The sequence below is a fragment of the Shewanella gelidimarina genome (assembly GCF_023283945.1).
Classification (GTDB): Bacteria; Pseudomonadota; Gammaproteobacteria; order Enterobacterales; family Shewanellaceae; genus Shewanella; species Shewanella gelidimarina.
The window spans coordinates 1-57,671 of record NZ_JAKIKW010000002.1 but is presented as its reverse complement, the minus strand read 5'-3'; the positions used below and the strand labels follow the sequence as shown (position 1 = coordinate 57,671).

Genomic DNA, 57,671 nt, shown 5'->3' with positions numbered 1-57,671 from the left:
CAATATTAATGGTGCCAGTCCAATATCACTCGCACCAAAAGGAAAATTTCATGACTCACCCTATCATTACCGATTTAGACAAGCGTTACACAGCTAAGAAATACGATGCATCAAAGCGTATTCCGCAAACAGATCTTGATGTTATTTATGAAGCAATGCGCCTATCGGCATCTTCAATTAACTCTCAACCTTGGAAATTCATCGTCATCGAGAGTGATGAAGCAAAGCAGCGCATGCATGACACCTTTGCCAATAAATTCCAGTTTAACCAACCACACATAAAATCAGCGTCGCATATCATCTTGTTTGCACACAATCCAAGCTACACTCGTGAGGATTACGCTAAAGTGGTTGATAAGGGGATCGAAGATGGTCGCACCAAACCTGAAGATAGAGAACAAGCGTTTGGCGGCTTTGCCTTTGTATCACTCAACACTGACGAAAAAGGTAACAATGAAGCTTGGACTAAGTCGCAAACATACTTAGCCGTAGGTAACACGATGCATGTTCTCGCCCGCCTTGGTATCGATTCAACCCCGATGGAAGGTGTTGATAGTGAGCTTATCGGTGAAATGTTTAAAGATGAACTGGGCGGTTATGTCTGTGAAGTGGCGTTAGCCATCGGTTACCACCACCCAGATGAAGATTATAATGCTAACTTGCCAAAATCACGATTGGCTTCAAAAGACGTGATGACGATTATCTAATTATCTTCAGACTGAGCCAATAATCATGCCGCTGCTTATCATCAACAGCGGTATTTTTTTACCTGAATAAAATCCCCCCGCCCCCTCACAAAACAATCGACCTCTCAATGTTAAACATTCAAACTGCTAGCGATATCACCTGTCTTTACATTTCTTTAATTGAACTCGTTAGTGATATTGATTACTATTCTCAACTTTAAGGTTTACTTGTTTTTTCGGTATAAAATCAGATTAAAATCAAACCGTTCTTACAATTAAAAGTAAGCTATTTACCATAGGTGTCTTGCGCGTATTTTTTGCTAAGACCGATTTGAGAGTACAATAATGAAAGTCGTTTCAACGTTAAAATGGTTCCATAATTGGGTTGGTTTTTTCATTAGTATTACCATGCTAACGGTACTAACTACCGGTGTTTATCTTGGCAGTATGGATATGCTTAAACGCCTTGATGATAAAGACCAACAGTATGCTGCCATGTCTATTGAGCAAAAAGCACAGATCACAGCCACTTTATTTGAACGTTACCCAGAAATAAGCACTGTTCGCTTCCCAACAGAACATACGCCGTTTATTCAAGCCGCAGCGAGAGGGATGAGCATTGCTCTTGATGCAGAGCTAAATGAGTTGTCAGTTCGCAAGTTTTCCGAAGTCCCCATGTACAGTACATTTTTTTGGCTACATAGAAATTTCCTACTCGGTGACTTTGGAAAATACCTTAATGCCTGGGCATCACTCGTTGGTGCCATCATTACACTCGTGGGGATCTACCTCTGGTGGCGAGTGCGTAAAGGTTTCCGTTTAACGCAAAGTATCCCCAAAAACACACGCTCAAGCAGCTTACTCAAGAGCCATATTCAACTCGGTTTATTCATCTCTATTCCACTGTTCATCTTGTGCCTTAGTGGTTTCTTAATCACTTATAAGAGCTTATGGACTGGTACACTTAAATCATCAACTGAACAGAGCTTGCCGCAGAGTCAAGTAAGAGATTGGCAAAGCCAGTTGCAAACGGCACAAAACCTTTGGCCTGAGTCACAACTAGTCGCCATCAGTAAAGCACGCACTAAAAAGCCAATAGCAGGGGAGCCACCAGCAGAGCTTAGCTATAGCTATCGATTTGATAGCCATAGTGATGTGTGGTTACGAGAAGCGGATCGCATGACGATGAACTTTGACAAAGGTACCCTTAAAGACGCGCTAAAATTTAGTGACAGACCACTTTCAGGCAAAGTGGCCAGTTTTGTGAGACCGCTACACGATGCTCTGAACATGCCCTTGAGCTATGTCATCTTCATCACATCAATCTCGGTCATTGGCAGCATGATGCTACTGTTTAGTGTATTGACATTTTATCGCCGCATATTTAAAAATAAACGTAAGTAGTCACTAACAATAATGCAGGGCAGTTCACTGCTCTGCATTATTGAGGTGTTTTGAATACGGCAGTCGTTGAATTGCTCGCTCAAGTGGCAGACCCAATAGATATCGTTACTATCACCAGCTTATTGCCAGTTTCAGACGGGATCATGACCAAAGAGCCAATCGAAAACATGCTAATCAATAGCATGACAGAGATGACCTCACCCGATCTACGCCCTTAGCTTCTCGCGCCGTAAAAACAAAAAAGCCCAAACCGTTAGGGCTTGGGCTAAATACATATAAGGCACGCGAAATAAAGTGCTAGTAGTTCATAGACAACACTAGATTAGTGCTTCCCTTTTACGCCATTGCGCACCATATCTTTGCCCGTTGCAAAAATATCATCGGTTATCCAGCGCGCATGCAATAACTTGTGCTTATTATCGAAGACCGCAACAAAATGGCGACCGTCTGCATTATTGGTAGCCATACCAACGCCCTCGATACCCGCAAGACCTAAACCACCATTTTCCACTGACAGCAAAAATTGCTCTAGTTCAGCTAAGCTATCGATAACACTTTGTTCATCATTCATCTTTATACTCTCTTCATTTTTGCGCAGGCAACCGATCTCAATAGCCACGCTTATAGTGCGATATTGTGGCTATTTTAGCGCTACTGACAAAGGATTTAAACTGAGTTGCATAACAATAGCGGCTGAGTTTTAAATAAAGCTACCAAGCTACTTGATTTAATTCCGATTTAGAGCTTTAGTTTCATCATAAAATGAGTGTTTTACCTATTATTTTTAGCTCGTTTTTTTGTTTACTTGGGCATATCTCAAACTAAAGGGTTACTTTATGAAACTTCAATCTCTATCTTTGCTTGTCATGCTAACGTTCTCGTCAACCCCCGCCCTAGCCGTGAATTGCCAGGCAAGTGATGGTGTCTTAACCTCATGGGCACAAAGCGAGCGCCGAACAGCAATTGAAGCTTTCGTAACAGAGGTCACTAATCCTAAAAGCCCGCAGTATGTGGCCCCAGAAGACCGAATTGCTGTATTTGATAACGACGGCACCTTATGGTCTGAAAAACCCATGTACTACCAGCTGGTATTTACGATTGAACAGATTAAAGGGCTGGCAAAAAACCACCCGGAATGGAAAAACAAAACGCCCTTTAAATGGGTACTCGAAGACGATTTAGAGTCACTCATGAAAGCCGATCACCATGCGTTACTTGAATTGCTGCAAGCGACTCATACAGGGGTAACAATTGAGGCGTTTCAACAGATAGTGCACACATGGGTGACCAAGAGCAAAGATCAGCGCTTTAATCGACATTACATTGATTTAACCTACCAGCCAATGAAAGAGATGCTGCTTTACCTAAAAGACAACGGCTTTAGCAACTACATCGTTTCCGGCGGTGGTACTGATTTTATGCGTGCATGGACAGAGCAAGCTTACGGCATACCAACAGAGAATGTCATTGGTAGCAGCTTTGGCTATGATGTCGTGAAAATCGACGGCAATACCCTGCTCGTTAAAAATGGCACGCTAGTGTCTAACAATGATAAGGAGGTAAAGGTCGAGAACATTCAACGAGTGATCGGTAAAAAACCCATACTGGCCGTAGGTAACTCCGATGGTGATCATGCCATGTTGCAATGGAGTACGAGCCAAAATAGTCCCAGCATGGCGATGATAGTGCATCATACTGATAGCGAACGTGAATGGCAGTATGACCGTGACTCATCGGTTGGCCGATTAGACAAAGCGCTCGATGAAGCCAAGCAAAAAGGCAACTGGCACCTAATTGATATGAAAAATGACTGGTGTACGGTTTACGGAGCGGAAAAATAATAGATACCGTCGCGAATTCCTGCCACTTAGCCTGCGGTATTACGACAAAGTAGGCTAACTTAAACAATCACCACGATATAAGCGAAGGTCTGATGACAGAGGCCTTCTTTGTTAACGGTTAAATGACAACACCCTTATTGTGTCCTTCCCTAACGACAACCGCACTAAAAATAAGCAAACGATTAAGCTTAACTTAATAATGAGAGCTAACACTCTATTTCAAGTAAATACAATATGTTAATTTCAATTCATCATGTTAAGACTCAATTAATACAGTACGTACTTCATTGTCTGAAATCCTCGTTATCGCTCATCACGTTACCTTGAGCTTACTTACTGCAGGATTCAAGCAATAAACGCACTTTATGACCAGTCAATAACGGCCATTCCCGCTAACTTGCCAAGGCAAGCCCAGCACTCGCGAAGCGTATAGCAAGGATTTACAAAGTGAATGACTCTCCCATTCCCAACACCACACATACTTTATCGCCACTTTCTAACGCCATTGTCGATAAGGCAATAGATAATGTCACACGTAAGCTTGTCGGTGGTGCCAGAAACAAAAACAACTCCCTACCCAATAGTCATAAGGCAACGATTAGCACCTCGATTTCCGACACATTAAACGCCACCTCTAGCGACTCTGTGATGGCTGTTGCAAATCGTGGTGTGGCGTGGAAAGAGATGATCGCTAAGAGCTTATCGCACGGCATATCATCACTATCAGATATGCAGTTCGATGGTCAGTTCACCGTTAAAAATGGTATTGCGGAAGGTTTACATCAAGTGCCGGCGACTCCCGGAGTTTATGTTGTTTATGACAAAAACAACTCTGCTGTTTATGTCGGCGATAGCAATAATATTCGTCGCCGCTGGCACGCTGGCCACCTCAATGAAAACAAACAAAAACTCGACAGTGGCGAGCAATACAAATTGAGTGACCAGCTAACAGAGGGCTGCACGGTAAAATTTATCAGCTGCGAATCAAAAGAAACGGCAGCCGCCATTGAAGCTCACCTAATTAAAGAGGCAGCTCCAGAGGTCAATGCACGCGAGGAGTTACTGCAGGAGCAAGGCACACGCTCAAACATTGAAGCCAAGAAGATGAAAGATGCCTCTGGCAGTACTGCGAGTTTAGCCGCTGGTGCAGCAAAGGAAGCCGCCAGTAACGTCGGCTGGTCAGTACTTGAAAGCTTGATCACAGCCTGCCTTAAAGCCCTCAAAGATGAGTTAGTTGATATCGTCGGTGGTGGCGAGGACAAACTGAAAATACGCATCAAACGCCTATTCAGTAAAATTTGGCATGTCATTGAGAATATAGTTAAACATCCAGGGACCTTACTCAAAGGCATTTTTGAATTCATCGTCAATGCTTTTGCCAGTGCAATACGCAAGGTGTACCAACTGGCACGTAACATTTTTGACCTTGGTTACGCCGCATGGCAGCTCTATAAAGGTGCGAAAACCCTCTCCAAAGCGGAGCTGATTCAAAAAATTTCAGAAACCATTATAACCAGTGGCTGTCTTGTTATTTGGGATGCATTAGATCCGATAATTGAAGCTAATCTTATCGCGCTATTTCCGGCAATCACCCCATTCGCCCCCTATTTGGCAGCCACTATTGCAGCGATTGGTTTTGGTATTTCAAGCCACTATCTTTCAGGGGTCGTGCCCTTGATTGTCGAAAAGATTATCGACTTCAAGTTTACCGCCCAACTATCTTACCAACAACAAGTCAGTGCCTGTGAGCAACTGGTCAGTAACGCTGAAAAAAGTATGGTTTTAGTCAATGGATTAGAAGAGTACCTACAGTCATCCAAAGAGCTGATTGTTGATTTAAAAGCGCAGACAGCAACACTCAAGCAGCATCAAGCCATCAGCGCTTTTAGCATTGAAGATAGACTAAACAGTATTACCTTAGGAACAAAATAGTGACGTTAGTAACCACCGAGCAAACATTAATCGAACGGAAAGAGTACCAAGTCTTCTATCAAGACTTTGAAGGTAATCTCGGCAAATTAACCTCAGCCTTAAAAACCACCAAAGATGTGCAAAAGCTGGCAACTCAAATAAGTGAAAAAGGTTTTTGGGGGACTGCGCTAGGGAGTATTTCAGGCCGCAATGATAAAGATCTCGCCGCGATGATCGAAAATCTTGGCGCCAGTTTAGAGGTCACTCAAAGCATTTTAACGATCGTCCTTAAAGTGCAAAACATAAAAAATGGCTTTTTAAAGGAGTTTCATCAAGCACTGGTTGAGAAAATGACTCGACTGAAAGAAGATGATCTTACATTAGACTCCAACCAAAAAGACGCGGCGATCGCAATCGTCACTAAAATCGAGCAGCAGGTTAGCTATCAACTGGCGCAATCGGAACAGATAGAAAATCATGAACGGAAATTAACCCAGCTTGATGATTTTGTCGAGGTCAAAGAGATCCTTGATAGCGAGCAAAGCGCAAAGATTGCCCACCTTGATAAAACCTCACAAAAAATCATTCAAGGCGCGGATAACCGTCAACAATTGATTGTTGAATTACAGCAAAAAAGTGTCGCTAAACAGCAAAAAGATATGTCACAAGACAAAGTGATACTCCACTTAACGGCGCAAGTTCAATCACTCCAGTTAGACAAAGAACACATGATAAAAACGCTTCAATCTCAAGCTGAAGCCATTGAACACCTTAAGCAGAGCAGCAGTGAAATGGCCTTGTCACTTCAATCAAACAAAGAGCAAATGACACAAACGCTTCAGTCCCAAACTCAGGCAATGGCACAGCTAAAGTTAATCACCACTGAAATGAGTCAAGGTATACAGAATGCCGATGCTAAAGTAACTCAGTTAACCGATGCCCTAACTGAGACCCAAAACACATTGTGCTCCACAGAGAAACATCGGAACTTGTTACAAACCAAAATGCTTCAAAATGCGTTGCCATTACTCGCGCTCATCGCCAGTGGCGCTGCCATTTATTTGAGTTTGGCTTAACACCGCCAAACAAGTGGTAGGCTAACACTGAGCCTACCACCAGGGGCTGCTGATCTTTCGAGCTTAGTTTTTGTTCGACTCTTTCCCGTAAAGAAGAATGATTTGAGTACAAGGCTTGAGCGATGATTTAGCAGTCTCAGTGAAAGCGCGTAACGCACTCTAGTCATAAAAGACTAAAAGCATTGAAACGAACCCTAAGGGCCGCGCTTCTTGGCTATTTTTACGCTGTTGTAGGCTATTTGTGGATAATGACTAAACGACATAGCCTCCGCCTTGTCAAAATAGCCAATAAACGGCGGCAAAAACAACCGTGAAAGATCAACAGCCCCTAGCAAGATGCTTAAAAAATGCTTATGTTTAATCCCCCTCCGACCGACATTTAAGTTAGACGATGTAATACTTTCTCATTACCAACAGTTCTACCCACAAAGGTTTTAATCTAGATAATCAGCCCCATATCGATAAGTAATAGTGACTAAACCAACAGGAAACTTTATGAGCAACCAATATACACCGGCAAACGTTTGGACAATGGATAGCGAAAATGGTGGCCAATGGGCAAGCATCAACAGACCGGATTCGGGTAGCAGACATCAGCACGTTCTTGCTGTCGGTAAGCAGCCACTGCAACTGCACTCGCTGGCAACGCCTAATGGCCAAAAGGTCACTATTATGCTGGAAGAGTTATTAGCAAAAGGGGTTATCGAAGCGGAGTACGATGCTTATCTGATTAATATTGGTGAAGGCGAGCAATTCTCTTCCGGCTTTGTCGATATTAACCCAAACTCCAAAATCCCCGCCTTAGTTGATCATTCTGGTGAGAACCCCATCAGAATATTCGAGTCAGCCAGTATTTTACTGTACCTTGCAGAGAAGTTTGGCCATTTCTTACCGAGTAACATTGCCGCGCGCACAGAGACCATGAACTGGCTATTTTGGTTGCAAGGTTCAGCGCCTTATCTTGGGGGTGGTTTTGGACACTTTTATGCTTATGCACCCGAGAAATTCGAATACCCAATCAACCGGTTCACTATGGAAACCAAACGCCAACTGGATGTACTCGACAAACAACTGGCAAACAATGAATACATCGCGGGTGATGAATATAGTATTGCTGACATGGCGATATGGCCTTGGTACGGCAGCCTAGTACTCGGTAATATTTATGATGCAGCAGAATTCCTTGATGTCTCAAGCTACACTCACGTTCAGCGTTGGGCCAAAAAGGTTAGCCAGCGCAGTGCCGTTAAGCGTGGCCAAATAGTTAACCGTACTTGGGGTGAAGAGTGGGAGCAACTCGCCGAGCGCCATAGCGCAGCAGACATCGATAACGTGCTAAAAAAACAGCCTTAACGTTATACTTAAAAGTAAGCGAGCAAGTCATTCAATACGGCAGTGGTTATATTTAACCGCTGCCGCATTGCTCCTCAATAAGAAGCAGATCCTTTCACTACAAGCATGCAGATCTACGCTGTATTCCTTTTCAACACACTTCGCGTTTGCATAAGCGTGTAAGCGCCGCTGGCAACAATCAGTAAACTGCCCAATAGAGTCAGCAGATCGGGCGACTCCCCAAATACAAAAATGCCTAATGCTAAAGCAAACAGTAAACGGGTGTAACGAAAAGGAGCAATAACAGACACATCCCCCGCACGCATCGCTATGGTCAATGCATTGTATGCCATCACCCCAAACACTATCGCCCCTAAAATCTGTATCGTTGCCGTGCCATTGATTTGTAGCGGTTCATGTTGATATATCAGCATGACTAACCCTGTCGGGATCAACACGAAAAAGCCATACACTCCAAGCTGCAAGTTGGATAAAACTGGCGGCGCTGCACGAGTTGCCAAATCTCGACCCGCAAAGCCTAAAGTGGACACTACCGCAAATAAAGACGCCGCCTCAAATCCTGCAAGGCCTGGACGAATAATCATTAACACCCCAATAAATCCGACCAGCACAGCAAGCCAACGCTTAACTCCCACTTGCTCGCCAAATAGCAGCGCAGCGCCAATCATTGCAATCAGGGGAGTCGCTTGCAAGATCGCCGATGCACTCGATAGAGGCGTTAATGTAATCGCTAAGGCAAAACAAAATCGCCCGACAATCTCACAAACAGCCCGCATTAATACTGCTTTAGATAATATAGCAGGATGAATAACGCGCTGCCCTTGCCGGTACGTCAACAATATAAAAATCAGCATGCCACCAAGGCCAAATAACGACAAAATAAGCCCAAGAGATGTGGTCTCTGCGGCCGCTTTAATTAGCATGTCCTCTATGGAAAACGCTGCCATTGCTGCAACCATAAACAGGCTGCCTTTAGTATTATTCAAACAAACTCCAACTATATTTATTCATCAATAATTTCAAGAGAATGAGTTAACCTTCCCTCTGGAAATTTAAAATAGTAGCGTAAAAGAGAAATAAAGCATGGTTACCGAATGTTCTAAAAAAGAGGTTATCGATAATGTCTGCTCGCGACGAATGTCAGATATTCCAAGCTCTTCATATAAGGGCTAATAGCAGCGACCATAATACTCTAAGAAACGTACTTCATAGACCACATCGAGCCATCTTAATTTGCTATCAAACCCAACAAATTCAACAGCCTATATCGACCCTGCATTTTCAATAGAACATCTAAATTAGAATGAACACAACGTCAATCTAATGCGAGAAACTCTAGATATTATTTTGTTAGCTTTAACTTCAAAATGGCTTGAGAAAACTCGAGTCATTTAGCGCTCTTATCGTTTTGATATCAAGTGGTTTTTGTAAAAAAGTAATCTCAGGGAACAGAGCTGACTTTGGTATTTCATCTTTACAATTGGCAGATAGAATAAAATACTTTGGCTGATGAAAACCTAACTCTCTTAATGACGATATCAGTGTTAAACCATCAGTTTCGTCAAGCATGTAATCCATTAATACAATAAGAGAGGGGGCTTCACTAGCTGCCAGAGCTTCACCATAAATGTTATTTAACGCACTAATTGATTCTCGTCGATCTTTAGCTGTTGTGACTATGTATCCATCACTTTCGAGCATTGACTTACAGACCTCTAAATTAAAAAGATTGTCATCTACGAGTAATATCTGTTTTCTGTTAGTTACATTGGATTGATGAATCTTGGCATTTAAGGCCAGCTGATCAGTCTCCTTTGCCGCTGTAATACTCACACTTGAATTGTACTGTTTGACCATTGGGTCGACTACAAATTCTTGGTCATGTGACGTATTAGTTAGCCGAAAAGGAAATTGGAAGATCACTAAAGTCCCTTGATTTTTACGACTGCGGATTCTGATACTACCTCCCACACTCTCAATCACTTTTTTACAGGTATACAAGCCAATTCCAATGCCCGATTTAAGCGCCAAGGATGATTTCAAATCGGTGGTAAAAGGTTTTGTTATTGCTTCCATTGATGCTTTTGACATTCCTTTGCCAAAATCCTTAACCGCTACTCTAACAAAGCCATCTAAAGGCTTTTTCCCCATTTCTGACGTATCCACTAGATGGTGTGGCAATGGACGAACTTTGACATTAAAGATCACAAGGTCTCCACTGCTGTACTTAAAGGCGTTATTAATAAAATTGGTGGTTAACTGGAAAAACTTCGTGTCATCTAGTTGGATAAATTCAGGAATATCCCCAGAGAATTCCATTTCTAAGTGTTTTTTATGTGTATGACTAAACGCCCGATAATAATCGTCAATTTTGTGCAGGAATTGAGGAAAGTTAATCTCTTCATAATGCAGCTTTAAAGTTCCTGAGCTAGCCTTGCTGTAGGTTAGTGTGTTTTGTGCAACGCTATTAAGTAAGTTAGCTGACCAGATGATTTTATCGAGTGTGTCTTTACCACTTACTGAACAACAAGCCTGTGCCTTTAACATATTGGCATAACCTAAAACAGCGTTAATCGGTGTTCTAATCTCATGATTGAGTGTAGACAATAATGCCAATTTTGAGTTTGACTCAATACGCTGCTTTTCTTTATCGCTACGATTTTGAATCATCAAAGAAACGAGCAGTGAGAACGTCAATCCGAACAACGTAAATACGACTAAAAGTTGTGCTATTTCAAGCATCTCTTTCTTTGTGGGCATGTAATCAACAGACAAACGATAGCTGGTATTATATTCTGGTACATCAACAAATTGCTCTGAATGAAACCCAAGTAACGAGGCTAAAAACCTGCCTTCATGGCGCTGACATTCGAGATTACTAAGTGTCCTATCGCCTAACGTAAACCTCTCACAAACATCACTATTTTCTTCTATTTTTCGCTGTAGTCTTTTATGAGAGACCGCATAAACAAGATAGGGCTGCTTAGGCTCATCAATACTGATAACTATGGTGGCAAAATCTTCAACCTCATAAGTTATTTTGCCATTAAGTTCCGTATGAGCACGCTCGGAATTTATAACATCATAAAATTCCGGGTCGGAGATATATTTCGGCTTTAAATCTGGACCCAACGTAAATGCAATTGCCGATTTTATTTTCAGTAAGTCTTTAGCAAAGAGCGTAAACTCGGCATTAGTGACCTCATCAGAAGCATTAAAAAAAGAGCGAAGTGCATCCATCATAATTCGGTGCTGGATTAACATGTCTCTAGATGAATCGTACAGTTTATCAGCCCGACTTTGGTATTGCTTCGCCATTTCCTCTTGGCCATGATTCCAAAGCGCAACATCAATCAGCATTGTACCTAACACCCCAACGACAAAGGCTACGCGGGCAAGACCACTAAATTTCACTTTCAATATCCTTAAGTAAACCTTGAAGACAAGTGATATTGCCGAGCAGTTCAATTTTGTTGGTTTCATCGCTGTATAGCGCTTCATTGTGAATTTTCAAATACCGACATATCCCTTTGTACTTATGAAGTTGTGCCGAAATATTAACGGTATTAGTGCTAGATAATAAACTCGCCTCAAAAGCCAGGTTATCCAATTCTAATGCTAATACTCCATAGAGGTGACTTCGACTATCATCATTAAAATGAGCAAAGAAAGTACGGAGTTTAGTTTTAATCCCTTGGCTAGCAGCTGACATATTGGCACTCGTGTTGTAGGTTGTATTCATTAATCCAAGCCATTAAATAGCGCCCTTCGATGGGTGGGCTGATGAAATAACCTTGTGCAATATGGCATCCGAGCATCTGTAGTCGCTTTAGTACCGATAACGTTTCTACGCCTTCAGCAACGACTTTGACATTAAGTTTACGGGCTAAAGCAATCGTTGACTCAACAATGGCTTGGTGCTGTAAATTGACATCAAGATCTGACACAAAGTCTTTATCAATTTTGATTTCATCAAATGGAATACTGTCTAACCGGTCAAAAGTGGAATAGCTTTTACCGAAGTCATCTAGCGATATCGGAATGTCATTAATAATCAACTTAGCGATAGCCTGTAAGGAGCGATCTTGATTGATCGTTTGCTGAGACTCCGTCAGTTCGAGCATTAGTTTAATATCAGAATTAGTTAAATGTTTATCAATTACATAATTGATAAAGTCATCAGATAACAGATCATTAGCGCTAATATTAATGGATAAGCTATAGCTCTTAAGTTTCTCAAATAGATGCCATTGCGATAACGCCTGATTGAGCACTAACTTGGTAAATTGACAATTCAAGCCAGCCTTTTCAATCAAAGGGATAAACTTATCAGGGTAGATAAACCCATCACCTTGAATGCAAAGCCGAGACAAAACCTCAAAACCGACTAGTTCGCCTGTCTTTATATTTATCTTTGGTTGATAGCACAGAAACAAATTCTCTTCGTTTAGTAATGAAGTGATGTTCGCCTCATTACAAATAGGCGTGATCTCTTCGGATATATCAGGTTCTTGTGGAAAGGCTTTTTTTGCTGCTATTGAAGCGTAAATATCACTAATATCCAGTGGTTTTTGAAATACCCCGACTAAATTTAAACTAAAGCTGTTAGTAATATTACCAATGAGTTCAAGTGTTCGTTTATCAGAAGAACTGACTATTGCTATTGGGATCTCACGGCTACGGGTTGTCGCCATGTGGTTGATAATGGCAAGACCATCACCATTTTCCATTTTCAGGTCTGCTATCACCAATTCGATAGTTGGCAGATCACTTAAGCTATTATGTTCAAGCATCTCGATTGCCTTATTACCACAATCGGCTTCATGGAAATCAAAACTCACTTCAGGCGCTATTTGGATAAACTCGCTTTTTATTGTTTCTCTTACAAATGCCTGATCATCAACAATAAGTATCTTCATGAGCGACCTCCTTGTTCATCATTGCCAAGAAAGGTGACTAATCGCTTCGGCGATATCACCGCTAACTTAAGTAAAAATCGATTCGCCATCAATTCAGAGCGACTTAATAGAAAGGAGTGAATAGCAATCATTCTGTCGTTAAATTCCATATTTCTTACCTTAAACGGCTCTAACTTGGCCGTGTTTAGTTTTTTGATGAACCCTTCATCACAGATGCTAAAGCAGAGGTAGCGTAGATATTTTTGCTGAGAAAATTGATTGATATAAGTCGACATGATGCTGTTTTCAACTTGTTTAGTTGCACCAGCGGAGGACAAAACTAACATTGCGTCACGATCTTTGTGTTCGCAATTAGCCACTATTTCACTCAGATCACTATTGATATTGACTAGTTCAAGAAAATTTTGAGCCGATGTTTCAAGGTACAAACCATGGCCAACAATTTGACCGTTAAATGCGATTGCTATGGATATTTTTACATTTTTCAACCAAAAAAAATCTTCAAGAGGATGCTTTAATTTAAGACTTGGATTACCTTCATAACGTAGGATCATCTTTAGCACTAAGTAAAAACTATCATCTTCAATATCAATATTTTTAATCTGATACTCATCATTTGCGTAATAGGGGTGGCTTGATTTAATCTCCGGCGCATTAGGAATAGCCACTAAATTGCTACACTCTTTTAAGAACTGTTTATCCCGGCTATAAATACTAGTGAGTTCATTATCGTACAGTTCAACTATTTCGGCTTGTTTAGCTAAAGATGGAATATTGACACCACGCTCCCAGCGACTAACAGTAATAGTATCTAAGTTATAAAAAAGACTACTGTGTTGCCTAAGGTGTAAACATAGCTGCTCTTGTGACAGGTCGTTATTTTGACGAAGATGTTTCAAAAACGTCGAAAACACATGGTTCTGCTTGTCTTTTGAATAAGAGTAATTGGTAGAGGTCATCACGCGTTCCATTAGTTTTGCTTAATTGTTTTAATAGTCCCACATATAGTTCTCTGTCTACGCCATCGATACGTTCGGGGTATAACTGTGTATACATAATCCACATACGATGGTTGCTCTCATTAAAATAAAGTCCTGTTACTTGCTCGTTCTTCATACTCTCACCAGTAAGTCATTCGGTAGAATTAACTGATTACTGAGTGTAAAACATTATTAAATATGACAACATTGGCAAGTTATGTACAAAGTTCCACCTAACATGCCTAGCTAATATATGCTTTTACATAAATTACTATAAAATCATTGATAACAGATAGATAAAGCTAAACCTATAAGCTGAGACAGATTAATATGAGGCGTAAGGTTACTTATTCGGTCCGATACACCTGCATTGGATCAGGTCATTGAGCCCAACTATCTTCTCCAACAACACATCATACCGTTTCACTTAGGATTTGCAGCGATTAGTCGTTCTATCATTAACCTTGCCGTTTTAGAATGGATTTCGATATGGTCGTCATTTGACGATAAATATAATAATCACCTAAAGTAAGCGATTAACAACCGAGTGCTATCAATAACTAATTCTTCTTTTAAGAACACCCTATTTTGTAATTTAAAACATCACTAACCAAACAATCTACAGACTAATGAATCACATCAAAAATAAATAATTATCTGTCACTTTATGAGACGTAAATTAAAAAGTTGTAAATTGTAATCCATAAAAAATACAAATTAGTACTTGTGGATCAAATCAAGTAAATTGGAGTTAACTTGAAGGCCACAAAGAAATTCAATATGGAATACATTCAGGCTTTGTTCATATCTTTTAGACGTTTAGTAGGTTATTACATGCTTTAAAAGCGCTGTATAGGAACATGCCCATTATTACTCTCACAGCATAATCCTTTAGTAAAAACATATTACAACTACTGTTCCAGAGGATCCCCATTACATTTTTATACTATATGGCTTGGTTTGTATTAAGTGCATCGCAGAGTTTCTGCCACTATGACATATAAGCAGACAATTTCATTATTATCACAGAGGATAAAATTTAGGGTCACTAAACCGTCACTACAGCTCAGCAACCAGAATGCATCAACAAGCATTTCTATCCTGTTAACGTCTACTTACCCAATGACAGTGGTTAATAGTAAGTTTCGTAAATGGGCAAAGAACATAACTAACAACGTTCTACATTTGCTAATACCTTTCTATATCGTGAATGTAGTTTGCTTATAAGACACCAAAAGGCCTTAGCTGGACTAGAAAACAACCGTCTTAACAAGTCCACTGACTCTATATAAGCCTTATCTATGCTCGCTACGGACCAGGTTTGTAAAATGCTAGGTTTACACTATATTTATTCTGAAACAGCGATTTTCTTTTAACAAATTAATCAACATTAGCGTTGTCTCCCCTCACCTATTTGACTTTATTTGCAACAGGACCTTATGAAGAAGCTTTTACTAGCTTGCCTTTTCCCAGCTTATCTCTTTGCTCAATCAACTGAACTTAGTTCAATTGAAAGCCTACCCGTTGCTAATGACTTGCCATATTTTTCAGAAAAAGAGCAAGCCGTCCAACGTACTAATGATTATAAAAAAGCTATCGATGACATTGATGAAAAGTTAGATAACTGTACAACTCAGTGTGAGCAGTTAGAGCATAAAAAAGATCAATACAAAAAAGCATTAAAAGACCATTCAACCAAAAATGGATTACCTTTGTTTTCTATTTTAGGTGGACCTGGCTATATGCCTGAAACAGGGCTAATGCTCGCGGCTGGTGCTTTATATTCTTTTTCAACCAATAGAGCGGAAGAAGCGTTACAACGCTCGAGTGTCACTTTAGTCGCGATAGCCAATGAACTCGATGATGGCGTAGGGCTAGGCTTACGTTCCAAACAAAATCTATTTTTTGATGATAATGCCATTCGCTATATAGGTAAACTCACAATGGGTAAGCAAAATGAGTATTACTGGGGCATTGGTTATGACGCTGGAGAAGCACAGGAATCGTCCGATGATCTCTTGTATGAGTACAACTTTATTAACTACCAAGGTAATTTAACCTTCGAAACCGAATATGGTTTTTATATTGGCCCCGCACTACAGATTAAATACTACCAACCGAATCAAGATTCATTGCCACAAACAGCGATAGATGATCCTAATTTTCAAGAGTTTAAAGATAAACCCTTTTCGCTTGGATTAGGCATCGTACTGGAAAAGGATACTCGAGATTTTTCTGTTAATGCATGGAAAGGTCATTTTCTGAGTTTCGAGTATATCGCTTACTCTCAAAAAATAGGGAGCGATAATGACTATCAAAAATTGGCGTTAGACTACCGTTACTACTACTCTCTTGCTGTTGGCCGAGTATTAGCTTTTTACAATCAATTTCAATGGAGTAAGGGCGACATTCCCTATTATGACATGCCAACCTTGGGTGGGCAGGACTCGCTAAGAGGTGTTTATAGAGGCCATTATCGCGATAAAAACACCATCGAGAATAGTGTTGAATATCGACATACATTTAAAGATAGCAATCATGAACTGACTAGACACGGTATGACTGTTTTTACTGGGATGGGCTCTATTTCAGAAAACCCTAATCAGCTCTACGAAGATATAATTTTCAGTTATGGTGTAGGTTATCGCTATGAGCTACAGCCTAGAATGAATGTAAGGGTCGACTACGGTAGAAGTGCAACTGAAAGCGGATTTTATTTAACCTTTAATGAAGCATTTTAAAAGGGATTCACTCATGTATCGATTGGCTAGCTTACTTGTTATTCTATTTTCATCATCGGTTATCGCTACAGATGAACCTGTCGCTCAAACGACAGAGCCTCTCAAATCCAGTGAAGAGATAGAACGGCCCAAAGCACAAACAGCCAGAGAAAAACGCCAAGAAAATCGCAACGAAATAGAACGCTCAGATATCATTCCTAGTAAAGGCGGCAACCCAAATGCGAAGTGGGATCGATTCTTACCCTTTTTCGGACAACAGGTGATTGCAAAAGGTTATGATTTACCGCTGCCGCTGTCCATTTCTATTATCCCCAATTACTCCCAACAAGACTTAGGCATATCAAACTTAAGGCTTAGCTATAAAGATACCGACATTGGTGAATTACTCGATCTCGATAGCATTGATTTTGGTCAACCTGATGTTGAAAGTGCCAGCATTCAACTGCGCGCCGCAGCATGGATCTTTCCTTTCATGCAAGTGGGAGTCCATGGTGGACGTTTCGAAGGTTCTACCGACCTCTATGTCAAAATTCCCACCGCCATATTTAAAAAAATAGAAGAAGTTTGTGGCGGCCGGGTCACGCCTGCATTTTGCGACGACGTTCCTAAAAACATTGAACTACCAAAAATATCTCCAGATTACTCAGGTTGGAATTATGGTTTCACCACCAACTTTGTTTATGGTTTTAGCCACTACTTTATTCTTGTACCTTTCAGCTACACCTGGAGTGAAACCGACGACAATAGAACCAATTCAGAAACACTACTTGTCAGCGCTCGGATAGGAACCTCATTTCAGGTTCAGAATTGGGGCATAATCAGCCCATACATCGGAGCCTCCTATATGGATACTCAAGGTACAAGTAGTCAGTCAGATGCAGAGGTCAGCGGAGGGCCGAGTTTAGAGGGATTAAGCTATACAATAGACCAAGAAAACATCACTAAATATGCAGGTTTGATTGGCTTTGACTGGAGCTTAACCAAGCACCATGCATTTGATCTTGAGGCCAATATTGGTGATGGTCGCCAGAACTATGTTGCCATCTATACCTTCAAATTCTAATGACTCTGACTAGATTTAAACCTTAGCATTTAAGCTATGATGCCCAAAATCTGGCTTTCTAAAGCCAGACATTTTCCTTTATTGCTCAGACTAGATCAAAAAGGCAAACCGTCAGGTTCATCTTTTGTCTTTCTAATAATTAAAAATCTTGAACCTACTGTCGAGGAGAACATTATTGTCGATGCGATTGCAGTGAGTTTTGCTGATGTTTGTCTGTGGTATTACAGCTCAGTAAGCGAGCCAACGATGAACTCATACGACTAACCGTTCATCTACTCCCATTCAACATAAAGCCAATATAACGCCATATGATTTACCATAGGTGTTTTACGCTAAATCCATTTCATAAATCGAAACAAGCCTAATCTTGCTGCTTTTGCTGCTCTGATTCTCTTCTAACGAGAATAAACGTCAGATACATTTTTGTTGGCAATGACAACACCATACCAAAAGCGATGCACATCGCACTGATAATGATGCCATTTACCCCCATCGCCTCTACCGATGCACTAAAGTTATGGCAATAGATCCCCAGCAATATGAGTAGCACGCCAAGAGTAATACTGGTTTTTAGCAGTAAAATAAGCTTTGCATCCGCCACTCATCCCCCTTATATAAGTATTATCCCATACGCTAATATTGAATTGCTTCGACTTGCAACGTGTTGACTCAGATCAAAGTAGATAAGTGGAATCTAATTAGATAGTCGCTGTAACAACGTAGGCTTAATGCCCCCTGATTATGGCGACAATACTAACTGTAGCGCAATAGTCTCAGTAAGGAAGTACATAACGCTACTATGCCGACAGCTCAGCACCGTTTCATCTTTTTTAAATGTAAAAACCCACTCAATTAGGTTTTAATGTTGCTGAGATCCGTCATCAGAATCGCTAATTACATTGGATTTGATTTAGATCAATGAGTGCCTACGCCTTTTCAGGTCATATAAGAGTGAGCTAAGTCACAAATGCAAACCGCCGTTATGCCGCAAGGCTCACGCTACTGATGACTTTTTCTCTTTTAACAGTAACTGAAACGTAACATTTAGAGGTGCACTATGGAACTATTACCAAATTGTTATACCGATCTTTGTGTCAATGGAAAATGGTTCCACTATGATCATGGCGCGAGCTCAGTGTTCATGCTCAATGGTAGCCAGCCGCTCTCTTTTGAGTTGAACAGCCTCCCCAAAACAGAAGATGAGCTGGAAATGCATTTAAGCCATATTTCGAACAGCCTGATATAAACTCGGCTGTCTTTATCTGCACCAATAACATCAAGCCGTCAGCTTCAACGATTAAGCTAACAAATTAAACCACTCACACCTTTTAACGAATGGGCCACCTATGGCCTTTTTCAGTTCGATTTCACTGCCGCTTTCGAGGCATGAACGACTTGCATTGATAATGCCTTACGCAATGAAAACAGTAAGCTAAGCTCATCAGAATAAGAATGCTTCTATCTGAAGTCTTAGCTCTATAAATCTTGTCTTCACAATTTCATATCACTTCGCACTGCCCCAATGCCTTTAAGATCCAGTCCGTGGGAATATAGATAGAGAACGACGGCCTCTTCCTCACTCGCCACGAGTTAAGCAAAAAACAATTGAATTGATCACTCTATTGATTCAAACACATCACCAAACTATTCATAAACAGTAATCATAAAAAACAGTTATCAAATCAATAATTTTTGATAATTTTATGTTTACATTGATTCGCTATAAACTCTGTACATCAAAAATAAATCATCAAAACGCGCAATTCATACTGTTCACGTTCAAGTTCGGTGAGGCGTTTCAAAGGGCAATATATGAAGTTTTTACACACCATGTTAAGAGTCACAGACCTTGAGACATCCATCGAGTTTTATACCAACGTATTAGGTATGAAAGTATTAGAAAGAACAGACAATAGTGAGTACCGCTACACCTTGGTCTTTGTCGGATACGAGGATCAAGCTGACAGCACGACGATTGAGCTGACCTATAACTGGAACACTAATGAATACGATATGGGTAATGCATTTGGTCATATAGCATTGGGCGTCGAAGATATCTATGCCGCGTGTGACAAGATTAAAGCGCTCGGTGGCAATGTCACTCGAGAAGCAGGTCCAGTGAAAGGCGGTAATACCCATATTGCCTTTATTACCGACCCAGATGGTTACCAAATTGAACTGATCCAATTAGGGGAATAACAAGATGACTAATGCACTATTTCAACCAATCCAACTGGGTAAAATTGCGCTAAAAAACCGTATCGTGATGCCGCCTATGACTCGCTCTCGCGCTAGTCAACCTGGTAATGTCGCCAACCAAATGATGGCTGAGTATTATGCTCAAAGAGCATCTGCGGGACTTATCGTTGCTGAAGGTACTCAAATTTCAGCAATGGGCCAAGGTTATGCTTGGACTCCGGGCATTTATAGCCCTGAACAGATCGCCGGTTGGAAGCTAGTCACCGATGCAGTTCACGCCAAAGAAGGCGCCATTTTCGCTCAGCTATGGCATGTCGGTCGCGTCACTCACCCTGACAACATTGGCGGTGAGCAACCTATCTCATCATCAGCACTTGCAGCCAAAAACGTAAAAGTCTTTATCGATAATGGCTCTGATGCACCAGGCTTTGTCGATGTCGTTGAACCACGAGCCATGACTAAAGCTGATATTGAACAGGTCATTGGTCAATACCGACAAGCAGCATTAAACGCGATTGAAGCGGGATTTGATGGCATTGAACTGCACGCCGCAAACGGCTATTTAATTAACCAGTTTATTGATTCTGAAGCGAACACTCGCACCGACGAATACGGTGGTTCGATTGAGAACCGATTGCGCTTTATGGCTGAAGTTATTGCTGCTATGGTCAATGCTATTGGCGCCGATCGCGTCGGTGTACGTCTTGCTCCATTCACCTCACTCAATGGCACTGTTGATGCGACACCCGTTGAAACTTATACTGCCGCCGCTGCACTGCTCAATACACTCAACGTGGTTTATATCCACATTGCCGAAGTTGATTGGGACGATGCACCTGAAACTCCAAAAGAGTTTAAACCTGCAGTGCGCGCCGCATACCATGGTGTGCTCATTTATGCGGGTCGTTACAACAGTGATAAAGGGGCAAAAGCGATTGAAGATGGCGTAACCGATATGGTTGGTTTTGGCCGTCCATTTGTGGCAAACCCAGATCTGCCAAATCGTATTAAAAATGGCTACCCATTAGCGCCGCACGATCCAAATACCCTGTTTGGTGGCACAGAGCAAGGATTAACGGACTATATAGAGTACAATCCGGGCTAAACCGCTTGTAGATTATTGGCCAGAGAGTGACTATTTGAGTCATAATCTATCACAAGGTTAGCAAACGATACCCTACGGTTATGCACTGTGATGAATAGCGCTCGTAGGGTTAATCATTTATCCACCAAGATATTGATAAATAAGTACAAACTGAAATAACCGCGATGAAAAAACCTGCGCTACGTGGAGAGATATTATTGTTGCTGGCGACTTTGCTTGCAGCTGTGGGTTGGATAGCCTCAAAGCAGATCATTTTAGAAGTGCCTGGTGAGACGTTCATCACCGCACGTTTTCTACTTGCCAGTCTCATTTTACTGCCATTCTGTTACCAACGCATTCTCACTCTTACCCTTAAACAAATTAGCTCTGTTTGCGCTGTAGGGCTTATTTTAGCGGCCTCAGTTCAAGTGTGGGTACACGCAGTATTTATCTCCAATACGCTAGCTGAAGGGGCTTTTATTATGAGTTTGGCGATGATTATTGCGCCAATCACCTCATGGATACTGTTCCAAATAAAACCAAACCGTGCCTTTTGGATAGCCTTACCGATTGCCATCAGCGGCATGACATTGTTAACGCTAGCCAATGGTTGGCAGGTAGATCCTAGCCAATGGTATTTCCTGCTAGCATCAGCGTTACTGTCACTGCACTTTGTATTTAATAAAAAAATATTAACCAGCATCAATCCACTGACCTCTATCTGCTTACAGCTGTTTATGGTCGGCATTGGCGGTGCATTTTCAATCTTATTAACCTCCCAAGAAACATTTGAGATCAACCGCGATATTATATTCTGGTTTGCTATTTCAACAGTGATCGCAACAGTCCTCCGTTATCTCATGCAAACCATCGGACAGTTTTCAGTCAAGATTGAAACGGCGTCGTTGATTATGATCTTAGAGCCTATCTGGACACTGATATTAAGTATGAGTGTGCTTGGGGAGGTTATAGAGACGCAAAAGCTCATCGGCGGTGGCATTATTTTTTTATCATTGTTTGTCTACATCAAGTTGTCAAAAAGATAACCTCCAAATCGATTGGTTATTTTTAAAGACGCAATTAAAGTCAATAAAGGTCACTAATGTGACCTTTATTTAACACACTCTAAAACGATACTTTCGCTAGAATTTATACGCCACACTAACGCGAACGTCTCTGCCAGCAGCCGCTATGCCATCAGCCATGTAAGGCTTGTAGTACTGGTTAGTAATATTCTTGACCGTAAGGTAGGCTTCCCAGTTATCTAATGCGCCAGACTCGCCAGTAAACGCCACATAAAAGTCCTGCAAGAAATACGCATCAGTGGCTTGATCCGTTCTAAAGCTACTTTTAGTCGGCATCTCATCTTCAGACTTACTGTCGTACCACTTACCACGCCAAGCAACCATTACGTCACTCGTCAGATAATATCCCAGCTTTAGTCCAATATTGGTCGGCGCTAAATCAGCCAGGTACTCATCTTCACCCGTAGAATCCTTCAGGCTGCCATCGTGCTTGCCCTCTATATAAGAGGCGTCTAAATCTGCGAATAGATCTTGGTAGCGATAATTTAATACCAAGTCGACACCTTGATTGTAGTATCCGCCAAGATTGGTGTTGTAGCCTTGAGCTTGTTCTATAGAGTTAACCCCTGAGCGCTTAGCCACATCATTCTCGCCTTTGTGGTAGTACAAGGTTATTTGAGTTGATAGCGTGTCGCTATTAGCAAACAAGTCATGATTAAGCTGGGTCAACCCTAACTTATAGGCGTGTAAACGCTCAACCTCTAGATCACGGCTTGAGGTAATAGCCTTACTGGCCTTGGCATATTGCACCGTATAAATATCATCGATGACTGGCGCCTGTAATGTATAGGCATAATCAAAGTAAAACTGGGTCTGTTCAGTTAAGGCGTAATGAACACCTAATCGCGGTGAGAGTCCCGAGTGTGAAACTGCACTGTAGTCATGGCCTGCGGCTAAATCATTATAATCAGACGCCAAGTTTCCCTTACCTTCACTACGAATATAGTCATATCTAACGGATGGTTTAACCGTTAGAGCATCATTAACTTGGTAACTTAATTTGGCATAAACGCTTGAGGTTTGCTGCTTACCGCTGGGCTGATAATACGGCGTATACAGACCAAAGTTTTTCGCTTCTTTCTTCTCATAGGTTTTATTATAAACCAGAGAGTCACGGTCTGAACTTAAGTACTGCAAGCCGATTAATAAGCTGTGGTCGCCGAACCAGCTAGTGTTATTGATATCGACAAAAGAGCGTTTGTAGTTGAGCCAAGACTCATGGCCAAAGTTACCCACCGAGACATACATCTTTTCCCATGCGATATCAGGGCGTACCCAATGACGCTGATTATCACTGGTTGAAACGACCAACTGAGTATCAATCAAATCATTGTCAGGTGTATAACGATAGTTCAACGAGTAATTCGTATCTTCGTAAATATTGTGAGCCGTTGTTGCGTAGAGCGCTGTTTTATAATCACCATACTTTTTAATATTGTAATCACTGATATTCGGCATTTGACCACGGCGATTAGCCCACGGCTTTTGGCCTTCATCGGTATAATCTGTCATAGATAAAGACAATAAATGTGAACCATAATCAAAATCTAACTTCGCTAATAGGCTATTTTGACGATAACCTGAGTAACTAAATTTAGCTTCATTGCCCATATCATATTCAACGGGCTCGCCCTCATCAGCAATATTCCCCCCCCAAACTCCATTACCTAAAGTGGTATCGTTAGCATCTCGATAGGTGTAATTAACAATGGCAGACAGATGGCGGTTAAACTGACCATATAAGCTAACTAAACTACGCTTTTCATCGTCGTTATCGCTATAACCTGCTTTAACTCTGGCGCCAAAATGCTCTCCTGTATCCAAAAAGTCTTCCGCACTTTTACTGGTTACATACATAGAGCCACCAAAACCGCCGTTGCCTGAACGAACATCGTGGGCCCCTTTAATCACCTCAACTTGTTTAATTAGGTCCGGGTCGATAAAGAAAGAACCATAGCGATATTGCTCAAAACCCAACGGTGCATTATCTAAGTAGAGGTTCAAATCCTCCACAGCGCCAAAGCCCCAAACATTAATTCGTTCGCCACCGGAACGGGTTCCACCATCAATGTTAACCCCGGGAAGTTGATCGACCAACTCAGCAAATTGTGAAGACTGCTGCTCCTCAACCTCTTTCATGGTAATCACAGCTTCACCCGGAGGTGTTAACTTTAAACCACGACGATATGACCTGCCGGTAACTTCAATAATCTCAATTGCATCAACCTTAGGCTCGCCTAATACTTGATTCATTGAGCGAGAACCGCCTTCTTCAACCCTTTGTTGTAGATGTTGATCCGTTTGCGCATATACATGCGACTGAACCGATAGAGACAAAAAAGACAATAAAAACAGCTTAATAGAACGTGGCAGCACCAGAATGTACTCATAAAAATGTAGGATGCGGCAGTATAAAGAAAAAACATCCAAATGATAATGATTATCAACTGCAATTTACATTTGAAAAGATTCTGTTACCAAACCGCTAGGTTTGAACTCATATTTTACAAAATACATACAAAGTTAAAGTCCATGTTTTATCTGCGAGCGCATCCCCAATTACGTATCGGCAATTGACCAAGTGCAAAACACAGTCCCTTTAAGCAACCAAGCCTAACACTATGAATATTCCTACATTAGACATCCACATACTGATGTATGTTGAACCTAAAGAATTTATCAATATAGTATTAAAATTAGACTATCCTCTTATTAGTATCGCTTGCCTATTTAGGTGTTGATTACACTTACTATTAACACTCAAATCGATGGCAACAAGGATGAAGTTACAGCGCCATACCTTCAATTTGTACGTTAGGATCATAGATGAAAAAACTTAAGCAAACTCGTAGAGACTTTATTAAAACGGTCGTTATCGCGGGGGTCAGTGTTTACTTCTCACCGCTTGTCAGTGCCAGTAGTCGAGAGCAAGAGTACTTATATAAACCCAAAAAATCATGGGCTAGTGGGGGGAAGGCTAAATTTAGGGTTGATGCAATTCAAAAGGTTACCGGTAAAAAAGTATTTGCTCGAGACTTTAGAGCAAAAGACTTTGACCTCTGGCCTGATAAGCAATGGCACGGATACATTGTGTGTGCAACGGTGGCCGATCGTACATTTGAGAGTATTGATTTATCCTTTTTAGAGAAACAACCCACTAAAATTATTTTGGCCGAAGATCTCGCTAAAAATGACATCAAGCTGCCCCCTTTTCATGGGGAAGAGATGCTACTAACCAAAGGCAGTGTCCCCCACTTTATTGGTCATCCGGTGGCTATTCTATTGTTTGATGAGTTTGATGACTTTAACGCCGCTAAATCACGCTTAGATTTCAATCCAGATGTACTCAAATTTGGCGATAAAGCTGAACTTTATCAGAGAAACCCCTATGCATCATGGCGTGTGGTACGCATAGCAAAAGAGAGAAATGATTCAAGCGATGTCTTTTCCCCCTTCCAAGATGGGTTGTTTTTCCCCGCCTATCAGTTAAGACAACCGAAATGGCCTAGGGAACGAAATATCGGAGGTACCCTTGGTGAAAAAGGGATGTATTACGCGGATACCATCCAACAAGATCTATTAAAAACAAATGTTCATGTCGTTGAAAAGCAATTTCAAACACAAATTGTTGAGCCGATGATGCTCGAACCAGAAGCCGCTAATGTCTGGCTTGATCAAGCAACTCAGACTGTACACGGTACTGTTACCTGCCAAGATCCAAGCGACTTTACCGAAATGGCTGTTCACCTGCTGAAACAGACCAAACAAGCTAAAGATATTAAAAGTATCGTGCTTTATTCAGGGTTTGTTGGCGGCGGATTCGGTGCCAAAGACCACTCAGTATTCCCTTATTATGCCCTTGTTGCTAGCCTATTTTCCGATGGTAATCCGATTAGAATAGCCAATGACCGCTATCAACAGTTCCAGTCTGGGCTTAAACGTCATCCCTTTAAAATCAACAACCGCTTAGGGATCAATAAAGACACCTTAAAAATTGAAGCATTAACCTCTGTATGTGACGTGGATGGTGGCGGAAGAGAAAACTTCAGTGCCAGCGTTGCCTCTGCTGGTATGTCTGCAATGCAGGGCGTGTTTTATATTCCAAAAAGCGACTTACAAGCAACCGCTTACCACTCAAGGAACGTCACGTCAGGCTCAATGCGAGGTTATGGTTCGACGCAATGTATGCCAGTGGTCGATCTCATGATGGGACAGGCTGCCGCAGAGTTAAATGTAGATCCGTTTGAGCTTAGACGTAAAAACCTATTACACACTGATGATCTTAATACTCAAGGCGCCGAAATTGCGGGTGAACTGCGCTATCGTGAAATTTTAGATAAAGCAGAGCAACATCCTATCTGGAAGAATCGAGCAGCTAACAAACACACTTTTGAAACCAACAACCCAAACAAAACATTTGGTGTCGGCTATTCATTGCTTTCTAAGAATTATGGAACGGGTAATGTTGGCCCTAATGCGGCAGTCAACCTGTTGGAGTCCGGCGAAATTGTTTTAGAAATTGAATATATGGAGATGGGCAGCGGCGCTCAAACCAGCCAAGGGTTATTAACCGATAAGTTCTTTGGCCAAGCAGCTGATGAAGTGCAAGTTGCTGTTACTGAGACTTGGAAGGCACTGCAGCTGTTTGAAACAGATAACCCCTATACCATCAGTCAAGAGAAGCAAGATAAGATGTCTAAAGACCCACTCTGGACGCCGGTGAAATTGATGGCAAGTAGTGCATCCGATTCAGCGACTTTTCAAACAGAAGCAACCAAAGGAGCCTGTGCGGTCGTCTATCAATACGGGATTTTACCTGCGGCGCGTACATTGTGGAAACTCGATAAAAACAGCGACCTTTCGGCAGCAACATGGCAAGACGGACAATTGACCCAAGCAGGTTACCCCAATTTACCTTTGCCGTTACTGGCATCAACGGCACACCACCTTGGGTTAGTCACAGGTTGTGTGGCACATACGGTAAACCGTTGGGCTTGGACTGAAGCAGAGTTCACCATTGAAGGTCATACCCAAGTACATTCGTTAGATGCATTGGCGGTTCGCTATGGTAACGGCGCTAATAGCGCTAAAACACAGTTGATGGATAATTTAGGCTACCACCTCATTAAACGTAATTGGGTGAAATACCCTAGCACTCAATATAACAATGCCATGGTCACCTATTATGCTCCCTGTGATTGTTTAGTAGAGCTCAGCGTTGATAAGTACAGTGGAAAGGTCGATATTCTCCGCACTCACAGCGTACTCGATGCAGGCCCTGTGATCTCAAAGCCTATCGTCGAGGGACAAATTCAAGGTGGACTCGCCATGGGGATAGGCCATGTTTTGCATGAGTATTTACCACCATTTGAAGATGGCCCTGGTAACGGACGTTGGAATTTGAATCGTTATCACGTGCCGCTAGCCAGAGATCTCAGCGTATGGGACATGACACTTGAAATACTGCCATCAAATGACAGTTCAGAGCGACCTAAAGGGATCGCCGAAGTGGTGATGTTACCTGTGATCTCCGCGGTTCAAGATGCAATATTTAATGCGATTGGCGAACGCTTCGACCACACCCCTATTACCGCTGAACAAATAAAGTCGAGGTTAAGTGTATGAGCAAAAGCACCGTTAATTTCATCCTAAATGGTAAACAAATTGGCCCTATTGCCGTCGATCAAAATACCATGATGATTCAGTTTCTACATGAGCACTTAAACTTAACCGGCACTAAATTTGGTTGCGGCGCAGGGATATGCCATGCCTGCGTGATCTTAGAGAAAACGGCTACTGGTCATGTTACCCATCGAACCTGTATTAATGGCGTAGGGTCATTTAATGGTAAGAACTTGATGACGGTAGAAGGTCATGCACGAATTGATGTGAAAACCCAAGAGCTTGAGTTACATCCAGTGCAACAAGCTTTTATCGAACACTTCTCTTTCCAATGTGGTTGGTGTACATCGGGCTTTGTTAATGAAGCCATCGGTTATTACGAATCACTAAAACAAAATCCAGTTAAAAAGTCTGAGCTACGATCTTCAATTGAAGCCTCACTCGCTGAACATGTATGTCGCTGTACAGGCTACGTTAAATACTATGAGGCAATAGAGGATCTTATATTGTCTCAACCAGAACTTGTTCGATAAGGATGTTATGAAAAAGCTCATTATTATCGGTTTGGCTTTAGGTCTAGCCGCGGTCATTTTTATTTACTTTGGTAGCGGTAAATTAGCCAATGTGGCAAGCGCAGCTCATCAAAGTGAGACCGTAGACATAATCGTTGAACGAGGTCGACAAGTCGCCATTGAAAGTGATTGTGTTGCTTGCCATACAGGCCCCAGTGGCGCGCCATTTGCGGGAGGCGTGGCGTTTGATTCACCATTCGGAATGATCTATTCAACCAATATTACCCCTGATAAACAATACGGCATTGGGCTTTACCAGCGTGAAGATTTTTATCGGGCTGTAAAATGGGGTTACTCAAGTAAGGTCGGCAACTTATACCCTGCAATGCCATTCACTTCGTACCGAAAATTAAATGATGAAGATCTTGATGCACTTTGGGCTTATTTTCAGTCCATTAAACCGATTGCTGAACCTAATAGTGCTAATGACCTTATCTTCCCGGCCAATATTCGCTTCTTCTTAGGCGGTTGGAACCAACTCTTTTTTGATGACTCTGACTTTATCAATGATACAAACCGCAGTGAGCAGTGGAACAAAGGTAAGTATTTTGTTGAGGCTGCGGGACACTGCGGCGAATGCCACACCCCCAGAAATTTATTATTTGCGATGCAACCTGATAAAGCGCTGCAAGGTGAGTTTTTGGAAGGATGGCAGGCGGGTGATATTACCGCCAAAGAGCTGAAATCACAGGGCTGGAACGCTAAAGATCTGGTTGATCTGCTAAAGATGGGCGAATCAAGAAAGGGCTCAACCTACGAGAATATGTATTTGGTCGTTAACCATAGTTTGAGCCACATGCCGAATGAGGACTTGGCTGCTATTTCCGGCTATTTACTGGATAAAGATCAGGTTTCGATTGCAGAAGTGACAGGCTCAAGCGATCTGCAACCGATTGAGCGGGTGTATTTAAGCCAAGAAGATAAAACACTTTCTGGCTATCAAACCTATGTTGATTATTGCGCCGGCTGTCATGGATTAGATGGCTTAGGAAAACCCGAAGCCGTTGTGGCCTTACATCAAAATAGTGCCTTTACCGCCCAATCGCCGTACAACTCTATCGCCGTGATTCTGCGAGGCTTACCCAGTAAACGTCAAAGCCAAACCAGAGGCGTGGTATCGATGTCATCTTTCAATGCACAAGTATCAGATCAGCAAGTGGCGGAGCTCGTTAACTTTGCCAGACAAGTCTGGGGAGCACAAAAGGATGCAAAAGTTAATAATGATATGGTCAAAGAGATTAGAGAAAAGTTGGACAAAGAGGGTTATTTAAACCATCTACAGATGAAAAAATCAGATTAGAAGGCTTAACCTTATTCCCCGAAAAAAACGAACCTGACGGTTCGTTTTTTAATCTAGCTAGCAAAATAGACACGCTTGAGCTTGCATAGGATAAATATCTATCCTATTTGATTAAACAAGACAAAAGCACCTGCATTAAGCAGTGCTAACTAATCTGATTCAGTGTGTCGACGGCATTACTCTTCATCTAAGAATTGTTTGGCGATACGATTAAACTCATCGGTCACTTCAATGAAACCATCAACCATGATGGGGTCAAAGTGGCTACCACGCCCTTCAATAATAATGCTCACCGCCTTCTCATGTGAAAATGCCGGTTTATAAACTCGTTTACTAATTAATGCATCATAGACATCCGCTATCGCCATCAACCGTGCGGAGACAGGAATGGCCTCTCCGATAAGGCCCTCTGGGTATCCTGAGCCATCCCACTTCTCTTGATGATAGTATGCAATCTCTTTGGCAAACTCTAAGAAATTGTCTGCCACATCCATATGCTTTTCGGCCGCAACTAAGGCATCTCGGCCGTAGACTGTGTGCATTTTCATAATCTCGAACTCTTCGTCGGTAAGCTTACCGGGTTTGAGTAAAATGCTGTCAGCGATACCGACTTTACCAATGTCATGCAACGGAGCGGATTTATAGAGTGCGGTAATATTTTCAGGTGTTAGTAGCGCGCGATATTGCTCTTTTGATGCTAATGCTTGAGCAAGTGCTCTGACGTAATGCTGGGTGCGACGAATATGATTGCCCGTTTCAGGATCCCGAGACTCCGCTAACGCCCCCATGGCAACCATGGCAACATCTTGGATTTCACCGAGCTGTTTTGTGCGCTCAATCACCCGCTCTTCTAATATTTCATTTTGACGTTCCATCAGATCACGAGAAGCTTTTAGTAATAAGTGATTCTTAACGCGCACCTTCAAAATCGCTGGGCTAATAGGCTTAGTAATGTAATCAACAGCTCCCATCGCTAAACCTTTGGTCTCATCTTCTTCTTGCGCTTTTGCCGTTATAAAAATAATAGGAATATCTTTGGTCGATGCTTGGGACTTAAGAATTTGGCAAACTTCATAGCCATCCATCTCAGGCATCATTACATCAAGCAAGATAAGATCCGGCTTGCGCTTCTCTATTATCTTTAACGCCATTTTGCCGCTTAGTGCTGCTTGAATGAGGTAATCCTCAGACAATACCCCTTTTACCACTTCAATATTGGTTGATGTGTCATCGACGGTGAGGATGGTTGCTTTCTTATCACCAAGCATTTCATAAATTCCTTTTTTATTATTTAACTTCAGGCAGATAGCGACTAACTGTTACTGACTAATAAGTACAATGCATAACTCTTGGCTTCGTCCGCCATTGACTCATCACACTAAAAGTATCTGCTACCACCTCTAGCGCCAGTTTTTACAAACGATTCAGCTGGAGCCTCAACCCGCCTAGCCAATACAACTCATTCAGAGCTTTCAATAGGCTTTTTTATTTGAATTTTATCAAACCCGCCATGCTTTCAACGTAATATTTTAAAGCTGCGCTGCAACATCGTCAGTAAATGGGTCAATCAAATTCTCAGCTTCATCAAAATCATACTCGGATAAAGCAGCATAGAGTTTCTGCCCCTGCTTGCTCTGAGCCACGACTTCATCGCTGTTTAACAGGCTCTCTAGATTATCTACCGCAGTGCTATCTAAAAACTCAATTTGTTGTTTAAGCTGTTCACATTGTTGTAGAAACTCATCCTTACTAATGACGCTCGCGACCTCAACTGACTCCTTACCCATTAAAGCTTGATCAATAGTCGCAATCATCTTCTCAATTTGAATTTGAGCTTCAGCTATAAGCGCTTCTAATGGCGCATCTTTATGCCACTCTGCCGCCTCCAGTAGCTCATTGAGATGAAATTCAAGCTGCTGAGCACTTGGTACCACAAAAACGGCACCAATATTACCCGCAACCCCTTTAATGTTATGAATAGCGATAATTGCAGCACTGATGTCACTGTTATCCAGTGCATGATTAAGTCTGTCTATACAGTCTCTTTCAGACACAGCGACTTTTGCCAATATTTTTCTATAAGTCTTCACGTTACCAGATAAACGCCCAAGGGCTGCATCGACATCAAAGCTGGGTAAGACTAGGGTGTCACAATTTTTATTTAGCTGTAGCTCGGCTGCAGAGTCGACCTTAAGCACCTCACCTGTCGGCGCAATCCATTTAGCCAATGTTCGGTAAACTTCTTGTGGGTTAATCGGCTTGGGGATGTGGTCATTCATGCCAGCTTTAATGCATTTATCTCTATCGCCACTCATAGCGTTAGCGGTCATTGCAATAATGGGTAACGCTTGCTTATCAGGCTGTTGGCGTATCGCACCAGTGGCTTCATAGCCATCCATAACCGGCATCTGAATGTCCATTAATATCGCATCGTAATCATTCATAGCAACCATTGTCACTGCTTCTTTACCATTACCAGCAGTAGACACTTTTATGCCTGCCATATTAAGTAATTCAATCGCGATCTCTTGGTTAATATCATTATCTTCAACCAAGAGTACATGTGCTCCGACGATATCTTTAGCGGCACTAACATTGAGCTTTCCGTCAGATGTTTTCGGTTGTACTAGGCTCTGCTTCCCCATGACACTCATCACAGTATCAAGTAAAGTCGATGCGCTCACAGGCTTGGTTATCGAACTATCAATCCTAACGTCAGCAGCATGTTTTAACATGTCATCACGATCATAAGCTGTGACTATGACTAACTTAGGTACGATAGAAAGCGCCATCTTCTGTTGAATATGGCGGCACACTTCAATGCCATCCATTTGTGGCATCTTCCAATCCACTAACACCAGCTTATAGGGTTGACCTTGTGCATCTGCGGCTTCAAGTTTTTCTATCGCCTCCCAGCCAGTGGCTGCTATATCAGGTACAAGACTGAGGTTTTCTGCAAGCGTGGATAAAATCTCACGAGCGGCTTTACTATCATCGACAATAAGGATGGGCAAGTTAATTAGGCTCTTTGATGAGGCTGGCTGCGATAGGCTTCTATGATCTGAAATAGCAAAATTAGCGGTAAAGAAAAAGGTACTGCCCTGTCCTTCAGCACTTTCAACCCAGATCTCCCCGCCCATTAACTCTGTCAGCGTTTTACTGATCGTTAGACCAAGCCCTGTGCCACCGTATTTACGGGTAGTTGAAGCATCAGCTTGGCTAAAAGATTGGAATAGTCGTTGTTGCTGTTCTGCTGTCATCCCAATTCCGGTGTCCCGAACGGAAAACTCGACAAAAACCTGTTCATCTTGCCGTTCTAACACATGAGCCTTAACGATGATCTCGCCTTCATCAGTAAACTTCATCGCATTGTTTGTCAGGTTAATCAACACTTGCCCCAATCGAAGCGGATCACCTTCTAAGTTGGTGGGTAGATTAGGGTCAATATCAATCAGTAGCTCTAGCCCTTTTTGTTGACTCTTATGCGAAATCATTTGCACCAAATTATCAAAACTGTCATTGAGATTAAATGGGATAACTTCCAGTTCAAGCTTTCCGGCTTCGATCTTAGAAAAGTCTAAAATATCATTGATAATGCCCAGTAATGACTCTGCTGCACTTTGGATTTTATTGACGTAATTGGCTTGCTTGCGGCTTAATTCAGTTTGTTGAGTTAAATAACTCATGCCGATAATCGCATTCATAGGAGTACGGATTTCGTGACTCATATTTGCTAGAAAATCGCTTTTGGCTCGGGTTGCCTCATCAGCAGACTTTACTGCGATTTCAAGCTGTCTGGCATTTTCCTTTTCGCTACTAATATCAATGAAATTGCCAACTAAACCTCCAGGGTTGTCGTTGCTGTCATTAAAACCGGTTACCCAATAGAGAGTGTCGTGAACTTTGCCATCCGCGAAAGGAATTCTCATCTCTTTCTTAATGGTTTTTTGTTCCGCTATCACCTCATCATCTTCAGCTTGGTATCGACGGCGATCGTCTTCACTTAAGTAGCTTAAGTCCGTCACTTTTAAACCGACCAGATCTTCCGATTCAACATTAAATGTTTCTTCATAGGCTTTATTAACACCTTGAAATCGAGCTTGTGCATCTTTATAAAATAACGGGATAGGCACAGCATCAATCAGCAACTGTTGTAACTTAATTTGTTCAGCTAATGAACGTGTCGCTTCTTCAGCTTTTAACTTAGCATTGTGTAGATCCCTTTCAATTTTTTTTCGTAAAGTGGTATCTCTAACGATGCCAGTAAAAACATGCTCATTTTCAATCAAAGCTTCACCAATCGCGACTTCAATAGTGATCTGCTGACCGTCTTTTCGAATACCGGTTAACTCATAAACACAATGCTCATTCTCTTCTGTTTGTTTATCTTTTAGGTACTGGGTATGAAACGGCGGCTGCACTAACAAGCTAATATTACTGTGTGTTACTTGGTCTTTTGTATAGCCAAATATGGTTTCGGCTGCAGGGCTAAACTCTTCAATAAGGCCTTGTTCATTGATAACGATAATTCCGTCTGAAGCATTATCAATAATGGTACGGTTGCGCTGCATTGTGACTTGCAGCGCTGCCGTTCTATCTTTTACCAGCTCTTCAAGCTTTTGCTGCGAACGCGTTAGCGCTCGAGTGGCTCTGGTACCCACCCGTAAAGTGAATAAAGTACAGCCTAACAATAGCGTCAATGAAATGAGCGTGATCCCCCACACTGTGTACTTAAATATATTGATAAGTGCAAACGACTCTTCGACATCAACCTCAGCAGCCAAGCCCATATCAAGGCTTTCATCCCATAACCAACTGCCAATAACCTTTACACCGCGGTAATCGGAGTAACCTTCAAGGTTATAATCGGAGCTTTTACTGGCCACGCCAGCAGCCATTTTAGTCAATGGCCAATCAGCCTGAGGTCTCACTTTCTGCTCAGTGTGCGTTAAGTTAACCCCAGGGTCGGCAATACGTACATTTAGCGATGCTTCTTGACTGTCTTCAATGAGCCCTATGTCGCGTAACTGGCTGGCAAAACGTACGTTTGACAGCAATAACCCCGTTTTGTCTACCGCGTAAGTCTCACCGCTATGACCAATAAATCCAGCTGAAAGAATCGATGAAAACACTCGATTAAAATTAACCCTTTTAGTTAGAATGGCAATCACTTGGTTGTCACTATTCATTACTGGCGCGGCAAAGAACATGGTCGGCGCCCTACGCCCAATACTGTCATCACTCTCTTTAGTTAAAAATAGATCTGACTGAATGGGTGGAACAAACACACTCCCCCCCGCTAAAACCTGCTCCAGAAGTTCAGGGCGAGAACGTTGAATAATATTGATGTCACCAATATTCGAATTACGCATTGACGCTAAGCTTATTTTGTCTGGGGCAATAATAAAAAAACCGATATTGCCAAATTCACTTTCACGCTCACTAAAAAATTCACGAATTTGGGATTGAACAGCTGCTTCAGTAAGCGAACGTTTATCCCTTGGGATCACTAATAGCTGCTCCACTAGCCCGACTAACTCTTTGTTTTTGCCCCATAGCGCTAAATTGTTTGACTCATAATCAACCCAGAAGAACAACCTTTGGTGGGTTGAACTCAGCAAGGTTTGTAAGCTGTATTTAACGTCAGTAAGATTTTTTTGCTCTACATAACGCGTCAGTAAAACAATCATCACTAAAAGGACCACTGACAAAGTGGTTAATCCAATGAAGATCGCTCTTTTAAAACTGCTTGAACCAAATTTGTTGGCTAATTCGGTATCACTGGCTTTCAAAATATGTGAGCTGGCAAATGTCGCCAAAACTAATAAAATCGCCACCACCAATACAATCGTCAATATTGACGCCATCATTTTTGGAGGTTCCGGCTCAGCGGTTGTCGCTTGCGATGTTAGCCAATCACTTTTGGTTAGCATCAAATCTCTTAAATTCAGCGAATTGAGACCTTTTTGCAAAATTGAGTGCAATAGCGGATGTTGCTTATTACTGTAGAAATGAACTGAGGTTGGTGGAAACACATCCTCATTGATGACCTTTAACTGTTCAACGCCACCTCGTTGGCTCATGGCATACTCTATCGCCAATTCGGAATCGAGTAAGGCATCGACTTGACCAGACAGAACACGCTCGATGGAATCATCCATTCCTGTCGTTTCAACGATAGTAATATTGGGGTAAAGACTGCGTAACTTATTAACTGAGGTATAACCTATAGGCACTGCCACGGTCGCGTTAGCGAGCATTTGGTTACTGCTGAAATTACTATTGTTACTTTTGACATGAAATAACTCTCTGACCAGAAAGAACGCTGAAGTGTAATCTCCATATGCTTGGCGCTCTTGTTGCTGATAGGCGTCGGGTATGAGATCAATCTTGCCTTGCTTAAAGGCCTCAAGATTACTGTTCCAATCCCCCTCCACAATCTCTATTTGTAAACCTGTGCTGTTAACAATCTTATTAACTATCGCCCCAGCTAATCCACCGATGGTGCCATCTTCTTGCATGAACAAAATCGGCGGCCAATTATCAATTCCAATAACCACTTTGTTGTCAGCTATCCACAGCTTTTCTTCGCTGCTCAATTGCGTCTGTTGAACCTTGTCGAGATCTGCGACATTAGCAGTGACTCTTTGCTCAATTTTCGATGCTAACTCAAATACCAGTGCTAAATACTCGCTTTTAAGGCGGTGATAATCCTCACCGTTAATCAGGTCAACAGCCTGCTGTCGATTGCCATTTTGTACTGCGGAAATAGTATTCTGTTCTAGCTTAATCAAGCGTTGGTTTATACTGTCCAGTTTAGCGATCAAAGCACCATCTTGAGGGGTTTTACGATTTAAAAGAGTATTGATTAGATCAGTCAGTTGTGGCTCATACTCGTGGTAACGATTTAACCATTTACCATCACCAGAAAATGCGTAACTCAATACAGATGACGTAAGAATTTCATCGAAATATTTTAGTTCGGCTGTAATATTGTTTACTTGTGTAGCCGTTAACTCTTGCTCTGCTGCTGAATATTTACTGGCATAAATAGGATTGATGAAGATGACTGCGATAATAATGAATAAGCTGAAGCTGCATAAACGCAGAAGTGACTTAGCTTTTTGTCGCGAATTAAAAGCAAGGAGCAACATGAATTCTTTCCCTAATTATGAAGCAAAGCAGTACCGTCAAATAGCATGATATCAACACTCAGCACCCCAATAAAACATCGGCTTTAGATTAAATAATATAGCCACTTGTCATTGATATTGATGCCAATACATCTGAAAACAAGCTTTATCGATCTTATGATGCCCCTTCCAATGGAGTAACATAAGATCCCCTCTATAGCGCTCTCTATCCCTGGTCTATGCAAGCACCATCCAGCCCTTGTCTTATACTACTTATTTTACACAAATAAACCACAATCAAACACCAAATAACCATCAAGTTCGCATCAATTTACAAATCAAAAAAACAGCACTAGTGAATCCTGCTATTAATACAAGCTAGCCCAGAGCTTTATAGTCACCATTGGGCTTTAGTAGAGTAATGCTGCTAAATGTCATCATTAGCAATGCCATGAGTTTTCAGCAACCGAAGCGTTCTAAAATAGCAATGTTAGCAATAAGTACAAAGCCCCTGCCTAGAATACAAAAATCGAAGCCAGAGGCGTGGTGTCGATGTCATCTTTCAATGCACAAGTATCAGATCAGCAAGTGGCGGAGCTCGTTAACTTTGCCAGACAAGTTTGGGGAGCACAAAAGGATGCAACAGTTGATAATGATATGGTCAAAGAGATTAGAGAAAAGTTGGATAGAGAGGGATATTTGAATCATCTACAGATGAAAAAATCAGATTAGAAGGTTTAATGTTATTCTCCGAAAAAAACGAACCTGACGGTTCGTTTTTTGATCTGGATAGCCAAATTGACACGCTTGAGCATGAGCTAGCGTAGGATAAGTATCTATCCTATTTGATTAAGAAACGGATACTTTTCTTAGCAGTGAAAAGGCCTGTTTGGCATTTTCATTGGTCACGACAAACCCGGTCATATTATTTTGATCATCATATGCTTCTGCCGTCACGCCTTGTTTATCAAAGCCCACTTTCCATGATGAATCTGTATTAAACCTGCCGCCGACTTGGATCGGATATGACGGTGTTTTCACTTTCACCATCATCGCCGGGAACGTCAGTTGTGATGCTTGACCAAGTAACTGCTTAGCAAGCGCATTGGCACTCAAAATAATAGGCTGTAAATAAGCCATGACCTTGCCGTTAATCTCGGCGCAATCACCAAGGGCGTAAACATTGTTGGCAGATGCTTGTAGCTTTTCATCCACCACAATACCGCGATTAACCTTAATATCAGCCTGTTGTGCTAAGTTGGTATTTGGACGTAAACCCGCTGCTGAGATAACGCAATCGACAGTAAAGACTTTACCCGCTTTAGTGGTCACCAGCATAGCCTGCTTGCCCTCTTCAGCTTGTGCGTTAATTTGCTCTATTGTTATCACGTAATCGTTAAGCTCAAGTGTCATTCCACCATCACGCAGAGGTTGTTCAAGCTTCAATGCGACAAAGTCTGGTGCTACATTGGCTAGCAATCGACTATTAGGTTCAACAACAATCACCTTTTTTCCGCTCGTTTGCAGATCCATAGCCAGTTCAGTGCCAATTAAGCCGCCGCCCATTATCAATATACGATTAGCAGTGGTTAGCTTTTGCTGTGAAGCTCGATACTCAGATAAACTGTTTAGAGTGATAATATCGACTGCTGCATCGCCTTTTATTGGCGGCACAAAGGCTGTTGCGCCTGTTGCAAAGACTAACTTCGAATATTGATAACTCTGTCCATTAGCAGAGAGTGATTGCGCTTTAGTATCAACCTGTTCCACCCGTGTGTTGGCAAATAATTCAACCTGATACTGCGCAGCAAAATCAGCAGCAGACAAGGTGATTAATGCATTTGCATCTTGCTGCTTGGAAAATACATGGCTTAAATCAGGCTTGTTGTATTCATCACCTTCATCAGCAGTAAAAACCTGAATAGGCAAACTAACATCTTGCCTGCGTATGTTCTTTATTAACTGATAGGCGGCGAAACCACTACCAATGATTACAATCGGTGCTGTCATTACTGCTTCCTCAAATACGTCGACTAAACCTTGTGTGCAATAAACACGTCTTTTCCCAAGTTACACTCAGGGCAGAGGAAGTACTCAGGAACATCAGACCAAGGAGTACCGGGTTCAATTTCTTGGTTTGGCTCACCGATTGCCGGATCGTAAACCCAATTACACACGGTACAAATCATGCACTGGCAATCAGAATCATGCTCAGCATCATTGTTATTGGCAACCGCTGCTTGCTGTGGTTGCTCAGACAAGCTGGCTACAGGCTTAGCTTCAGTTTTCTCATCCACAGCGTCAGATTTAGCAATAGCCTTAGCGAATTGATTTATAGCAGGCGCATCGGCCAGTGGATGTAACGCCCACTGCTTAGCAATTTGACGGCCATGTTCACGGCATTCGCGCATCGCATTCCCATCTGGACGCCACTTAGTTTTCAAGCTAAGGGCCGTTTCGAAACCTGCGTCCATTAAGCGAGTATGAATACGGTCGACCGCACCGCCGCTCCAACCATAACTGCCAAACGCCGCGGCTTTTTTACCTTTAAATCTTAAGCCGGTGATCTCTTCAAGCATGCCAGCAATTTTTGGCATCATCACATTGTTCATTGTCGATGAGCCTACCAATAAGCCCTTTGAGCGGAAGGTATGCGATAAAATTTCGTTCTTATCATGCTTTGACACATTAAAGACTTTTACCGCCACGCCAGGATCCACATCATGGATACCTTGAGCAATGGCATCAGCCATCATGCGGGTGTTGTTCGACATTGAATCGTAGAAAATGGTGATCTTATCTTCTTGATAACTGTCAGCCCACTCAAGGTATTGATGAATGATCTGCGTAGGGTTGTCACGCCAAACGATACCGTGAGAAGTGGCAATCATATCCACAGGTACATTGAAGCTTAATACTTCGTGGATCTTAGCCGTCACCAGGCTGCTAAATGGGGTTAAGATATTTGCGTAATAGCGAAGACACTGCTCCTTAAGCTCATTCTGGTCTACTTCATCGTTAAATAGATGCTCGTCGCAGTAATGCTGGCCAAAGGCATCGTTACTAAACAACACCGCGTCCTCGGTCATGTAAGTCATCATACTGTCAGGCCAATGCAGCATAGGTGCTTCAATGAAGATAAGTTTCTTACCATTACCGATATCTACGCTATCACCGGTTTTAACAATTTTAAAGTTCCACTCTGGATGGTGGTAGTGACCTACAATCGAATCAACGGCCGCTTCAGTGCAATAAATGGGCGTGCCGGGGATCTTTTCTAGTAATGCGGTTAATGCGCCAGAATGATCTTCTTCCGCATGGTTCATCACGATAAAATCGATAGTCTTAAGATCAATTTCCATCTCTAAATTTTGCACAAACTGATGACTGAACCTGTGGTCAACAGTATCAATCAATACTGTCTTCTCTTCACGGATGAGGTAACTGTTATAGCTCGTGCCTCTGGTCATCTTATATTCAGTACCATGGAAGTCTTGCACTTCCCAATCACGTTGTCCGACCCAATGAATGTTGTTTTTCACATGAATTGTCATTAGTTACACCCTAAAATATTAAATAAATCAAATCTTCTACTTGAGTAATTGCACTAACCATGCCAAAAAAGTAATTCATTGAAAATATTAGATAAAGACAAAATACGCACTAATGACAGTGTAAATATGACAACAACAATTAGTGTCACATAAACAATCGCCATGTCAAAAAGACAATTCGATAATAGTCGCAATGACAAGCTAATAGAGAGGGGGATACCGCAGAGAATACCCATTTAGGCACAGTAGTGTCAGGGCTAGAAATAGGTACCTAGGGTAAGTAGAATATTCGAGGGGCAAATTCAGGGGCGACTATAACGTGGAACACAGGCAAAAATAGATTTTGGCTGACGTCTACAGCAAGGTTTATCAACACAGATGACTGAATAAATACCGCCAAGCCGATACTAGGGGCTGTTGATCTTTCGAGCTTAGTTTTTGTTCGAATTCAATGATTTTAGTACAAGGCTTGAGCGATGATGCTTAGCTGGCTAAGCGAAAAGCTCGTAACGCAGTAATAAAAGTATTGAAACGAACCCGAAGGGCCGCGCTTCTTGGCTATTTTTACTGTGTTGTAGGCTATTTGTGGAGAATGACTAAACGACATAGCCTCCGCCTTGTCAAAATAGCCAATAAACTGCGGCAAAAACAACCGTGAAAGATCAACAGCCCCTAACTTCCAAGCTAGCTCACAACCCTTTTTTATTCTGACTCATTCGTTTTTTTGTCCGTATTAATCGCCACTGTATTAAGCATCTGTGAATTATACCAATTCCATTAAGGATGTGATCAATTCAGAGCTTTTTCAGGACTTTCAATTCAAGGCGCATTGTGGAAGAAATGGTTATTCCCTTTTAAGACAATGCAACGCAGCAGTGAATGTCCTGAAAAGCTCACTGCGTGCGGGTTTTAAATCCCTTAATACGGCGCATGTGGCTTTCGATATACGCCTGCATGGATGCAGAAGGTAGAGTGAAGCAGGATGCTAGAGCCGAGAATAACTATTAGCTACAAGCCACGTGCTTGTCTAAAGTGATTTAAATTCCCGCTGAATGACCAACTCTTTAATGGAATTGGTATTAAATAGCAATAGCTCATGGTTTTCACTTCTGCTTTTCATTGAACCACTGCAGTCTCACCGATGCGCTCTGATTTTAAAATGGGTGAGTGTGGCTGAATTTACGACCAATTTAATCCAAAGGGTATTAGAACAGAATTATTTTCTTTTAAACGCAAAAAAGCGAACCTAAAGGTTCGCTTTTTTTAATAATTGAAGAAAATTTAACTTTTATTCAATTATTTAAAGTTGACTCAAACAGTAATTAAACTACTTGTGTCGACTTTCGACTAGATAGCAACTACGTTAGCTGCTTGTGGGCCTTTTTGGCCTTGCTCTAGGTCGAAAGAAACTTTTTGGCCTTCAGCAAGAGTCTTGAAACCCTCTGAAGTGATAGCGCGGAAATGTACGAATACGTCAGCGCCGCCATTGTCTTGAGTAATGAAGCCAAAACCTTTGTCTTCGTTAAACCATTTTACGATGCCAGTAGTTGAGTTAGACATTTTATGTCCCTTATATATTAGTGGAGAATTAATAAATCTATCGCGAAAGTGCGATGTGCTGAGAGCTTGAATTATTAAATGTTACGATGAAGCTAAGGGAAACACAGATGATACAACGATAACGCAGAATCTGAAGCTTTACTTTTACTTGATGTTTCATTAATAACTCTGTATGCCAGAGCAAGGCGTACTTTACAGCACTTTGAGATATTGTAAAGCTTTTATTCATAAAAGATGAAGAGATGCCATAAAAATTGAAAATCATTACCAATGTCACATGGCTTTCAGTTTAACCGCACGGCTAAACTCTAGTTCAAATGCTTGATGCTCTAAAGTCATCCTCAAAGCAACAGTACCCGTTCTATTTAGCTGCACTCACTATATAGTCGTGTTCGTGGGTTATAGTTTGAATGTACAGCTGCTAGCGTCGCTTAGCCTTGGTTGGGGCAAACATCTTAATCTGCTGAGATGAAGAACGCTGAATGCATTAATAACAAATATCTTCTATGTCTGCGCCTTTAACTAACCACTTGTTGGTTAATAGTTCTACAGCGCTTCTTCCTGCTCGTCTAGCCACAATGATAATACCTCCATCGATCGCTGCCATAACGCTAACAACTGTTGATGTTGCTGCTGGTACTCTTCAGCCGTGACTTTTAATTGTTCGATATCACCACATGTTGTAGCCAGTTGCGTTAACCCCATGCTGGCGCTGCTGCCTTTTAGTGCATGTAATATTCGCTCAAAATCCTTAGGCGCTGTCGCTAAGGTTGCCATATGTGCTTGGCTGGAACCACGGTAAAGCTCAAACAGCTCAACCACAGCCTCTTTACCTAAGTAACTCATATCTTGCGTTAGCAGCGTGTCATCTAATAGTGCTAAATTCGCATCTGGCATAGCTTTAGATTCAGGTGCTGTTTCGAGCAATGGGGCATTTGCTGCCGTTTGCGATGCCGCCTCGGGCGTAGCATTTAATTCATCAATCTCTTTTGCTCGTCCAAGCCAAGCGCTTAACGCCTTCATATCAAGCGGCTTCATTAACACCAAATCAAAGCCTTGCTGTTGATAATTTTCCATATCTTCTGCTTGCAGTTGAGCGGTAAAGGCCGCGATCGGCAGTGAATGCCCTATCTGTGCATTAATCTGCTGTAACTCTTCAAGCAAAGTCATCCCCGAGCCATCGCCGAGTTGAATATCAAGCATCACCGCATCGTAATCACTGGCACTTGCAGTTGTGTAGGCCTGCCTTGCAGCTTCACAACTAGTCGCTAATACGGAATCATGGCCAAGATGTGCTAAAAACCCTTGCGCAACCATCGCATTAATCTTGTTATCTTCCACCACCAGCACCCGTTTAGCGCTAACAAGTACGGCTTGTAGCTGCTGCGCCATATCAGGTTCTACGCATTCAGTAAGCGGTAATGAAAAACCAAAGCTACTGCCCTGAGTAACTTGGCTTGTTACCCATAAAGCCTTTGAAGCTTCAGCGCCCGCACGCATAAGTTCGACCAGCTGTTTACTGATCGCAAGCCCGAGTCCGGTACCACGATCGCGGCCTTTACTGGGCTCATTACTATAGGCTTTAAAGAGTTTTGTCATGGCACTGCAATCAATGCCCACACCGCTGTCTTGTACTTTAAAGGCCAGTGCACCTTGTTCAACCATTACGCTCAATTCAACGGTGCCTTGCGGAGTGAACTTAATGGAATTACCCAATAAATTAAACAGTACTTGGCGTAATTTTGGACCGTCTATATAGACCCACTTTGGCAGGTTTTTATAGTTTGCCACCAAAGTCAGGCCTGCCAAACCTGCGCCAGCAAGCATAATGGCTGTAACTTCATCGAGTAACTCAGCAAGATCCACAGCCCGAGGCTCATTAGCCAGCTTACTTTGCTCAAGGCGGGAGAAATCCAATATGTCGTTTAACAACGTTTGTAACAGCGTTCCACTGTATTGTGATAATGCCAACATCTGCCGTTGTGATGGCGGTAGTTTTGAGTGACCAAGCAAAGTTAACGTGCCAAGTAGACCGTTTAACGGTGTTCTAATTTCATGGCTCATAGTGGCTAAAAACAGCGACTTTGCTTGGTTAGCCTGCTCTGCCATATCACGGGCTAATACATGCCCTTTGGCTTCTTTATCTAGCTGAACATTGGCCTCAGCCAGCTCCAATGTGCGCGCCTCAACAGTGGCTTCCAATGCTTGTTTATGTTCAAACAGCTCTGTAGCAGTATCACGTAGTTCGGCTTGTAGTTTAAGGTTATGTTCGGTCTTCTGCTTAAATGCTTTAATCGCGCTGGCCATTGCCGCTAACTCGTCATCACCTTCTGTATCGATGGTCACAGCAGTATTACCCAGGCTCAGCTGCGCCAATGCGGTTGTGGCAGCATTGAGTTTGAGCGCAATGCCTTGGTAGATCACTTTATAGACAACAAAGGCGATAACTAGCAGCATCAACAAGCCTGTCAGCAACAGGCTTACCTTAGACCAACTCAACTGATTAAGGTAATCGACTCTGGCTTTATCAGCCTCTACACGTTGAATGCTCATGGCAGTATCAACAGCACTATTTAGCGCATCTAATTTATCAGTAAGGGCTTGTAGTTTTAACTCTTGCGCTTGATTTAGTTGAGTGTGTTGTTTTTGCAGCAATATACTCTGGGGCAACGTCTGTAAAATACGGACTTGTCTTGCAAAAGCTTTCGATCTAACAGGGTCACGAATAATATTAGATAAACTGGTCAAGGATGCAAAGTAGCGTAATCCAGCATCTGATGCAGGATCATTCAAACCTGAAATGGATACCCCGAGTTCTCTCAGCTGACTATCGTTTTTGGCTAACGAATTAAAGATGCCACTACCTAACTCTGGTGATTGAAACACTTGTCCCATCAAAGCAATATTATGCACAATTTTAAGGGCTCGATTCAGCCGTTCTTGAATATCGAGATCTTGCTCAATCAAGGTGTCGAGCAACTTTGAGGTTTGCTCTACTCCCACGGCTTGCGGATATGCCAAACTGATTTTTGATAAGATACCGGAATCGACGATGGCCAGCTCTGCCAATAACAAGTCAGTGCTTTCGTTTGACGCAGCCACCAGCGCTTTACCTTGGAGCTGTAATTGATAAGCCGCCAAAATACGCTGCCCCACTTGCTCCCCAAGACGCGACAAGTCGAGAATGATATCTGATGCACTCTGTTCAAGGCTTAAATCAAAGTTTACATTCAAGGCTTTTAACGCACTAATCGCGTTAAGCATTGCGCCACTATTGATCGACAGTTTACGGCCGACCAATTGCCGCTGAGATTCAAGCTCAGATTGTCCAAGTAATTTGGCATTTTCGGCCAATGCATTACTTGATAATACCAACTGACGCGCCGCCTCTGATGCAGGTAGTGCTTTATCGTAAAGGTATTTATCCGCTTGCTGCACCCAGTGCAAACTTAAGCTCCCTAACGTCACCAACAGCAGTAACAGCAGTGCCAATAAACTAAAGGCCAGCATTAAGCGACCTATTAGGCTCTTTCTTGATAAGGATAGTCTGGGTCGCGATGATGGAGTCAAATACAAAGCACTCACTCTTTTACGTTATGCTGTTACAATATTGACTCACACATTAATACCAATTGCATTAAATAGGTAGTCAATTTAGAAACACTCAAGCTTTTCAATTCAAGACGCCTTGACCTGATAATGGTTAATCCCTTGTGAGCCGACAAAAGCAGAAGTGCAATGTCAGAGCGATCCCCATAGGCTGGAGTTCAACGCACTGAATGAACAGAGACTTAATGTAATTGGTATAACATGAATCAAGGGTATGTTAATGATGGCAAAACCATTCCAACGGTGGGTAAAGGTATTACTCGCGCTATTGCTTGCCAGTCCATTTGCCAATGCGGCCATATCGGTGCCCTCTTGGTCACTTGAACAAAGACTGCCTTTCGATAACAAAATCCAACACAGCACAGAGGTGCAATATACGCCGCTGACTAACGCTAAAAAAGACTGGCGTATTTGTGTGTTAATGCCTCATCTAAAAGACAGTTATTGGACCGGTATTAACTATGGCCTGGTACAACAAGCAAAGAAGTTAAAACTGCATGTAGAACTATTTGAAGCAGGCAGTTATTACGGCTTAGACAAACAATTAAGCCAGCTCGATAACTGCATGAAGCACAATTTTGATGCCATATTACTCGGGGGGGTTCGCCCTGATCTACTTGAATTTTATAAGCCACCCATTAACAAACCTATTATTGCGTTGGTCAATCGTCTTGACCATAAACAGGTCACCACACGGGTAGGCGTTAACTGGTATCAAATGGGCTTTCAAGCAGGGCAATATATTCGTCAGCAGACGGATAAAACCACCCAAGTCAGTTCCCAAGTAGCGCTACTTGCAGGCCCCGATAAACAGGGGGGCAGTGGTTTGGTTGAGCAAGGGTTAACAGCGGCGTTAATCGGCAGTAAAGTCGGTATCTCAGCAGTGCGTCACGCTGATAACAATCGCAACTTATATCGCGATGAACTGGAGGCGTTATTAAAGACACAAACGCCGCAGTATATTCTAGGCAGCGCGGTCGCTATCGAGGCGGGCGTTTCAATTTTAAGGCAGTACCAGCTTGAGCATAAGGTCAAATTAGTCAGCAGCTATCTGTCCCCCGCAATACTCAGAGGGATCTATCGTGAACGGGTAGAGTTCAGTAACGATGATTTGGTCGTTGTGCAAGGCATGCTTGCCATTGACGTTGTAGTGAGGGAACTGCAAGGTGCTGAACCCTTTGGCGATATTGGCCCCAAAATACAAAGCCAAGTCATTGGGAATATTAATCAACAGGTGTTAAAAACCAGCTTAGCTCCGGCCGACTATTACCCTATCTATCGGGTAAGCCCAGACAATTAATACCTAACGGAGCCAATAAACTGCAGCATGTAAAACCCTGAAAGATTAACAGCCCCTAGTCTTTCACCTTCGCGGCAAACAGATAACCTTCGCCATGTACGGTGACAAATAATTCTGGAGATAACTTATTGCGCAGGCGTCGAATAATCACATCGATAGTTCTATCGTTGACGTCCTGATTACGATGACTGGTTTGCTGCATTAATCGGTCGCGCGACAACACTTGCTGTGGGTGAAGAGCAAAGGCAGTCAATAGCTCAAACTCTGCTTTAGTGAGTTTAATAATCTCACCACTGCCAATCAGCTTTCGGCTATTGAGCTCTAATACATAGTCATTAAAGGCAATAATATTGTCATTAGGATCAGCTTGCGCGCTACTCTCAGCAAGCGCTTTTTGAACCAAAGAGATACGCCACAATAAGTTTTTAACCCGCACCAGCAACTCCCTTAATTCAAAGGGTTTGGTCACATAGTCATCGGCGCCCATCTCTAAACCAACAATTTTATCGATGGTTTCATCACGGCCAGTCACCAGTATGATCCCTACATCGCCGCGACTGCGTAGTTCACGCGCCAAGCTTAGGCCATCGGTTCCGGGCAAGTTAATGTCGAGCATCACTAAATCGATATGCTGGCGGTTAAATTCATACCACATCTGCTCACCATCTTGAGCTTCAAGGACTTGATAGCCCTCTTTCTCAAAATAGCCTTTTAATCTAGCCCGAATGACCGCTTCGTCATCGACAACTAGCACTCTGTAGCCCATACATTACCTCAACCAACACGCATTTATTTATCTAACAGCTGCATGCGAATAACCGCTTTATCGCTCTTAACGCCACATCATATACATAATTAGCCGCTAATACACTTACAGCGATCTCAATCTGCCACAAGAGATCTTGGTTTCAGCTTCAATAACAAAAAAGCCGATTCTGTAGAATCGGCTTTTCAATATAGATTTGATAGGCTTAGAAACTCTTACTTAAGCCAAAGACAACGCGATCATCAAAGATCTCAGTTTGCGTGCCATAGACTAAGTGTGACTTATCAATTGAGCTTCCGTGGTAACGAAGATCAAAGACTAAACCAACATAACTCGCTTCGACACCCAAGTTCCAGTGGGTCCAACCTTCAGCACCTTCACCGTCTAGGTCTTGGTAGCCCATTGATCCTGATACTTTAATGCCATTATTAAAGTCATAGCTTGGATGCACGGCGTAGTTAACCCCTTGCCAACCATCAACACCAAACCAATCATCAAGTGTCGGAGTCACTTCTAGCGTGACATTCGCTTGACCAAATTGCTTACCGACTTTAATCCATAATTCGGTGTAGTTAGAATATGATGCACCGGGATAAAGATATGAAAACACCATCACGTCGTAAGTAAAACCGCTATCGCCGAAGCCACCAGCTTTACCGATGTAAGGCGCGGTGACAATCTCAAGGTTAGGATCGGCAAACTTGACGTTTGATGCAAAAACACCGGTATACCAACCGTCATCATTGCCCCAACCTAACGTGCCTTGCACTACGGGAACATCGCCATCCATCGTTTCAGACTCACCACGGAAAACATAATCAGAGGCAAACTTAAGGTTACCACTGAGCTGGCCACCAAACAGGTCATGATTGTCAGCAGCAAATGCTGTTCCCATGGTCGTAGCCGCTAAGCTTGCAAGCATTAAAGCGTGTGCAGTTTTCATATTCATCATCTCGTTATATTATTTGAGACAAAGGTTACTCCCAAGTTATTAATAACTTTGCGAGTAGTTGTTAACCAAAAAATCAACTATATGAAAAAATATGAACGGCGAAGTTAACTCGCCTTCTGCAACAGTAAGCATTTTAGCTCTTCGATTTGTACTTTAAGCTCAGCGACGTCCGCAACACTAGCAGGCTTTTCATCATCGCTTAACTCTGCTTCTTCTTCAGCGCGCATGATGGCAGTTTCTTGCGTCATCACATCCAGCACTGCACCCACCATCATGTTCAAAAAGACAAATGCGGTCAGAAAGATAAAGCTTAAATAATAGATCCAACTCAGTGGATAGACCGCCATGGTTTCGTACATCACCGACGTCCAAGACTCAAAAGTCGATACCCTAAACAGGGTTAACATCGCCACAGATACATCGCCCCATAAGAAGTCATTGATATCCGCAAACAACATGCTACCGATAGCGCCATAGATATAAAAAATCACGAACATCAAGAGTGCGATGTAACCCATTCTCGGTATGGCTTTAAACAGTGCATTCACCAGCATTCTAAGCTCTGGGATCATCGACACCAAGCGTAATACTCTGAAGATTCGCAGTAGCCTTGCCAGCAAGATGGCCGAGCCCCCCGTCGGGATTAAACTGCCAATCACAATTATGGTATCGAAGATATTCCAGCCATTGCTGAAAAAACGTTTAGGGCCATCACTGGCGAGAAAACGGATGACAATCTCAATGGCAAAGAACACCGTGATGCCAATATCCAGCAGCAGTAATCCCTTCTCCATCCAATTTGGCAGGTGATATGTGTGCGCGCCAATCGATAATGCTGACACTAAGATGACGAAAATAACAAAGCCCTGAAACGCTTTGCTGTTATCAATTAATTTTAACTTTGATTGTAAAACGGAGACATTGGCGAGCACTTACAGTTCCCTCAAGTAGAACGAAAATAGATGTGTAAAAGAAGCTAATTATCCCTTAATGCACAAGGATCGCGAAGTGTAATCAGTAACAGTTAATTTTACCTTAATTAATCACAGTTAATTTTGCATTAGCTATGCGCTGGCAAAACATTAGTTACCGCGGTTAGTACAGAGTTGAAGTATTAACCGCAAAATGTTGTGCGCCACTGCAGTGGTGAAACATTGAATGCTTGCTTAAAGTGTTGTGCGCCACCAGTGGTGAAACATTGAATGCTTGCTTAAAATGTTTCCGATAAACGCTCTCCGAACCAGATAGAAAGCAAAAAAGGTACAGTGCAGCGATTAATCGCTGCACTGTACCTTTTGTGAGGTTTAACCAAGCCACTCAGTGCAGAGCAAAGTCGCTAGTATGATTTTCGAAGTAAAGTTACCCCAGTTCGGCTTCAATTACCGCTAAGTGTTCGCCAACCCAAACTGAGTTGATCGGCCCCCAGTCATTAATTCGGTAGTAGCCAGCATTATTACGCTCACCATCTTGTACAAATTCACACTCGATACCCAGATCGGTAAAAGCCGCGATGGCATCTTGCAGGGTTCTGCGGGGCATACTTGTCAGCTTATGCAGCGACAGTAAGTTGTGCTGCTCATGCTCAATCTGATAAGCAATATAGAGCTTTCGATAAAAGGCTATTTGCTGTTTTGACGCCACTTTTTCAGTGTTCATGTATATCGCTCAAGCAGTAAGGTAATTGATTTGTATTATATGGCCTTTGATCTCTAAAACAAAATGTAGCCAAATATGTCTCAGGCTGGTGATTTATCACTGCATACTGATATAGTCGATTGAGGAACTGCGTCTTACATACGTCATATAATGAGTAATGAAATGGAAAATTCACACTTGGCTACTGATACAACATCTTCAGCGGCTAAAGCTGATGCTACAACAGCTGATCTCCAGAACCAACAAATGAGCGCTTTGAATCAACAGCACTCAGATTACCAGCAACATAACACTGTCAGCCAAGCACAGTGGCAAGGGTTCGACCAAATCCCACTGCAGCCCATTGATGAACGTCACTATAAAGAGGTGCTTTATGAGTCCTTATTTGTCGCGGTAATTATCTTTAGTGGTGCAACCTTAGGAATTATCTTACCTGGTGCATTGAGTGTCGTAATGGCTGTTGTGGTTTTAACCGCGCTATTACTGTTGCTTAGCAGCATTACCTACCTGAGGTATTTACAAGCAAAAAAGCTTAACTACGCGGTTTGTGAGCATGAGTTTATTATGGAGCAAGGTTTGTGGTGGCAACAACGTACGTCCTTGCCCTACTCTCGGCTGCAACACGTCAGCCTTTCTCAAGGCCCACTTGAGCGACACTTTAACCTGTTCACTTTAAAGTGCTTTAGTGCTGGCAGTGGCAGTGCTGAAATAGAACTCCCAGGTATTGAGCAACACACTGCTGAACATCTCCGCCAACATTTACTTGCGCAAGCGGCAAAGGCACATTTAGCCGATCCCCAGACCTCTGAGGTTGAGACGATTACCGCTGGTTCTGAAGCGACTGATGTTGAAAATGTGAGTGTAGAGGCTGATGCTATAACAGCAGAGACAGATGCTATAAGCCCAGAGCCCATCACTAAACAAGCAGAGGCTCATCATGACCAATAAGTTTTCACAGTGGTCATCGCTGTCGGCTTGGTCTGTTATTAGCTTTACCCTGTTTGCTATTAAACAGGTCTTTAGCAGTGGCTATGCGTTAATCCCTGTGGTTTACACTGGTTGGAATCAGGGATTCAGTAGCCCTTGGGTGATTGTGGTCGCCGTACTGAGTGTGTTGAGTATTCTTATTTACAGTGTGCTGCAATGGCTAAAGTTTAGATTTAAAATTGACAAGGATAAGCTCAATATTAAACATGGTGTCATCTTTAAAAAAGTCGATGAAATCCCCTTCAATAAAATTCAGAATGTGCGCTTACAACAGCCGTTATATTTTCGCCCAATGGGGCTTTATAGCATTGTGGTTGAAACCGCAGGCTCAAAAGGCAATGAAGCTGAGCTTTCAGCACTCGATTACAAAGAGGCATTGGCGTTAAAAAAGCGCTTAATGACAGAGCAGGATCAGCACAGCCAAACCGCAAACTCTGAGGCTAGCGCCAATGAACATTCAGAGAATCAACACAATATAGTTGCCCGTAAAAGCCTAAAAGAGTTGGTGCTATTTGGCCTATATCAAAATAACGCAATTTGGTTGGCCGTTATTCTTGGGCCTATTTTTGGCCAGCTAGATTGGGAGTCGATGGAAAACCTGCAATCGATGCAATCATTTTGGGCTTGGTATGATACCAATATCGCCGTTAGCATGGTGTTGCAGTTGGCATTCGCGATGTTTACGTTGGCGCTATTCTACTTACTGTTTTCATTACTCTCTATAGCGTCCGCAGTCCTTAAATACTCTCCCTATCGCTTAACCCGCAGTGGCAATACGTTACATCGCACCGGTGGCATTATCGCCAAACAAAACGATGCATTGGCTATAAAGCGTATTCAGGTGGTTAAGTTTTATCAGCCACTAGTGGGTCGACTTTTTAAATTATGGACCCTGTACTTTCAGCAAGTGAAAGGTCATGAAGTTGAGCATCGAGGCAGTAACAATATGTTAGTGCCCTCAATGAATCGTAATAATATTCTTGAGCTACTCCCCAAGCTTAAAGGTATTGAAGCGACATCGACCCAGTTACCCCGTCGCTATCAACATATTAATCTAGGTTGGTTTTGGCGCCGTGGGTGGTTGCCTTTATTAGTTCCGGCTATCAATACTTACTTCCACGGTTTGGATATTTTTACTGAGATATTGTGGGTCGGGGCAAGTGTTTTTTGCTTAGGGATCTATCTTAGATATCGCCAATATGGCTATGTAATAGAAGGTGATAATCTTTGGTTCCATTCTGGTCTATTAGGCCATAGCTGGCAACTTATCGCGTTAACCAAAGTACAGCATGTCGCCATTACCCAAAGCCCGAATCAAAAGCGCAGTCAGCTGGCTAATTTAGAAATTGGGCTTGCCAGTGGCAATATTAAGCTACCCTATATAACAGTGGAAGATGCCCGCCATATCGCCGAGCGCTCTCTTACACTTATTCACAATGATCACCGCAACTGGATATAATTATGAGCCCACAAAACAGTCATCCATTAGCAGAGCAAACGCCTGTGACACCCAATACCATCCTGACTTTTTGGTTTGAAGAAATTGAGCCGAAACTATGGTGGGTAAAAGACACAGAGTTTGACGCCTTGATTAAGCAGCGATTCGAAGCAGTTCTAACTCAAGCCATGGCCGGTGAACTCTACCATTGGCGAGCAACTCCAGAGGGGCGTCTTGCCGAGATTATCGTGTTAGATCAATTCTCGCGTAATATCTACCGAGACACGCCACAATCTTTTGCAGCGGATCCTATTGCCCTAGTATTAGCACAAGAGGCCGTCGCCTTAAATAGTGATAGCGAACTGAAAGCCAAGCAAGTGCCGTTTTTATTAATGCCATATATGCACAGTGAGTCGCTACCGATACATGAGGTTGCGATGCGATTGTTCAGTCGTGAAGCGGCGCAAGGCAATCTCGAATTTGAGCGTCGACATAAAGCTATTATTGAGCAGTTTGGTCGCTACCCACATCGCAATGCTATTTTAGAACGCAGCTCTACTGAGGCCGAAATAGCCTTTTTAACTCAGCCAGGATCGAGCTTTTAAGCGATAAATAACATAGCGCCTTCTAATCCACGTAAGAGGGCTTATTTAACCACTAATACTGGGCACTTTGCTTTATAAGCTAAAGCTTCGCCGATATTGGGATTGAGCAGATGCGAAATCCCCTGTCGTCCATGACTCGCAATAACAATCATACCAATCTCGCCTTCCTCCGCTTCCGCCAGAATTTCTCTTAGTACCAGTCCACTGCGAATAACGGTTTTAACGGTCAGCCCTGCATTAAGCTCTTGCTGCACTTCGAGCTGAATTTTCATTAAGCTTTCAGTCGCAAACGAGGTTATCTGTTGCTCAAGTTCAGTAACAGACTCTACCGCTAGCCCATAATGATGATCACTGAATGGTTCACTCACTACGTGTAACAACCGAACACCAACCCCATATAAATTAGCCATTTCCACCGCATAACTTAGCGCATGCGACGCCGTGATAGAAAAGTCTGTAGGACATAATATTTGACGAGATCGCATAGCGACTCCTTAATCGAATTTAACACCTTAGCCGCAATGTTAATCGTATTAGTTACTTAACCACCAATACTGGACATATAGCACCATTAGCCACCGCTTCAGCCACATTAGTATGTAGAAAGTGCGCCAGTCCTGAACGACCATGGCTAGCAATAACAATCATGCCAGCTTCTGATACTTCCGCCTCTTTAAGGATCTGCTCGGACGCTACGCCATGGCGTATAACACTTTCCACTGACAGTTCACTCTTAAGATCTGACAGCAACGAATGCATTTGCGTTGCAGCAGATTCCTCCATACTTTGGGCGAGCTCTTCTGGCGTAACAGTGAGTATTTGGTAGTTCTCTAAGCCTACAGGCTGATCAATGACATGAACAAGTCGCAATCCGACATGGTAAAGGTTAGCCATTTCAATCGCATATTTAAGCGCATGAGAGGCCGTTTCAGAAAAGTCTGTTGGGCATAATATTTGACGAGTACGCATAACTAATTCCTCCAAACGTTGTTTAGTCCGTTAGCACAGATGCTGCACGCCTAACGATAACAAGATTAATTTTAGTCTTTTAACCACTGATGTGCTTCAGTAGTGCTCTCAAAAAACTTAGCGTCATAAGGGGTAAACCAATCTGTAACTTTCGCCATCCATTGTTGCAAATTTCCCTCTCCGACAATCGCTATCTTTTTAAAAGCACGTCCATGAGCCAAGCCTAGCTTAAGATCATCCCATGCCGCTCTTAATTCCCAACCATCGAGTTCGGTCAAATCGGCGAGGACATTGATTTCAGGATGCTCAACCCCCGCTAAAGCGGACTCAAGCAGTGGCACCATATATTGATAGTCTTGATGTGTAAGTTTGCCCTTCGCAACCAAGTTCAAATAGAACTGGTTATCTAAGCGCTCAATTCCAATTGATATTCCGTGTCTTTTATCACTCACCTTAATCTCCTTAGAGGTTAGCTATTAAAGAGGGCTTTTAACGATAGCGTTAAAGAGCAATCTTCAAAACAGTCCATATTTCATTCTAGTGAAGTTTAGCGAAGTCGAGTTGATCTCGCTCACAAAGTAAACGAATATTTGACCTTTTAACAAAAGTGGATTAGTATCAGACTGACTAATCAGTCGGTTAATTAATACACTTCAGGAGCTTCGTAAATGAACATGCCTATTCAAGCCCAAACAGCATTGCCTCTGTCTCAAGTCTTAGTCAATCAACGTACTCACTACCTTGCAGACCCTTCTCCCTCTTATGAGGCAAGAATCGAGCACCTGAAAAGTCTTAAAAAAGCCATTTTGAGCTATCAAGAACAGCTAGTACAAGCATTGAATCGGGACTATGGTCATCGTTCAGTGGATGACAGCATTATTTCTGACATCATGCCCTGTGTTAACAATATCAATTACAGCATAAAGCATTTGAAAAAGTGGATGAAACCAAGCCGTCGTCATGCGGGATTATTGCTGGCTCCAGCCAGTATTAAAGTGCAATACCAGCCACTTGGCGTCGTCGGTATTATTGTACCGTGGAATTTTCCAGTCATGTTGTCTGTCGGCCCGCTTATCACAGCACTTGCTGCGGGTAACAGAGCGATGATAAAACTGTCTGAATTTACCCCAGAAACCAATACCGTTCTCACCGCAATGCTTGCCAGTATTTTTGATCAAAACCATGTTGCCTGCATTGAAGGCGAAGCCGATGTTGCCGCCGAGTTTTCATCGCTGCCGTTTGACCACCTATTATTTACCGGTTCAACCACCGTCGGTCGCCACGTAATGCGCAGTGCGGCACAAAACCTGACGCCAGTGACCCTTGAACTTGGCGGAAAGTCACCGGTGATTGTTGCCGATGATATCGACATGGACACTGCCGTCGAACGAATGATCTATGGTAAATGCCTCAACTCTGGCCAGATATGTGTTGCACCTGATTACGTATTGGTTCCAAGTGAAAAACTTAACGATTTTGTGCGAGCCTACAAACGAAAATTCATTAAAATGTATGGCCAAGTCAGTGACAACAAAGACTACGGCAGCATTATTAACCAACGCCAATTTGACCGAATAATGCTGGTTCTCGAAGACGCTAAAGCCAAAGGGGCTACCGTGATGAGTGCCAATGATGAAGCGATTAACATCGAACATCAAAAAGTGCCAACTCAGCTTATCACTGGCGCAACCGATGACATGCTATTACTGCAAGATGAGATATTCGGCCCACTATTACCCGTTATCCCTTATGACAATTTGCAAGAAGCAATTAGCTACATTAATCAACGTCCGCGTCCCTTAGCGCTGTACTTGATGAGTTTCGATAAAAACACCCAGCAGCAAGTCATGACCCATACCCATTCGGGAGGCGTTTGTATCAATGAAACGGTATTTCATGTTGCTGCAGAAGATGCCCCCTTTGGCGGTGTTGGTCCCTCAGGTATGGGGCACTACCATGGTAAAGAAGGCTTTCAAACCTTTAGCCATGCTAAAACTATCCTAAAGCGCGGTAAGTATTTTAATACCGGTAAACTGATCCACCCTCCTTATGGCGGCTGGTTACAAAATCTATTGGTAAAATTCTTCTTGCGTTAAGCACCAAGGTAATCGTTTTTATGAGCCGTATAGATAAAAAACAAGCCATATTAGACACTGCGCTGACACTGTTTGTCAGCCAGGGGTTTTATGCGACGTCTACCGCCTCAATAGCCAAAACGGCAGGGGTCGCTACCGGGACGCTGTTTCACCATTTTGCGTCAAAAGATTTACTGATGAACCATCTTTTCATCTCAATAAAGCAAGAGTTTGCTTCTGCAATCAAGTCACAAATGAGCAGTAAAGGAGACCTAAAGCTTGATGCAGAACACCTGTGGCAAGTTGCTATTGATTGGGCAATAGCACACCCGCTAAAGCAGGAGTTTTTCCAGCAGTATTCAATGTCTCCCTCTATCGCTTCTGAGATAAGGCAACAAGCGATGAACGGCATCCTTAGCTTTATGGGTGAGCTAATTATTCAAGGACAAAAATTAGGCATCTTAGCTAATTTTCCACTACCATTGATGTTAGAAAGTTGTCACGGACAATACTTGGCCGCGACCAGATACTTTCTAGACCACCCTGATAGGTGGAAAGATGTAGCCCACAAACAGGCGAGCTTTTCCATGTTTTGGAATGCCATGAGAGCCTAAATAATATGTGACAAGCTCATGGAAGAGATTAATCCTTGTTACCACCGCTGTAGAATTAAATTTAAAGACGTTATTCAAGGGAGTGAATTTATGTTGAGAATGAAGACTGAGTGCGAACACTGTAAAACCAAGCTGGCCCGAAAAGAGGTCGCTTATATCTGCTCATTCGAATGCACTTACTGTAAGAGCTGTAGTGAAAAAATGCATTTCACCTGCAGTAATTGCCAAGGCGCCTTAGTCCTTAGGCCACCAAGATTAATAGAACCGTTTAAGATCCCAGCAGCAGAGCTTAAAAATACCCTCTTCAGTTAGCCAAGCTTAATTTAGAGATAAAGGTACTGTTAGAGATACAGACAGCGAAAAATGAAAGGTCAGCAGATGCTGACCTTTATTGTCTCTGGGGATTATCATTTTTCAGCTGAATAAGTTAGCAGCGATCATCTCAAAGCAAAGTATCGATTTCTGTAAATCGGCTTCATTTCCTCTCTGCTTACGTAGCTCATTTCTGTCGGATAGGCGGCACTTGTCACCAAGTACCGCCCTCCTAAGAACCGGACGTGCAACTTTCACTGCATACGGCTCAAGCCTCCACTAAGGCGTATTCTGTTACCCAGCAC

47 protein-coding genes are annotated in these 57,671 nt (G+C 42.5%); 25 read left to right on the top strand and 22 right to left on the bottom strand.

Annotated features, from left to right (window positions below; genetic code table 11):
* Positions 1–50: 50 nt before the first annotated feature.
* The 3 genes from L2729_RS02115 to L2729_RS02105 all read left to right on the top strand — a co-directional run bounded on the left by L2729_RS02115 (position 51) and on the right by L2729_RS02105 (position 2,308).
* Positions 51–707, top strand: a complete 657-nt coding sequence (locus L2729_RS02115; RefSeq protein WP_248986764.1) for an NAD(P)H-dependent oxidoreductase — start codon at positions 51–53, stop codon at positions 705–707.
* Positions 708–1,031: 324 nt separating this feature from the next.
* Positions 1,032–2,090, top strand: coding sequence for a PepSY-associated TM helix domain-containing protein (locus L2729_RS02110; protein WP_248986763.1), 1,059 nt, complete (start codon positions 1,032–1,034; stop codon positions 2,088–2,090).
* A gap of 50 nt (positions 2,091–2,140) precedes the next feature.
* Complete coding sequence (locus L2729_RS02105) at positions 2,141–2,308, top strand: hypothetical protein (RefSeq protein WP_248986762.1); 168 nt, start codon at positions 2,141–2,143, stop codon at positions 2,306–2,308.
* Between the two features lie 104 nt (positions 2,309–2,412).
* On the opposite strand, the gene L2729_RS02100 is transcribed toward L2729_RS02105, so the two are convergent.
* Entirely contained in the window at positions 2,413–2,661 is a 249-nt protein-coding gene (locus L2729_RS02100; RefSeq protein WP_248986761.1) for a hypothetical protein, read from the bottom strand.
* 265 nt (positions 2,662–2,926) lie between these two features.
* On the opposite strand from L2729_RS02100, the gene L2729_RS02095 reads away from it, so the two are divergent.
* From L2729_RS02095 to yghU, 4 genes are all read left to right on the top strand, one after another.
* Positions 2,927–3,931: an HAD family hydrolase gene (locus L2729_RS02095; protein ID WP_248986760.1), complete on the top strand. Its 1,005-nt coding sequence runs from the start codon at positions 2,927–2,929 to the stop codon at positions 3,929–3,931.
* A 447-nt stretch (positions 3,932–4,378) separates the two neighbouring features.
* Entirely contained in the window at positions 4,379–5,863 is a 1,485-nt protein-coding gene (locus tag L2729_RS02090) for a GIY-YIG nuclease family protein (RefSeq protein ID WP_248986759.1), read from the top strand.
* Positions 5,863–6,918: a coiled-coil domain-containing protein gene (locus L2729_RS02085; protein WP_248986758.1), complete on the top strand. Its 1,056-nt coding sequence runs from the start codon at positions 5,863–5,865 to the stop codon at positions 6,916–6,918. The genes L2729_RS02090 and L2729_RS02085 overlap by 1 nt, the downstream gene beginning before the upstream one ends.
* Positions 6,919–7,413: 495 nt before the next feature.
* A complete protein-coding gene (yghU, locus tag L2729_RS02080; protein WP_248986757.1) occupies positions 7,414–8,271 on the top strand; it encodes a glutathione-dependent disulfide-bond oxidoreductase in 858 nt (285 codons plus the stop codon).
* Positions 8,272–8,384: 113 nt separating this feature from the next.
* Here the strand turns inward: yghU and L2729_RS02075 are convergent, their stop codons facing one another.
* The 5 genes from L2729_RS02075 to L2729_RS02055 form a co-directional block, all read right to left on the bottom strand.
* Positions 8,385–9,257 (bottom strand): DMT family transporter, encoded by an 873-nt coding sequence (locus L2729_RS02075; protein WP_248986756.1) that lies wholly within the window; start codon positions 9,255–9,257, stop codon positions 8,385–8,387.
* Positions 9,258–9,633: 376 nt separating this feature from the next.
* A complete protein-coding gene (locus tag L2729_RS21760; RefSeq protein ID WP_248986755.1) occupies positions 9,634–11,685 on the bottom strand; it encodes a hybrid sensor histidine kinase/response regulator in 2,052 nt (683 codons plus the stop codon).
* On the bottom strand, positions 11,675–12,013 hold the full coding sequence (locus L2729_RS02065; protein ID WP_248986754.1) for a hypothetical protein: 339 nt from the start codon (positions 12,011–12,013) through the stop codon (positions 11,675–11,677). The genes L2729_RS21760 and L2729_RS02065 overlap by 11 nt, the downstream gene beginning before the upstream one ends.
* Entirely contained in the window at positions 11,970–13,190 is a 1,221-nt protein-coding gene (locus tag L2729_RS02060; RefSeq protein WP_248986753.1) for an EAL domain-containing response regulator, read from the bottom strand. The genes L2729_RS02065 and L2729_RS02060 overlap by 44 nt, the downstream gene beginning before the upstream one ends.
* Positions 13,187–14,149 carry a helix-turn-helix domain-containing protein gene (locus tag L2729_RS02055; protein WP_248986752.1) on the bottom strand — a complete coding sequence of 321 codons (963 nt, stop codon included), beginning with the start codon at positions 14,147–14,149 and terminating at the stop codon, positions 13,187–13,189. The genes L2729_RS02060 and L2729_RS02055 overlap by 4 nt, the downstream gene beginning before the upstream one ends.
* 1,460 nt (positions 14,150–15,609) lie before the next feature.
* Between L2729_RS02055 and L2729_RS02050 the strand changes: the two genes are divergently transcribed.
* The 3 genes from L2729_RS02050 to L2729_RS02040 are packed head-to-tail and all read left to right on the top strand — an operon-like array spanning position 15,610 to position 18,238.
* A complete protein-coding gene (locus L2729_RS02050) occupies positions 15,610–16,911 on the top strand; it encodes a BamA/TamA family outer membrane protein (RefSeq protein WP_248986751.1) in 1,302 nt (433 codons plus the stop codon).
* A 13-nt stretch (positions 16,912–16,924) separates the two neighbouring features.
* Entirely contained in the window at positions 16,925–17,974 is a 1,050-nt protein-coding gene (locus tag L2729_RS02045; protein ID WP_248986750.1) for a hypothetical protein, read from the top strand.
* 36 nt (positions 17,975–18,010) lie between these two features.
* Positions 18,011–18,238, top strand: a complete 228-nt coding sequence (locus L2729_RS02040) for a hypothetical protein (protein WP_248986749.1) — start codon at positions 18,011–18,013, stop codon at positions 18,236–18,238.
* 97 nt (positions 18,239–18,335) lie between these two features.
* On the opposite strand, the gene L2729_RS02035 is transcribed toward L2729_RS02040, so the two are convergent.
* Complete coding sequence (locus L2729_RS02035) at positions 18,336–18,575, bottom strand: hypothetical protein (RefSeq protein WP_248986748.1); 240 nt, start codon at positions 18,573–18,575, stop codon at positions 18,336–18,338.
* Positions 18,576–19,031: 456 nt separating this feature from the next.
* Here L2729_RS02035 and L2729_RS02030 point away from each other — a divergent pair, with 456 nt between their 5' ends.
* The 4 genes from L2729_RS02030 to L2729_RS02015 all read left to right on the top strand — a co-directional run bounded on the left by L2729_RS02030 (position 19,032) and on the right by L2729_RS02015 (position 22,303).
* Positions 19,032–19,220: a hypothetical protein gene (locus L2729_RS02030; protein WP_248986747.1), complete on the top strand. Its 189-nt coding sequence runs from the start codon at positions 19,032–19,034 to the stop codon at positions 19,218–19,220.
* A gap of 566 nt (positions 19,221–19,786) precedes the next feature.
* Positions 19,787–20,173, top strand: a complete 387-nt coding sequence (gene gloA / locus L2729_RS02025; RefSeq protein WP_248986746.1) for a lactoylglutathione lyase — start codon at positions 19,787–19,789, stop codon at positions 20,171–20,173.
* A 4-nt stretch (positions 20,174–20,177) separates the two neighbouring features.
* The gene (locus tag L2729_RS02020; RefSeq protein ID WP_248986745.1) at positions 20,178–21,278 is read left to right on the top strand and encodes an alkene reductase; all 1,101 of its coding nucleotides are present in this window, start codon (positions 20,178–20,180) and stop codon (positions 21,276–21,278) included.
* 164 nt (positions 21,279–21,442) lie between these two features.
* Entirely contained in the window at positions 21,443–22,303 is an 861-nt protein-coding gene (locus tag L2729_RS02015; RefSeq protein ID WP_248986744.1) for a DMT family transporter, read from the top strand.
* Between the two features lie 96 nt (positions 22,304–22,399).
* On the opposite strand, the gene L2729_RS02010 is transcribed toward L2729_RS02015, so the two are convergent.
* The gene (locus L2729_RS02010; RefSeq protein WP_248986743.1) at positions 22,400–24,718 is read right to left on the bottom strand and encodes a TonB-dependent receptor domain-containing protein; all 2,319 of its coding nucleotides are present in this window, start codon (positions 24,716–24,718) and stop codon (positions 22,400–22,402) included.
* A gap of 450 nt (positions 24,719–25,168) precedes the next feature.
* Between L2729_RS02010 and L2729_RS02005 the strand changes: the two genes are divergently transcribed.
* Genes L2729_RS02005 through L2729_RS01995 form a run of 3 tightly spaced genes read left to right on the top strand, consistent with a single transcriptional unit; the run spans position 25,169 to position 29,836 of the window.
* Positions 25,169–27,967: a xanthine dehydrogenase family protein molybdopterin-binding subunit gene (locus L2729_RS02005; RefSeq protein WP_248986742.1), complete on the top strand. Its 2,799-nt coding sequence runs from the start codon at positions 25,169–25,171 to the stop codon at positions 27,965–27,967.
* Positions 27,964–28,497, top strand: a complete 534-nt coding sequence (locus tag L2729_RS02000) for a (2Fe-2S)-binding protein (RefSeq protein WP_101093045.1) — start codon at positions 27,964–27,966, stop codon at positions 28,495–28,497. Before L2729_RS02005 ends, L2729_RS02000 begins: the two co-directional genes overlap by 4 nt.
* Before the next feature lie 7 nt (positions 28,498–28,504).
* Positions 28,505–29,836, top strand: coding sequence for a cytochrome c (locus tag L2729_RS01995; protein ID WP_248986741.1), 1,332 nt, complete (start codon positions 28,505–28,507; stop codon positions 29,834–29,836).
* Between the two features lie 176 nt (positions 29,837–30,012).
* Here the strand turns inward: L2729_RS01995 and L2729_RS01990 are convergent, their stop codons facing one another.
* Both L2729_RS01990 and L2729_RS01985 read right to left on the bottom strand, forming a co-directional pair.
* On the bottom strand, positions 30,013–31,104 hold the full coding sequence (locus tag L2729_RS01990) for a response regulator (protein ID WP_248986740.1): 1,092 nt from the start codon (positions 31,102–31,104) through the stop codon (positions 30,013–30,015).
* A gap of 261 nt (positions 31,105–31,365) precedes the next feature.
* Positions 31,366–36,990, bottom strand: coding sequence for a response regulator (locus tag L2729_RS01985; protein WP_248986739.1), 5,625 nt, complete (start codon positions 36,988–36,990; stop codon positions 31,366–31,368).
* Positions 36,991–37,521: 531 nt separating this feature from the next.
* On the opposite strand from L2729_RS01985, the gene L2729_RS01980 reads away from it, so the two are divergent.
* Positions 37,522–37,701 carry a hypothetical protein gene (locus tag L2729_RS01980; protein WP_248986738.1) on the top strand — a complete coding sequence of 60 codons (180 nt, stop codon included), beginning with the start codon at positions 37,522–37,524 and terminating at the stop codon, positions 37,699–37,701.
* Positions 37,702–37,818: 117 nt separating this feature from the next.
* On the opposite strand, the gene norW is transcribed toward L2729_RS01980, so the two are convergent.
* The 5 genes from norW to torS form a co-directional block, all read right to left on the bottom strand.
* On the bottom strand, positions 37,819–38,979 hold the full coding sequence (norW, locus tag L2729_RS01975) for an NADH:flavorubredoxin reductase NorW (RefSeq protein WP_248986737.1): 1,161 nt from the start codon (positions 38,977–38,979) through the stop codon (positions 37,819–37,821).
* Between the two features lie 23 nt (positions 38,980–39,002).
* Entirely contained in the window at positions 39,003–40,523 is a 1,521-nt protein-coding gene (gene norV, locus L2729_RS01970; RefSeq protein WP_248986736.1) for an anaerobic nitric oxide reductase flavorubredoxin, read from the bottom strand.
* 457 nt (positions 40,524–40,980) lie between these two features.
* Positions 40,981–41,130, bottom strand: coding sequence for a hypothetical protein (locus L2729_RS01965; protein ID WP_248986735.1), 150 nt, complete (start codon positions 41,128–41,130; stop codon positions 40,981–40,983).
* A gap of 740 nt (positions 41,131–41,870) precedes the next feature.
* A complete protein-coding gene (gene cspE / locus L2729_RS01960; protein ID WP_101093053.1) occupies positions 41,871–42,083 on the bottom strand; it encodes a transcription antiterminator/RNA stability regulator CspE in 213 nt (70 codons plus the stop codon).
* 546 nt (positions 42,084–42,629) lie between these two features.
* A complete protein-coding gene (torS, locus tag L2729_RS01955) occupies positions 42,630–45,668 on the bottom strand; it encodes a TMAO reductase system sensor histidine kinase/response regulator TorS (protein WP_346347751.1) in 3,039 nt (1,012 codons plus the stop codon).
* 244 nt (positions 45,669–45,912) lie between these two features.
* Between torS and torT the strand changes: the two genes are divergently transcribed.
* A complete protein-coding gene (gene torT / locus L2729_RS01950) occupies positions 45,913–46,992 on the top strand; it encodes a TMAO reductase system periplasmic protein TorT (protein WP_346347750.1) in 1,080 nt (359 codons plus the stop codon).
* 55 nt (positions 46,993–47,047) lie between these two features.
* Here the strand turns inward: torT and torR are convergent, their stop codons facing one another.
* From torR to L2729_RS01930, 4 genes are all read right to left on the bottom strand, one after another.
* The gene (gene torR, locus L2729_RS01945) at positions 47,048–47,758 is read right to left on the bottom strand and encodes a two-component system response regulator TorR (RefSeq protein WP_248986733.1); all 711 of its coding nucleotides are present in this window, start codon (positions 47,756–47,758) and stop codon (positions 47,048–47,050) included.
* Between the two features lie 205 nt (positions 47,759–47,963).
* Positions 47,964–48,701, bottom strand: coding sequence for a TorF family putative porin (locus L2729_RS01940; RefSeq protein WP_283104095.1), 738 nt, complete (start codon positions 48,699–48,701; stop codon positions 47,964–47,966).
* 113 nt (positions 48,702–48,814) lie between these two features.
* Complete coding sequence (locus L2729_RS01935; protein ID WP_248986732.1) at positions 48,815–49,642, bottom strand: ion transporter; 828 nt, start codon at positions 49,640–49,642, stop codon at positions 48,815–48,817.
* Positions 49,643–50,069: 427 nt separating this feature from the next.
* The gene (locus tag L2729_RS01930) at positions 50,070–50,366 is read right to left on the bottom strand and encodes a winged helix-turn-helix domain-containing protein (protein ID WP_248986731.1); all 297 of its coding nucleotides are present in this window, start codon (positions 50,364–50,366) and stop codon (positions 50,070–50,072) included.
* A gap of 162 nt (positions 50,367–50,528) precedes the next feature.
* Here L2729_RS01930 and L2729_RS01925 point away from each other — a divergent pair, with 162 nt between their 5' ends.
* The 3 genes from L2729_RS01925 to L2729_RS01915 are packed head-to-tail and all read left to right on the top strand — an operon-like array spanning position 50,529 to position 53,396.
* Positions 50,529–51,314 carry a PH domain-containing protein gene (locus L2729_RS01925; RefSeq protein ID WP_248986730.1) on the top strand — a complete coding sequence of 262 codons (786 nt, stop codon included), beginning with the start codon at positions 50,529–50,531 and terminating at the stop codon, positions 51,312–51,314.
* A complete protein-coding gene (locus L2729_RS01920; protein WP_248986729.1) occupies positions 51,304–52,812 on the top strand; it encodes a PH domain-containing protein in 1,509 nt (502 codons plus the stop codon). The genes L2729_RS01925 and L2729_RS01920 overlap by 11 nt, the downstream gene beginning before the upstream one ends.
* A gap of 2 nt (positions 52,813–52,814) precedes the next feature.
* A complete protein-coding gene (locus L2729_RS01915; RefSeq protein WP_248986728.1) occupies positions 52,815–53,396 on the top strand; it encodes a DUF924 family protein in 582 nt (193 codons plus the stop codon).
* Between the two features lie 41 nt (positions 53,397–53,437).
* Here the strand turns inward: L2729_RS01915 and L2729_RS01910 are convergent, their stop codons facing one another.
* The 3 genes from L2729_RS01910 to L2729_RS01900 all read right to left on the bottom strand — a co-directional run bounded on the left by L2729_RS01910 (position 53,438) and on the right by L2729_RS01900 (position 54,817).
* Positions 53,438–53,881, bottom strand: coding sequence for a universal stress protein (locus L2729_RS01910; RefSeq protein WP_248986727.1), 444 nt, complete (start codon positions 53,879–53,881; stop codon positions 53,438–53,440).
* A 52-nt stretch (positions 53,882–53,933) separates the two neighbouring features.
* Positions 53,934–54,365 (bottom strand): universal stress protein, encoded by a 432-nt coding sequence (locus L2729_RS01905; RefSeq protein ID WP_248986726.1) that lies wholly within the window; start codon positions 54,363–54,365, stop codon positions 53,934–53,936.
* Between the two features lie 71 nt (positions 54,366–54,436).
* Positions 54,437–54,817, bottom strand: a complete 381-nt coding sequence (locus L2729_RS01900) for a SpoIIAA family protein (protein ID WP_248986725.1) — start codon at positions 54,815–54,817, stop codon at positions 54,437–54,439.
* A gap of 216 nt (positions 54,818–55,033) precedes the next feature.
* Here L2729_RS01900 and L2729_RS01895 point away from each other — a divergent pair, with 216 nt between their 5' ends.
* The 3 genes from L2729_RS01895 (at position 55,034) to L2729_RS01885 (ending at position 57,366) form a co-directional block, all read left to right on the top strand.
* The gene (locus L2729_RS01895; RefSeq protein ID WP_248986724.1) at positions 55,034–56,461 is read left to right on the top strand and encodes a coniferyl aldehyde dehydrogenase; all 1,428 of its coding nucleotides are present in this window, start codon (positions 55,034–55,036) and stop codon (positions 56,459–56,461) included.
* A 20-nt stretch (positions 56,462–56,481) separates the two neighbouring features.
* Positions 56,482–57,054, top strand: coding sequence for a TetR/AcrR family transcriptional regulator (locus tag L2729_RS01890; protein WP_248986723.1), 573 nt, complete (start codon positions 56,482–56,484; stop codon positions 57,052–57,054).
* A gap of 90 nt (positions 57,055–57,144) precedes the next feature.
* Positions 57,145–57,366 carry a DUF1272 domain-containing protein gene (locus L2729_RS01885; protein WP_248986722.1) on the top strand — a complete coding sequence of 74 codons (222 nt, stop codon included), beginning with the start codon at positions 57,145–57,147 and terminating at the stop codon, positions 57,364–57,366.
* The last annotated feature ends 305 nt before the right edge of the window (positions 57,367–57,671 follow it).

Bases quoted from the DNA above. Each gene is read 5' to 3' on its own strand.
- L2729_RS02115 (WP_248986764.1), top strand. From the start codon at position 51: ATGACTCACCCTATCATTACCGATTTAGACAAGCGTTACACAGCTAAG.
- L2729_RS02110 (WP_248986763.1), top strand. From the start codon at position 1,032: ATGAAAGTCGTTTCAACGTTAAAATGGTTCCATAATTGGGTTGGTTTT.
- L2729_RS02100 (WP_248986761.1), bottom strand. From the start codon at position 2,661: ATGAATGATGAACAAAGTGTTATCGATAGCTTAGCTGAACTAGAGCAA.
- L2729_RS02095 (WP_248986760.1), top strand. From the start codon at position 2,927: ATGAAACTTCAATCTCTATCTTTGCTTGTCATGCTAACGTTCTCGTCA.
- yghU (WP_248986757.1), top strand. From the start codon at position 7,414: ATGAGCAACCAATATACACCGGCAAACGTTTGGACAATGGATAGCGAA.
- L2729_RS02065 (WP_248986754.1), bottom strand. From the start codon at position 12,013: ATGAATACAACCTACAACACGAGTGCCAATATGTCAGCTGCTAGCCAA.
- L2729_RS02060 (WP_248986753.1), bottom strand. From the start codon at position 13,190: ATGAAGATACTTATTGTTGATGATCAGGCATTTGTAAGAGAAACAATA.
- L2729_RS02055 (WP_248986752.1), bottom strand. From the start codon at position 14,149: ATGACCTCTACCAATTACTCTTATTCAAAAGACAAGCAGAACCATGTG.
- L2729_RS02050 (WP_248986751.1), top strand. From the start codon at position 15,610: ATGAAGAAGCTTTTACTAGCTTGCCTTTTCCCAGCTTATCTCTTTGCT.
- L2729_RS02045 (WP_248986750.1), top strand. From the start codon at position 16,925: ATGTATCGATTGGCTAGCTTACTTGTTATTCTATTTTCATCATCGGTT.
- L2729_RS02040 (WP_248986749.1), top strand. From the start codon at position 18,011: ATGATGCCCAAAATCTGGCTTTCTAAAGCCAGACATTTTCCTTTATTG.
- L2729_RS02030 (WP_248986747.1), top strand. From the start codon at position 19,032: ATGGAACTATTACCAAATTGTTATACCGATCTTTGTGTCAATGGAAAA.
- gloA (WP_248986746.1), top strand. From the start codon at position 19,787: ATGAAGTTTTTACACACCATGTTAAGAGTCACAGACCTTGAGACATCC.
- L2729_RS02020 (WP_248986745.1), top strand. From the start codon at position 20,178: ATGACTAATGCACTATTTCAACCAATCCAACTGGGTAAAATTGCGCTA.
- L2729_RS02015 (WP_248986744.1), top strand. From the start codon at position 21,443: ATGAAAAAACCTGCGCTACGTGGAGAGATATTATTGTTGCTGGCGACT.
- L2729_RS02005 (WP_248986742.1), top strand. From the start codon at position 25,169: ATGAAAAAACTTAAGCAAACTCGTAGAGACTTTATTAAAACGGTCGTT.
- L2729_RS02000 (WP_101093045.1), top strand. From the start codon at position 27,964: ATGAGCAAAAGCACCGTTAATTTCATCCTAAATGGTAAACAAATTGGC.
- L2729_RS01995 (WP_248986741.1), top strand. From the start codon at position 28,505: ATGAAAAAGCTCATTATTATCGGTTTGGCTTTAGGTCTAGCCGCGGTC.
- L2729_RS01990 (WP_248986740.1), bottom strand. From the start codon at position 31,104: ATGCTTGGTGATAAGAAAGCAACCATCCTCACCGTCGATGACACATCA.
- L2729_RS01985 (WP_248986739.1), bottom strand. From the start codon at position 36,990: ATGTTGCTCCTTGCTTTTAATTCGCGACAAAAAGCTAAGTCACTTCTG.
- L2729_RS01980 (WP_248986738.1), top strand. From the start codon at position 37,522: ATGTCATCTTTCAATGCACAAGTATCAGATCAGCAAGTGGCGGAGCTC.
- norW (WP_248986737.1), bottom strand. From the start codon at position 38,979: ATGACAGCACCGATTGTAATCATTGGTAGTGGTTTCGCCGCCTATCAG.
- norV (WP_248986736.1), bottom strand. From the start codon at position 40,523: ATGACAATTCATGTGAAAAACAACATTCATTGGGTCGGACAACGTGAT.
- L2729_RS01965 (WP_248986735.1), bottom strand. From the start codon at position 41,130: ATGTCGTTTAGTCATTCTCCACAAATAGCCTACAACACAGTAAAAATA.
- cspE (WP_101093053.1), bottom strand. From the start codon at position 42,083: ATGTCTAACTCAACTACTGGCATCGTAAAATGGTTTAACGAAGACAAA.
- torT (WP_346347750.1), top strand. From the start codon at position 45,913: ATGATGGCAAAACCATTCCAACGGTGGGTAAAGGTATTACTCGCGCTA.
- torR (WP_248986733.1), bottom strand. From the start codon at position 47,758: ATGGGCTACAGAGTGCTAGTTGTCGATGACGAAGCGGTCATTCGGGCT.
- L2729_RS01940 (WP_283104095.1), bottom strand. From the start codon at position 48,701: ATGAAAACTGCACACGCTTTAATGCTTGCAAGCTTAGCGGCTACGACC.
- L2729_RS01930 (WP_248986731.1), bottom strand. From the start codon at position 50,366: ATGAACACTGAAAAAGTGGCGTCAAAACAGCAAATAGCCTTTTATCGA.
- L2729_RS01925 (WP_248986730.1), top strand. From the start codon at position 50,529: ATGGAAAATTCACACTTGGCTACTGATACAACATCTTCAGCGGCTAAA.
- L2729_RS01920 (WP_248986729.1), top strand. From the start codon at position 51,304: ATGACCAATAAGTTTTCACAGTGGTCATCGCTGTCGGCTTGGTCTGTT.
- L2729_RS01915 (WP_248986728.1), top strand. From the start codon at position 52,815: ATGAGCCCACAAAACAGTCATCCATTAGCAGAGCAAACGCCTGTGACA.
- L2729_RS01910 (WP_248986727.1), bottom strand. From the start codon at position 53,881: ATGCGATCTCGTCAAATATTATGTCCTACAGACTTTTCTATCACGGCG.
- L2729_RS01905 (WP_248986726.1), bottom strand. From the start codon at position 54,365: ATGCGTACTCGTCAAATATTATGCCCAACAGACTTTTCTGAAACGGCC.
- L2729_RS01895 (WP_248986724.1), top strand. From the start codon at position 55,034: ATGAACATGCCTATTCAAGCCCAAACAGCATTGCCTCTGTCTCAAGTC.
- L2729_RS01890 (WP_248986723.1), top strand. From the start codon at position 56,482: ATGAGCCGTATAGATAAAAAACAAGCCATATTAGACACTGCGCTGACA.
- L2729_RS01885 (WP_248986722.1), top strand. From the start codon at position 57,145: ATGTTGAGAATGAAGACTGAGTGCGAACACTGTAAAACCAAGCTGGCC.